The sequence below is a fragment of the Kaistella flava (ex Peng et al. 2021) genome, from assembly GCF_015191005.1.
Taxonomy (GTDB): Bacteria; Bacteroidota; Bacteroidia; order Flavobacteriales; family Weeksellaceae; genus Kaistella; species Kaistella flava.
Genome location: NZ_CP040442.1, coordinates 1,672,055 through 1,729,725, shown reverse-complemented (window position 1 = coordinate 1,729,725; position 57,671 = coordinate 1,672,055). Strand labels below are relative to the sequence as shown.

At 34.4% G+C, this 57,671-nt stretch carries 50 protein-coding genes and 1 pseudogene (1 of these 51 cut by a window edge); 34 read left to right on the top strand and 17 right to left on the bottom strand.

What is annotated here, in order from left to right:
- Positions 1–372: 372 nt before the first annotated feature.
- From Q73A0000_RS07905 to pnuC, 11 genes are all read right to left on the bottom strand, one after another.
- Positions 373–2,061 (bottom strand): DUF2075 domain-containing protein, encoded by a 1,689-nt coding sequence (locus Q73A0000_RS07905; protein ID WP_193813509.1) that lies wholly within the window; start codon positions 2,059–2,061, stop codon positions 373–375.
- A gap of 3 nt (positions 2,062–2,064) precedes the next feature.
- On the bottom strand, positions 2,065–2,394 hold the full coding sequence (locus tag Q73A0000_RS07900) for a nucleotide pyrophosphohydrolase (RefSeq protein WP_193813508.1): 330 nt from the start codon (positions 2,392–2,394) through the stop codon (positions 2,065–2,067).
- An 8-nt stretch (positions 2,395–2,402) separates the two neighbouring features.
- Positions 2,403–4,355 carry a tetratricopeptide repeat protein gene (locus Q73A0000_RS07895; RefSeq protein WP_193813507.1) on the bottom strand — a complete coding sequence of 651 codons (1,953 nt, stop codon included), beginning with the start codon at positions 4,353–4,355 and terminating at the stop codon, positions 2,403–2,405.
- Between the two features lie 629 nt (positions 4,356–4,984).
- Positions 4,985–7,165 carry a VapE domain-containing protein gene (locus tag Q73A0000_RS07890; protein ID WP_193813506.1) on the bottom strand — a complete coding sequence of 727 codons (2,181 nt, stop codon included), beginning with the start codon at positions 7,163–7,165 and terminating at the stop codon, positions 4,985–4,987.
- Between the two features lie 94 nt (positions 7,166–7,259).
- A complete protein-coding gene (locus tag Q73A0000_RS07885; RefSeq protein ID WP_244140839.1) occupies positions 7,260–7,571 on the bottom strand; it encodes a helix-turn-helix domain-containing protein in 312 nt (103 codons plus the stop codon).
- Positions 7,572–7,686: 115 nt separating this feature from the next.
- A complete protein-coding gene (locus tag Q73A0000_RS07880; protein ID WP_193813505.1) occupies positions 7,687–8,583 on the bottom strand; it encodes a hypothetical protein in 897 nt (298 codons plus the stop codon).
- Positions 8,584–8,843: 260 nt separating this feature from the next.
- Positions 8,844–10,061: a site-specific integrase gene (locus tag Q73A0000_RS07875; protein ID WP_193813504.1), complete on the bottom strand. Its 1,218-nt coding sequence runs from the start codon at positions 10,059–10,061 to the stop codon at positions 8,844–8,846.
- A gap of 339 nt (positions 10,062–10,400) precedes the next feature.
- Entirely contained in the window at positions 10,401–12,923 is a 2,523-nt protein-coding gene (locus tag Q73A0000_RS07870) for a TonB-dependent receptor domain-containing protein (RefSeq protein WP_193813503.1), read from the bottom strand.
- A gap of 122 nt (positions 12,924–13,045) precedes the next feature.
- A complete protein-coding gene (mltG, locus tag Q73A0000_RS07865) occupies positions 13,046–14,083 on the bottom strand; it encodes an endolytic transglycosylase MltG (RefSeq protein WP_193813502.1) in 1,038 nt (345 codons plus the stop codon).
- Positions 14,084–14,097: 14 nt separating this feature from the next.
- The gene (gene dapF, locus Q73A0000_RS07860; RefSeq protein WP_193813501.1) at positions 14,098–14,874 is read right to left on the bottom strand and encodes a diaminopimelate epimerase; all 777 of its coding nucleotides are present in this window, start codon (positions 14,872–14,874) and stop codon (positions 14,098–14,100) included.
- 283 nt (positions 14,875–15,157) lie between these two features.
- Positions 15,158–15,829 (bottom strand): nicotinamide riboside transporter PnuC, encoded by a 672-nt coding sequence (gene pnuC, locus Q73A0000_RS07855; RefSeq protein ID WP_193813500.1) that lies wholly within the window; start codon positions 15,827–15,829, stop codon positions 15,158–15,160.
- Positions 15,830–16,315: 486 nt separating this feature from the next.
- Here pnuC and Q73A0000_RS07850 point away from each other — a divergent pair, with 486 nt between their 5' ends.
- Positions 16,316–18,163 (top strand): Xaa-Pro dipeptidyl-peptidase, encoded by a 1,848-nt coding sequence (locus tag Q73A0000_RS07850; protein WP_193813499.1) that lies wholly within the window; start codon positions 16,316–16,318, stop codon positions 18,161–18,163.
- A gap of 76 nt (positions 18,164–18,239) precedes the next feature.
- On the opposite strand, the gene Q73A0000_RS07845 is transcribed toward Q73A0000_RS07850, so the two are convergent.
- The 3 genes from Q73A0000_RS07845 to Q73A0000_RS07835 form a co-directional block, all read right to left on the bottom strand.
- A complete protein-coding gene (locus tag Q73A0000_RS07845) occupies positions 18,240–18,674 on the bottom strand; it encodes an OsmC family protein (RefSeq protein WP_193813498.1) in 435 nt (144 codons plus the stop codon).
- 4 nt (positions 18,675–18,678) lie between these two features.
- Positions 18,679–18,990, bottom strand: a complete 312-nt coding sequence (locus Q73A0000_RS07840) for a rhodanese-like domain-containing protein (RefSeq protein ID WP_193813497.1) — start codon at positions 18,988–18,990, stop codon at positions 18,679–18,681.
- 264 nt (positions 18,991–19,254) lie between these two features.
- Positions 19,255–19,863: a Crp/Fnr family transcriptional regulator gene (locus tag Q73A0000_RS07835; protein ID WP_193813496.1), complete on the bottom strand. Its 609-nt coding sequence runs from the start codon at positions 19,861–19,863 to the stop codon at positions 19,255–19,257.
- Between the two features lie 236 nt (positions 19,864–20,099).
- Here Q73A0000_RS07835 and Q73A0000_RS07830 point away from each other — a divergent pair, with 236 nt between their 5' ends.
- From Q73A0000_RS07830 to Q73A0000_RS07810, 5 genes are all read left to right on the top strand, one after another.
- Complete coding sequence (locus Q73A0000_RS07830; protein ID WP_193813495.1) at positions 20,100–21,785, top strand: amino acid permease; 1,686 nt, start codon at positions 20,100–20,102, stop codon at positions 21,783–21,785.
- A gap of 252 nt (positions 21,786–22,037) precedes the next feature.
- Positions 22,038–23,060 carry a WD40/YVTN/BNR-like repeat-containing protein gene (locus tag Q73A0000_RS07825; protein ID WP_193813494.1) on the top strand — a complete coding sequence of 341 codons (1,023 nt, stop codon included), beginning with the start codon at positions 22,038–22,040 and terminating at the stop codon, positions 23,058–23,060.
- Between the two features lie 161 nt (positions 23,061–23,221).
- Positions 23,222–24,580, top strand: a complete 1,359-nt coding sequence (gene hemN, locus Q73A0000_RS07820; protein WP_193813493.1) for an oxygen-independent coproporphyrinogen III oxidase — start codon at positions 23,222–23,224, stop codon at positions 24,578–24,580.
- 151 nt (positions 24,581–24,731) lie between these two features.
- Positions 24,732–25,241, top strand: a complete 510-nt coding sequence (locus tag Q73A0000_RS07815) for a GNAT family N-acetyltransferase (RefSeq protein WP_193813492.1) — start codon at positions 24,732–24,734, stop codon at positions 25,239–25,241.
- A 63-nt stretch (positions 25,242–25,304) separates the two neighbouring features.
- Entirely contained in the window at positions 25,305–26,234 is a 930-nt protein-coding gene (locus Q73A0000_RS07810) for a metallophosphoesterase (RefSeq protein WP_193813491.1), read from the top strand.
- Positions 26,235–26,346: 112 nt separating this feature from the next.
- On the opposite strand, the gene Q73A0000_RS07805 is transcribed toward Q73A0000_RS07810, so the two are convergent.
- Both Q73A0000_RS07805 and Q73A0000_RS07800 read right to left on the bottom strand, forming a co-directional pair.
- Positions 26,347–26,772, bottom strand: a complete 426-nt coding sequence (locus Q73A0000_RS07805) for a hypothetical protein (RefSeq protein ID WP_193813490.1) — start codon at positions 26,770–26,772, stop codon at positions 26,347–26,349.
- 36 nt (positions 26,773–26,808) lie between these two features.
- Positions 26,809–28,311 carry a metallophosphoesterase gene (locus Q73A0000_RS07800; protein WP_193813489.1) on the bottom strand — a complete coding sequence of 501 codons (1,503 nt, stop codon included), beginning with the start codon at positions 28,309–28,311 and terminating at the stop codon, positions 26,809–26,811.
- Positions 28,312–28,900: 589 nt separating this feature from the next.
- On the opposite strand from Q73A0000_RS07800, the gene Q73A0000_RS07795 reads away from it, so the two are divergent.
- The 7 genes from Q73A0000_RS07795 (at position 28,901) to Q73A0000_RS07765 (ending at position 36,623) form a co-directional block, all read left to right on the top strand.
- Entirely contained in the window at positions 28,901–29,602 is a 702-nt protein-coding gene (locus Q73A0000_RS07795; protein WP_193813488.1) for a VIT family protein, read from the top strand.
- A gap of 123 nt (positions 29,603–29,725) precedes the next feature.
- Positions 29,726–30,223 (top strand): hypothetical protein, encoded by a 498-nt coding sequence (locus tag Q73A0000_RS07790; RefSeq protein WP_193813487.1) that lies wholly within the window; start codon positions 29,726–29,728, stop codon positions 30,221–30,223.
- Between the two features lie 25 nt (positions 30,224–30,248).
- Positions 30,249–31,379: a chromate efflux transporter gene (gene chrA, locus Q73A0000_RS07785; RefSeq protein ID WP_193813486.1), complete on the top strand. Its 1,131-nt coding sequence runs from the start codon at positions 30,249–30,251 to the stop codon at positions 31,377–31,379.
- 110 nt (positions 31,380–31,489) lie between these two features.
- Positions 31,490–31,927 (top strand): carboxymuconolactone decarboxylase family protein, encoded by a 438-nt coding sequence (locus tag Q73A0000_RS07780; protein ID WP_193813485.1) that lies wholly within the window; start codon positions 31,490–31,492, stop codon positions 31,925–31,927.
- 336 nt (positions 31,928–32,263) lie between these two features.
- A complete protein-coding gene (locus Q73A0000_RS07775; RefSeq protein ID WP_193813680.1) occupies positions 32,264–33,604 on the top strand; it encodes a pyridoxal phosphate-dependent decarboxylase family protein in 1,341 nt (446 codons plus the stop codon).
- Between the two features lie 394 nt (positions 33,605–33,998).
- Positions 33,999–35,558, top strand: a complete 1,560-nt coding sequence (locus Q73A0000_RS07770) for a bifunctional metallophosphatase/5'-nucleotidase (RefSeq protein ID WP_193813484.1) — start codon at positions 33,999–34,001, stop codon at positions 35,556–35,558.
- A gap of 63 nt (positions 35,559–35,621) precedes the next feature.
- Positions 35,622–36,623: an NADP-dependent oxidoreductase gene (locus Q73A0000_RS07765; protein ID WP_193813483.1), complete on the top strand. Its 1,002-nt coding sequence runs from the start codon at positions 35,622–35,624 to the stop codon at positions 36,621–36,623.
- Positions 36,624–36,649: 26 nt separating this feature from the next.
- Here the strand turns inward: Q73A0000_RS07765 and Q73A0000_RS07760 are convergent, their stop codons facing one another.
- On the bottom strand, positions 36,650–37,942 hold the full coding sequence (locus Q73A0000_RS07760; protein ID WP_193813679.1) for an OFA family MFS transporter: 1,293 nt from the start codon (positions 37,940–37,942) through the stop codon (positions 36,650–36,652).
- A 377-nt stretch (positions 37,943–38,319) separates the two neighbouring features.
- Here Q73A0000_RS07760 and rlmF point away from each other — a divergent pair, with 377 nt between their 5' ends.
- From rlmF to gcvP, 21 genes and pseudogenes are all read left to right on the top strand, one after another.
- A complete protein-coding gene (gene rlmF / locus Q73A0000_RS07755) occupies positions 38,320–39,303 on the top strand; it encodes a 23S rRNA (adenine(1618)-N(6))-methyltransferase RlmF (RefSeq protein WP_193813482.1) in 984 nt (327 codons plus the stop codon).
- 18 nt (positions 39,304–39,321) lie between these two features.
- Positions 39,322–40,101, top strand: a complete 780-nt coding sequence (locus Q73A0000_RS07750; RefSeq protein ID WP_193813481.1) for a tetratricopeptide repeat protein — start codon at positions 39,322–39,324, stop codon at positions 40,099–40,101.
- 93 nt (positions 40,102–40,194) lie between these two features.
- Positions 40,195–41,241, top strand: coding sequence for a flavin monoamine oxidase family protein (locus tag Q73A0000_RS07745; protein WP_193813480.1), 1,047 nt, complete (start codon positions 40,195–40,197; stop codon positions 41,239–41,241).
- A 211-nt stretch (positions 41,242–41,452) separates the two neighbouring features.
- A pseudogene (locus Q73A0000_RS07740) lies at positions 41,453–42,046 on the top strand (murein L,D-transpeptidase catalytic domain-containing protein).
- A gap of 28 nt (positions 42,047–42,074) precedes the next feature.
- Positions 42,075–42,716, top strand: a complete 642-nt coding sequence (locus Q73A0000_RS07735; protein ID WP_193813479.1) for a hypothetical protein — start codon at positions 42,075–42,077, stop codon at positions 42,714–42,716.
- Positions 42,717–42,850: 134 nt separating this feature from the next.
- Positions 42,851–44,068: a tRNA modification GTPase gene (locus Q73A0000_RS07730; RefSeq protein WP_193813478.1), complete on the top strand. Its 1,218-nt coding sequence runs from the start codon at positions 42,851–42,853 to the stop codon at positions 44,066–44,068.
- A 29-nt stretch (positions 44,069–44,097) separates the two neighbouring features.
- Complete coding sequence (locus tag Q73A0000_RS07725) at positions 44,098–44,769, top strand: DUF4919 domain-containing protein (protein WP_193813477.1); 672 nt, start codon at positions 44,098–44,100, stop codon at positions 44,767–44,769.
- A gap of 29 nt (positions 44,770–44,798) precedes the next feature.
- Entirely contained in the window at positions 44,799–45,347 is a 549-nt protein-coding gene (locus tag Q73A0000_RS07720; protein WP_193813476.1) for an alpha/beta hydrolase, read from the top strand.
- Positions 45,348–45,433: 86 nt separating this feature from the next.
- Positions 45,434–46,027 (top strand): hypothetical protein, encoded by a 594-nt coding sequence (locus tag Q73A0000_RS07715; RefSeq protein WP_193813475.1) that lies wholly within the window; start codon positions 45,434–45,436, stop codon positions 46,025–46,027.
- Between the two features lie 610 nt (positions 46,028–46,637).
- The gene (locus Q73A0000_RS07705) at positions 46,638–47,213 is read left to right on the top strand and encodes a pentapeptide repeat-containing protein (protein ID WP_193813474.1); all 576 of its coding nucleotides are present in this window, start codon (positions 46,638–46,640) and stop codon (positions 47,211–47,213) included.
- A 210-nt stretch (positions 47,214–47,423) separates the two neighbouring features.
- A complete protein-coding gene (locus Q73A0000_RS07700; RefSeq protein ID WP_193813473.1) occupies positions 47,424–47,849 on the top strand; it encodes an META domain-containing protein in 426 nt (141 codons plus the stop codon).
- 168 nt (positions 47,850–48,017) lie between these two features.
- Positions 48,018–50,174, top strand: a complete 2,157-nt coding sequence (locus Q73A0000_RS07695) for a TonB-dependent receptor plug domain-containing protein (RefSeq protein ID WP_193813472.1) — start codon at positions 48,018–48,020, stop codon at positions 50,172–50,174.
- Positions 50,175–50,184: 10 nt separating this feature from the next.
- Positions 50,185–50,658, top strand: coding sequence for a thioredoxin family protein (locus tag Q73A0000_RS07690; protein WP_193813471.1), 474 nt, complete (start codon positions 50,185–50,187; stop codon positions 50,656–50,658).
- 170 nt (positions 50,659–50,828) lie between these two features.
- A complete protein-coding gene (gene tpx / locus Q73A0000_RS07685) occupies positions 50,829–51,326 on the top strand; it encodes a thiol peroxidase (protein WP_193813470.1) in 498 nt (165 codons plus the stop codon).
- A 93-nt stretch (positions 51,327–51,419) separates the two neighbouring features.
- Entirely contained in the window at positions 51,420–51,833 is a 414-nt protein-coding gene (locus Q73A0000_RS07680) for an SRPBCC domain-containing protein (RefSeq protein WP_193813469.1), read from the top strand.
- Positions 51,834–51,898: 65 nt separating this feature from the next.
- Positions 51,899–52,312, top strand: a complete 414-nt coding sequence (locus Q73A0000_RS07675) for an SRPBCC domain-containing protein (RefSeq protein ID WP_193813468.1) — start codon at positions 51,899–51,901, stop codon at positions 52,310–52,312.
- 45 nt (positions 52,313–52,357) lie between these two features.
- On the top strand, positions 52,358–53,224 hold the full coding sequence (locus Q73A0000_RS07670; RefSeq protein ID WP_193813467.1) for a VOC family protein: 867 nt from the start codon (positions 52,358–52,360) through the stop codon (positions 53,222–53,224).
- An 86-nt stretch (positions 53,225–53,310) separates the two neighbouring features.
- Complete coding sequence (locus Q73A0000_RS07665; RefSeq protein WP_193813466.1) at positions 53,311–53,754, top strand: SRPBCC family protein; 444 nt, start codon at positions 53,311–53,313, stop codon at positions 53,752–53,754.
- A 387-nt stretch (positions 53,755–54,141) separates the two neighbouring features.
- Positions 54,142–54,393 (top strand): hypothetical protein, encoded by a 252-nt coding sequence (locus Q73A0000_RS07660; protein ID WP_193813465.1) that lies wholly within the window; start codon positions 54,142–54,144, stop codon positions 54,391–54,393.
- A gap of 345 nt (positions 54,394–54,738) precedes the next feature.
- The gene (locus Q73A0000_RS07655; protein WP_193813464.1) at positions 54,739–55,389 is read left to right on the top strand and encodes a DnaJ domain-containing protein; all 651 of its coding nucleotides are present in this window, start codon (positions 54,739–54,741) and stop codon (positions 55,387–55,389) included.
- Positions 55,390–55,885: 496 nt separating this feature from the next.
- A protein-coding gene (gene gcvP / locus Q73A0000_RS07645) for an aminomethyl-transferring glycine dehydrogenase (protein WP_193813462.1) crosses the window boundary here: on the top strand, positions 55,886–57,671 show its 5' portion. 1,073 nt of this gene lie beyond the right edge of the window; only the first 1,786 of its 2,859 coding nucleotides appear in the window; it begins with the start codon at positions 55,886–55,888; its stop codon lies off the right edge, out of view.

The window sequence follows — 57,671 nt, the reverse complement described above, 5'->3', positions numbered from 1 at the left end:
TTTTGTTTATAATGGGTAGCAAGTGGAATAGGATATAGAATATTACTGCAATTTTTATAAAATTTAAAAAAAATTTAAGGATTTATGCGGATGGTAATCATCGAAATGTATGATATATATTTATTTCTATAGAAGTATTTGATATACAATAATAGGTAGTAAAATATATTAGTGAATATTTAATCTTTTCCTGAGCAAAATTGCAAATAAGACAGATAACTATTAAAAATATATTATAATGAAATATGAGAAATGCATATAATTTTACTTTATATATTTTTTCACCATGAATCTGTTATAAAATGATTTTCTCATCAGAAGCGGATAAGATTATTTTATTAAATTTTTCTATTACTTTATAGTGGTTAATCATCAGTGTACATTTATGTACTTTGCAAAATACTTTCTTAAATTGTCATCACAGACATATACATATGTACCTTTAATGCCACGAAACATCAAAGTTGTATAAATATTTAAAATATATTGGTGTAACTCATTTTGGTTGTCAATACCTTGTTTACCTTTCTTATCAAAATATTTTGCCTTATCAATTTCTATTCTATTAGTTTCTTTATTGAAAATTATTTCATTCCCGAAAATAACACCGGAGTAATTCAAGTCATAACCCTGAGTCGTATGAATACATCCCATTTCATTCATGGCTTTTGTTGAATTTATCCAATCTGATGGAACTCTGTTCCAAAATAAAGGAATGCCATCAATAATAGTATCAGGTTGTTCATCGTACCTAGAAGTCCATTCCCATGAATATCCTGCAACGAGCCTACAGAGACCATATTTTTTTTCTTGCTGACCAAGATCCTCAACTAAATGTGCAAGTGAATTATAGAGCCGCAGGTCATATTTTTCATGCAGGGCAGGACCGTGTAAATGTGGAGATTCCGAATTCATCAAGGCATGAACAAATTTAATATAATCCAAACCACCTTGAACTCGTAATTGTGATTTTAATTCAAGATTAAAAGTACCTGGTGCATTTCTGATAAGTTCAAAATCCTCTTCTAAAACGTCAGCTGGCCGGACCGATTGTTTAGAATCGTAAAAGAATAATTGATTTTTACTTTTAACTAAAATCCAATCCAATTCGGTACCGGTATTATCGAAACCTAAACGTCTGTTGGTTTTATCAAAATCGCCATAGCCCGTTATTGATTTCCTTCTTTTTAAGCGGTGAGATTCATCGACTAACAATATGTCATACTCATTTTTTGAGGCTTCAATTGGAGAAATGACCATGCTTTTCTTTAATCCACGAATATTTGCAAAAACATTTTTTAAAGTTTCTCGTAAAGATTTCATCGGAACAACAAAGGCAATTTTTAAGCTAGAGTATTTATTTTGTACTTTTTGTGCAAGTTCTAATTCTATAATGTCCTCAGATTCATTATCTTCATAATCTTCGACATCAAATTTAGTTAATAAAAGTTTCATCAAATAAACAGCAACAACAGTTTTTCCTGTACCTGCAGAACCTTTAATAAAAGTTGTGCTCTTTTCGTTAGAAAGTAAAATCTGCAAATATTCCCGAACTGCCAATTTCTGGTCTATCGAAAGTGATTTGTACGGAGAATACTTAAATAGATCTGAGTTATCGATTGCCAGAATATCTTTAACAACAACTTTTTCAAGTTTTAGTTTTTCCCAAATATTTTCAAAAACTTCAAAATAAAAATTACGCTGATAATAATTATGTTCGACTAAACCCGCATTACCATTTAGTAATGAAAAGTTACCATCTGCAGCGATATATTTAATGAGATTAGATTCAATATCAAGTGTTGCTGATTTATTAAATAATGGACTTGATATGATGAAAATGTATTTCAAATGGTTTTTTAAAGGATTTGAAAGATGGTTAGAAATTCTACCTGTACCATTTGCTGATTCACCTACATATGCAATTTTTTTCCCCGTATCATAAATAATATATACGATCGGAAAATTGTTTGAAAAGTATGTATTATCATTTAGTTTGTACAAATAGGTTTTGTCAAACAAATAGTTATCCAATGAAAAATTTGTTAATTCAAAAGCCATATGTTATAAATTATTATACTTCTTACTTGAGCCTTTGGCCTTATTGATAGGATATTTTAAAGCATTTATTTTTAATTTATCTTCAATAATTTCTCGTACATTCAAATTATACTTATCTGCAAGATTTAATGCATATGTAAAAATGTCAGCTAACTCTTCCTTTACTTTATTAATATTAACATCTTCATTACGGTTCCATAAATATATTTCTAATAATTCAGATGTCTCAATATTTAAAGCAATCGCCAAATCTTTAGGATTATGAAATTGGTCCCAATCTCTCTCTTTGTTAAAGGCTTTGATTTTTTCTGTAAGTTCTGAAATTTCTGACATAATTATTTCTATATAAAGTTTTTAGCAGAATTATATTCTTTATCAAAAGGTAATTTTAATTCCGGAAGTAATTGCGGTGCTGATAATGCCCAACTAACATAATAGTAGGCAAGCATTTGGTAACCACTAAAATCGCTTCCTTTTATGGATTGTACTGAGTATCCTTTTTTCTTACCAGGGTTAATACCATTTATACCTAATGTGGCAATTTCAAACGCAGTTTGTTTTATTTCTGAAGCAGACTTATTTTTAAAATATTTTAAAGCACCAACCATATACATCATAACTGCTGGATTTAAATCATCATCTAAGTGATTTTCGAGAAAGTTGTGCATTTCAATCTGCTGATTTGCCTCTGTATCAGGATCTATATTTTCTGTGAAGGACAAATCATCTGTAGGAATCTTTGTTTTATAATACTCATCTTCATGAATCAACTGAAAATAATTATCCAATTTAAGGTCATTACCCCAATTCTGAATTAATTCATATTCTTCTCCTGGTTGTTTGTCATCCTTATACTCAATATATTCATCGTAGAGTTTTTTTGCCTGAACTAATTCCGAGTGTGACGCACTAAACTGTTTTGTGAAATCAATACCGAATAAATCTCTGAATTGAAACGCATTAATAAGATTGTAAATCTTTGATTTGGAAAGAATTTCGGAATCAGTCAATTCCACAACTTCCTTTCTTGTAACGGCATCCAAACCTTCAAGAAGCATCGTCAAGAGAGATGTAAACTGGACTGGCCTGAATGTGGGGAAATTATTAAATATGCGATCTTCAATAAATAAATCTATCGGAGCGTTGTAAATCTGTCTATTAAGGCCGTCGAATAAACTATTTATAACATTACTAATTGATTCTTCAGAGTAGCCTTTCTTCTGAAGTCCTATACAATATTCATTATACCTGGTCAAAAATTTTAATCTACCCTCATTGGTAGATAAGAACAATTTATTTTCGGTAATTAACCTTGCCTCAGATGCTAGTTCAATATGAGTTAGTTCATGAAGAATTAAATGTAAAACACCAGGATATCTTGATTTATATTTGATTAAATGATAATTTCTATTGTGGTTTTCTGCAACTTCAACTTTAGCTGCAGTTGGTATCGAATTGTCTACTTCAATCTCGATTCCTTTGTCTGAAATTTCTTCTATATGTTTCGTAAAATCTGCAAGAATTTTTTCTGATTTTTTAGAATTAATAATCATTTCAGATATTTCTCCAATGAGATGTACAGAATTTTGATATAATTCATCCTTCAATTTGTTTAACTGAACACTTTTTAATGCTAGATCAAATGCTTTAGAATTATCACCTCTTATAAACGCTAAACGCCCTAAAGCATAAATAGTATTGGGATAATTAGGATTAATCGATTGTGCTTTTTCAAAGTATTTCTCGGCTTCATCATATCTTTTCAAGGCTAAAAGATTAGCGCCTATATTATTCAGTGAAATATTATCATCAGGATCTACAATAGTAGCTTGATTGTAGTATTTCATAGCTGTATCAATATCATCCTTATCGCGCGCAAAAATATTACCCATCATAATTAGTGCATAAGCATTTTTAGGATCCCATCGTAATGAATCGATTAGGGAATCTATCGCTTTATCAGTTTCACCCAGTTCTGATTCAATTTGACCTTTAATACGGAATAAATCAGAATTTGATTTATTGTTGTGGCAAAGCTCAACAGCAATTGGATATGCATCTTGGAATTTACGTGACTCACATAAAGAGATTAGTTCATTATATTTACGTGTATCTATAAATAGTGTTGAAAAATCTACCGTAACACTTATAATGTCATTATCTTCTTTTACAGAAGGGACTATACCATCAAGTGTGTAAAAACTTTTAATAGAAGCAGTAAGGCCTGAGATATCGCCTTCGGCAACATTAAAAAGTGTAAATAGAAAAGGATTTATTTTGTGGAAAATCTGCATTGCGTAATTATAGTGAATATTAATGACCGTAAATATACGAAATGAAGTAATTAAGAAAAAATTAGCGCAGATAAAAAACGGTGCAGTTTAAACCTTTTTTGAATAATAGGTGAATAGAAAATTAAGATAAAAATCACAAGCTTATTTTAAAACAATAACGAATTTGGAAATACTGTAGTGATAAATAGGAAGCTACGTTCGACTTCCATTGACCAGCAATTAGTTATAAGTAAAAATAACGCAAAAGAAAAAGCGGTGAATTTTTAAATAAAATGAGTTTAAAATAAAAATAAAGTCGATAATTAATAAAGTGCGAAAAATAAATTAAGATATTATTAAGTATTGAGCAAACGGAAGAAAGAAGACGAAACATATCATAGAGTAAGTAAGTAACTGAATTTCCGCAAAAAGAATAATTTATTTTGTGGTTATAAAAAAAACTATATTATACAAGTATATAAGTGCAAAGTAACAAAGGGCGTAGCGCCCTTTGCATTGGAATGGTCTATTTCAGCATAATTTTCTCAAGAGAGAAAAAATTAAATTTGTTTACTGAAATTTCACTTACTCCACTTACTTCCCAAAAAGACTTTATATAAAAGAAAAAGAGTGCAGTAATTTACCTGCTCTTAATTTTCAAGATTGTAAGGTATCTTTTCTTGTTTTATTGGACTAAGTATGGAAGTACCTGAATTCTTATTTTCCCGATCAACATCATCGAACTCTTTTAATAAAATTGGATAAACGTAAATCTTATTCTTAGAGATTCTAGTAAAACCATGCTTCTTTAAAGCCATACCAATTTTACGAACTGAAGTATCTGTGACATTTAAATTCGCTCTGCTTGCTAATACCTGTGCTATTTGTGTTGTATTGAAAAAGTAGGTTGCATTCTGTCTATCTGCAGGTTCAAACCAAGTCAGAAGTAGCTCTTCTTCAGGCGATTTTAATTGATACTGTTCGTTATTGGCATTGATTTCTTTTGTTTCTTCTTGATTGAACCAATGGCGGAACCCTTCTTTTTTTAATTTTGAGGCTTGGGCATAAACTTTATTGATATCGATATCGTGTGTATATTCGATGTGTTCGACTTCAAAACAAAGGAAGCGGCGTGAGCCGGTGGTATCATTTAGAAACTGTGCGGTGTTAACTGAGCCAGCGAAGCTGGCTCTTCGTGGCATGTTTTCGTTATTATGGCCGTAGGCTTTACGCATTCTGATGTGGGTTTTGGTGATCAGTTCTTTGAGGGAACCTATTTCGGTACGGTTTAGATTTTCGAGTTCGTCCAGATTGATGAGCATGCATTCTGCCAAGTGAATTAATGTGTCTTTGTTGTTGGGATTGATGGTGCCGGAGAAAATATATTCTTTTAGAGGTTGTGGCATTAGTTTTTCAACCCAGGTAGTTTTACCCAGTCCCTGCTTTCCTGAAAATACTATAACGGTTTGATTGACCTGCTTTTCATCTAAAACACAAGCGACCATTGCTACGAACCATTTTTTAAAACAGTTTCGCCAAAGATCCTGTTTTGTAGTGGTTACGGTATCGGCAAGTTTCTCTATCCAGTCGGTTTCTTCTGAAACATCAGGATTGTTCTCAAAATAGTTTAAGAAAGGATCAAATATTTCGCAGAAGTCCGAGTGCAAAAGATTCCGAAGTGAATTAATACTGCATTTTACTTTTGCTTTTAAGATTTCACGTAGAAGGGAATTTTCTGCAAAGTCCGTCATGTGCTTCCACTTTGAAGCGCGCAGCGTTTTGTATTCGAGTTTTCCCAAAACAATATTGTAGCGGAAGTTATAACGGTTGTTGAGGAAGTTTTCTAACTTATCGATGTATGAAGGCTGTTCATCTTCATCGTCACTAAAATTACCATCTGTAGTTTTTGGCTCGGACGATTCACCTTCAATTTTTTTTACTCCCGTAGATTGCTCTGATTTTATTGGTTTTTTCTGAGGATGAAAAGTGTCTGAACTAAATTCAGAAGTATTTGCATAAGCAGATTTCACAGCGGTGGCAACTTCCTGACTGTTGTAATCATAATCTGCTAAAATATAGCCCAAAGCCATTGATTCTGGAATCCCTTTCCTGTTGAGATTATTCGCTAACTGGAAGACGAAATTATTTCTGTTACCGTCCACAAATGATTCTTTTTTTTCGGTGAAACTAACAGTGTGGGTATATAATAAATCATAATTGATGGGTGGCTTATGTTTGATGCTGGATATTGGAGCATTGTGATTATCTTCTGGCGAAGACTGTTTCTGAATCGTTGTAAAGACGGTGAAATTTTCGTTCAGATATAACGCTGGATCGAACGAAACGAAACATAACCTGGTGATATCTTTTCCTGATTTGTCAATTTCTACGGATAATAATTCTTCGAAATAGGTTTGAAGTTTCCGGAAAGTTTCTTTATGCTCATTTTTTCCAGATGCTACTTTTACCAAAATTTTCAGGCCATTTCCAGAAGGACTGATAAACGAAGCAAAAACGTTTTCATCTTCCTGTATTTTGGATTGACACTCTTTCAGTTTTTCGGTAGTTAGTTTATCGATATCCAAGACCATTAAGCCGGTATAGTTGGTTAGAAATTCCATTTTTCTACCTCCTTTAAATGTTGCAGAAGGTGTGAATGCTGGCAGTGATTTCTTGGCTCTTTCTGCAGCTTCCATTTTATTATCGGCAAGTGATTTTCTAAGGTAAGTAATAGGATTTATGTAAAGGCCTGATTTAATATCATCTAATATTTTCAGGATGTCTTTGTTTTCAACAACTTCATTGAAATTTGTGAATAAGGTTGATTTCATTTTTGTAGAGTTTATAGGTTAGAAGTGCGAGGTTTGAAAAAAGCCCAAAGCAGAAGCATGGGCTTTGTAAACTAAAATTTAGTGCTGCAGGAATCTATTTCTTTGCAAAGGCAGCGTTTCGGTATTCCTGGATGAACTTTTCTACATCTGAAAGCTTGTAGTAGATTTTATTGCCAACCTGGGAGAAGGTGATCTTTCCTTCATCACGCCAAGACTGAGCGGTACGCAAAGAAACGCCCAGCATTTCCATGAACTGTTTATTGTTGAGATAGGTTTCTGTTCTGGCAGTTCTGGTGGAATTGAGCTTGTCTGAAATGTGCTCAATTTTAGAGATTAGTTCGTTGAACTGATCTTTGGATAAGATAATTGCTTCCATAATTTTATTGGTTTTAAGATTATGAAGCAAAGGTTGAAAAAAGAAAAAAGTCCGATTGGTCCGATTTAGTCCGATTGGACTAAATAATTTGCAACTAATTGGACTTTAGCATGTTGTAGAATTAAACAAGTGTTTGGTAATCGGACTAGAACTTAATCATAACGTCGGAGTTTGGATCCTTGTCATTTCGGCCTGGTGATAAGTACGTTTGTAAAGTTTCTTTAGAAAGAGGATTTCCGTTTTCATCTACGAAGTTGTCCGCTAGAAAATCAGCTACTTCTTTAATCCGTTTCCTGATATAAGGTTTGCCGGTTGGCTGCACTGAGGTCATCATTTGTTTGAAGGCATTGGTAATAATATTCAACGGACCATGGAGGGTTATTTTTTCCATTAGATATTCCGAGGGTGGCTTTTCTGCTATTTTCTTTGCTATTTCATACTGTAAGACCTGAAGTGCTAAAATATGCTCAATTTCTTTATCGCACTGTTTATCATATTCTAAAGTATTGATGTTTAGAAACTCAATATTAGACTGCTGATAATCAAATTTTTCTTTGGTGAGTAAAACGATTTTGTCATCATCACAACATAGCGCCATCAAATCTTGTTTCAGTTCATAGAAAGAAAAGTACCGATCGTCACTTTCAGCATTGATATGTTTTTTCGCCGGTTTAGTTTTTAAGTGGCTGGAAATTTCATCCAGAATTTTATTTCGTTTGGTTTCAATGCTAACCATGAATTTCACGTGTCTGTTGTGATTCCGTGCACCAATGAAGAGTTCATCATTTAGAGACAATAATTTTTCGAATTTGTTGAGCCATGAAACTGGATCTGCTACCAATGTACAATGGTGACATATAAACTCTGGGATCTGCGAATGAGTGATGGAAAATGAGCGGTCAATCAAGCATTGACAATAATCATTTAATGACTGTTTGGATTTTTTTTCAATATCAAATAAAGGGTTGAAGTCTTTTGAGACTTTTACCGACGAAAATTGCTCGAATGTAGCAACTTCCTTCAAGAGAAAATTTTGCATCATAGCTGAAATCGTTTTTTAAATATTAAATTACAAATCAATAAATCATATTTCTTAATAGGTCGCTAATTCACAAAAATCATTCAACATCTTTCAATTATTCATTAATTTTTTTATTTATTTTCATCAAGATGCTAAAATAGGAAATTACATGCAAAGTATTGCATTTCTTTTATAAAGAAAAGGTAAAAGAACTCGGCGGTAGTCTTAATCCGAAATGTTATGAGTTACTGTGCATCAATATATTGTACTGAGAGTAGGCATTAGTAAATATATTTGTCGACTGCATCATCCAACTCGTGGGAAATGATTTTCGCGTAGATTTGGGTTGTACTAATATCGCCATGATCCATGAGCTTGCTTACATATTCAATACGCATCCCATTCCGCAATGCATTCGTAGCAAAAGTATGACGGCTTAGGTGAAAGGTAAGACTAAAAGGAAATTTTAATTCTTTGCCCAATCTTCTTAAATGAAAACCACACAAACTGTTTGCCCGGGCAATTTCTTTGGATTTATTTTCTTTACTTTTTTCAAAGAAGGCAACATCTTCCAAAACAGGAAAAATAAATTGTTCCGGATTGGAATTTTGCTTTTTGTATTTTGCTATAATTTCTGAAGCTTTACTGGCTACTTTAAACTGGTGCTGTCGGTTGGTTTTTTTTATTGTTTTTGTAATCCGATGTTCTTTCAGGTCATATTCCGACCATTTTAATGACACCACATCACTGAATCTTAATCCGCCTGCATAGACTGCGAAAATGAACATGTCGCGGAATATTCCACATTTTCCAGCCCATTCGATTTTATAGTTTTTCAACTTTTCAAGTTGGTCATTGTCGAGGAAGGTTCTGGTTCCTCTTTCTTTTTTCAACCTTATTTTTTTGAAGGGAAAAAGCGTATCGGGAATCAAATCTTCATTGTTTGCGCTTGTAAACATATGAGAAAGGGCCTTTAAAGATCCTATAATTGTATTGGTGCTGTTGCCTCTTACTTTTCTTAAGTAATTGATGTAGTCGCTTAGAAGCAAAGCGGTAATATCTTCGAAATCCAGGTCACGGGTGTTCACATAATTTTCGAATTTTTTAATGTCCATTTTATAGTTCCGACATGTGCTGATCGAGTGGGTGAGTGCCAGTTTATTTAATCTTGTATCGGCATATTCAAAGAAATTGACTGTTGGTTTTCCCTTAATGGCTTCTTTTAGTCTTCTTGCGGATATATTATTTGTTTTCCGTTCACTATCCGCAATCATTCCTGAAGCGTCAGAAAGTTTTTTCAGCAACAGGGCATTTATCCGTGCACTGTTTTGGTGATTCTTTTTTACTCTCTGGTTTTCTTCATCCCATTCTGTTACCTTTAATTTTACGCCGGTTGTGATGAATTTGGTTTTTCGATCTTTGATGACGCGGATGTAGATAGGGTAGTGGCCAGTATTATCTTCTTTTTGAAGCCTTAAAACAAACTTTAATGAAGCCATAATGGTGTAATTTTAGTAGATTTGTTTTTGAATGCAAACGGATGAAATGATTGTAAAAGCTTTGTTGATAAACAAATGCATCCTAGAACAAAGGTACAACATTGGGTACAACAAATGCTTAATTTTCTTGCTTTTCATCGCATTGTTTTCATAGGTTCATTTTGGTAAATGCTTATTTAATAGGCATTTGAACGCATCGAAAACAATGGAATTGAAAATTTGTGCTATCTTGGGAATGGCAGAAATATCTGGAAAGCAGAAAGTAATCCTTTAATAAAGAGCAAAAAAAATCCTGAAACTTACATTTCAGGATTTTTTGTATTTAAAATTTGCAAAGTCTTACATTGGTGGACCTTGATCATCGCCACCTTGACTGTTGGCGTTAATGTCTTTTTTACGTTTTGGCTGATCTACTTTTTCACCTTGTTTGAATCGGTAAGTTAAGGAGACATTAAAACTTCTTGGGTTCCAGCGCATGTAAGAATCTTTTTCAAAACCTGAACCGAAACTGGTTGTGTTTCTTGCTCTGGTTCCTAAAATATCCTGAATATTAAACGCAAGTGTTCCGTTGTTTTTCCAGATGGTTTTGTTGGCTCCGAAATTTAAAACGTACATGTCTTTGCTTAGACTGGAAGCGGTTTTTTGTCCACCTCTGAAGAAACCTTGTAATTGCATGCTCATCGTTTTATCGATTTTGAAAGTGTTGGTTAATCGAATTCTGGTCGAAAATCCTGAACCAGCGAAAGATAATGGTTGATCCATTCTGGTGGCATCAAAATAAGAACCTTCTGATTTATAACCGAAGAGATCTGCACTCGCCAAAATTTTATACCAAGGGAATAAATCGGCAGTTACGTTTAAATCTAAACCATAACTCGTTTCACTTCCTACATTATTAGGGGTGGTAATTAAAACATCTGAACCAGCTGCTTCACGCAATACCACAAATTTAACATCATCCGTAGTTTTTCTATAATATAAAGTTGGATTGATGGTGAATTTTTTCTTCTGAATAGCATATCCTAATTCGAAAGAGTCGATGTAAGAAGGATTCAAATCACCATTACCCTGAAATAAATTCTGACGGTTTGCCAACGATGTCGGGTAAGGAATCAAGAACCAAGAACGTGGTCTGTTAATTCTTCTGGAATAATTTAGTAATAACTGATCATTGGTGCTTCCTAAATCATAACTCAAAAATACACTTGGGAAAAATCCTAAGTAACTCTTTTTGTTTGAATCTGTTGCGCCAGTATATCCTAAATAACTAATGTCGATGTTTGATTGCTCTGCTCTTAACCCAACTTGGTAACCTAACTTATCAATTTTACTTTTAAATTGTGCATATCCAGCATTGATCATTTCATCGTATACGGTATTACCACTGTATTTTTCTGCAACGCCATACACTAAATCTGCATTGGTTTCTTTATTCAGGAAATCGTAATCATTCACGTTATTATCAATTCGGTAACCTGCTTCTAATTTCGATTTTTCCCCGATTGGCAATTCATAATCGATTTTACCAATGATTGATTTGTTAATGGTATTGTTATTTCCTAAACTTCCATATTGAAAAACAGACGAATTGTATTGTTTTGAATCTTCCGTCGATTCATTATTGCTTCTCTGTAAACTTAAAGATAATGAAACGTTATGCCCATTGGTATTGAACTTATGATCTAAACCAATATCACCTTGTAATGAAAGGTTGTTACCTTTACCTAAAGCATTTGTTTTCGAGTAATCAGTTAAAACTTTGGAAGCATCGTAATTAAAGTTATCTACTTTATTATCGCTGTTACTATCGGAACTTCTAATCATACCCGAAAGGTTGAAAGAGGTATTTTCGGTTAAATCTACAGCAAATCCTCCCGTCGCATTATAGTTATTGCTTTCACTTTTATTACGTGAATTTTGTTCGAAGTATCTCGTTGTTGCAAGACTCGTTTGATCAAAAAATCGGGTATCACTATCATTTTTCCCTTCGCCTTTTCGGTAGCCACCGCCACCATTAAGAAACCAGGTCCAATCACCTTTTTTCCAACTCAAATTTGTATTTAAATTCGTGGTTGGTAAATATCCTAAACTTCCGGTAACGCTTCCGTTGAAGCCCATTCCTTTGGTTTTCTTTAAAATAATATTTAAAATACCTGCAGTTCCACTCGCTTCAAATTTTGAAGATGGATTGGTAATAACCTCGATTCTTTCAATTTGATCTGCTGGGATCGATTGCAAACCACCTGGGCCACTGTCAATCCCAAGAAGAGCAGATGGTTTTCCGTTGATCAAGAATTTCACGTTAGAGTTTCCTCTCATCGAAACCGTACCATCGGTATCTACATCTACAGAAGGAACATTAGATAAAACATCTTGCAGATTCCCACCTTTACTAAGAAGGTCGGTAGAAGGATCGTAAACCTTTTTATCTAATTCTACACGATACGGTTTCGTAGAAGCTGCCATAATCGTAACTCCTTCGATGTCTTGAGTTTTTCCGTTGGTGAGAGAACCTTCAGAAACTACGGTGAAGTTTCCGAGATTGCCAGCAGCTGAAATTTGCTTATTTAGAGTTGACTTCTTAAAGTCAATTGCTTCAATGGTAATGTCATAATTTCCTGGAGTAAGATCTAACTTATATTCTCCTTTCTCATTACTTAATGCAGCATCACTAAACATTTTGTTTGCTTTGTTGCTGAATGTTACCGAAGCATAAGGAACGGCGTTGTTTTGTTTGTCAACAATTTTTCCGCTTACATTTACTTTCTGTTGTGCGAATGCTAAACTCGCTGCACCCAAAACGAAAGCAAGTCCTAATGTTCGTTTTTTGATAATTGATGAAATCTCAATTTTGTCTGTCATAATTTTAGTTTAAACTATACTGATTACTTTTTTTAACAAAAGTTAAATTAAATGTTTGTTTAATATTTAAATTTTAGATAAAAGTTCCTCGTTTGCATTTAGAATTCTTATTTAAATTTTCTTTATTTAATGTTTTTAGAATTCAGCCAATCCTGATATTTCTTAGCATTCACCGCGTGTTCAGCTGCACTTGCAGTAAAGGTATGAAGGCCAGGTCGCGCAGGATCTGCACACATATAAATGAAATCATTTTTTTGCGCATTTAAAACTGCATCAACCGAGTTTTTATCAACCATGCAAATTGGTCCTGGCGGAATTCCCGCTGAGAAATAAGTATTATACGGTGAAGGCTCACGAAGATGTTTGAAGAAAACTCTTTTAAGAGGTTCTCCCTGAAAATTATTGGCTTTACTAACTGCGTAAATTACAGTTGGATCACTCTGCAGTTTCATCCCTTTATTGTAACGGTTTAAATAAAGTCCCGCCACGGTTTTCATCTCATCTGGTTTTCCGCCGGTTTCTTTATAAACTAAAGATGCCAAAGCATATATTTGGTCGCGGCTTAATCCCAAACTTTGCTCTTTGGCTTTGCGTTCAGGCGTCCAAAAACTGTTGTATTCTCCTTCAAATTTTTTAAAGAATTGCTCCGGAGTTACCGTCCAGAAAAAGTTATAAGAATCGATGAAGAAATATTTTTTAAGATCTTCAGCATTGCTAAGTCCTTTCTCAGTGGCGATTTTATTTAAATCAGTCGCAAATTTTAAAGAATCTAATTCTGTTTTTTTAGCAACTTTTCCAATCATTTGATAAACGCTAAAAAAATCGCCGATTCTGAAAGTGTTTTCAGTTTGGTTTCCGGCTTTAATCATATTGACTAAACTGGTATTGCTGGCACCGGATTTAATTTGGTAACGACCAGCCTGAAAAAAACGATCCATGCTTTTGCTTTTCGCAACTTCTGCAAACTGTTCCTTATTTTTTACATAAGGTGCAATAGAATCCAAAATAGAATTAAAATTAGCCGAATGCGGAATTAAAACATAACCCTCTTTTTCAACATTATTTCCATAATATTTTTTATAAAAGTTAAAGCCGAAATATCCGCCGATTAAAATAATCAGTAAAATGATTACTGCGATAATTCCATTGCCTTTTTTCATAAATATGCTGCGTTCTATATATTAATCTTGCCTTTAAAAACTTGTTTTGCGGGACCTTCTAACCAAATGTTTTTGAAAGTTTCTCCGTCCTGTTCTGCATATACTTTCAACTTTCCACCCAAAACATTTACATTAACTGAAGGTTTATTTTTATCTTTTAGAAAAACCAAAGCCGAAGCTGTTGCTCCTGTTCCGCAACTAAAAGTCTCATCTTCAACACCTCTTTCATAAGTTCTGATAAAGATTTCGTCCTCTGAGATTTCTTCAACAAAATTTACATTGATTCCTTCCTGACAATAAGACGCAGAATTTCTGATTTTGTTACCGTTTTCGAAAACTTTATATTTTTCTACGTTTTCTACAAAAGTGACGTAATGGGGTGAACCTGTATTTAATTCAAAATCACCATCAATTTTTTTAATGGAATCCACATCAATCATCTTCAGTTTAATAATGCCATTATTGATTTCTGCTTCGTGTAAACCGTCGATTGCAGTAAAGGTTGTTTGATCTTCGAAGACGTCGAGGAAATGAGCAAACGCCACAAGACATCGTCCGCCGTTTCCACACATCGTACTTTCGTTTCCGTCGGAATTATAATAAACCATTTTGAAATCAGCCGTCGGATCGTTTTCCAGTAAAATCAATCCATCGCCACCGATACCAAAACGGCGGTCGCATAAGTTTTCAATAATTTCTCTCTCTTTAGGAAACTGTAAATCACGGTTATCGATCATCACGAAATCGTTTCCGGTTCCCTGATACTTAAAAAAGTCAATAGTATTTTGCATAAAAAAAAGGTTTTTATCCCTTGTAATTTTGGGAGAGCAAAGATACTGAAAACTTAACCATCGAAAGTTAGGATGCAAATAGATTATAATTATTTAAAAATTCAAATTCTTATTTTTAAACCGCAAAAGAACCAAAAGACAAATGACTTAAAAAGATTTTCAAAAGCATGCAAAATGATAAAGCAATTATTGAATGTGGATTTTGCAGACTTTTGATTTGCTTATTTATAAAGTAAAACTTTTGCGTCTTTTGCGGTTTAAAAGAATTTAGACCAACACTAACTCACTTACTGTGATTGGTTTGATGGTCTTTTTTCCATTCGAAATAACCAATGATTGCCATGGCTGTAAAAACCAAATATTGAATAGAAGTAATACCCAAACCTTTATAAATCATCATCGGAATACAAATCAAATCACCTACGATCCAGAAAATCCAGTTTTCGATTTTACGTTTTGCCATGAGCCACATTCCAACCAAAAAAATCGCAGTGGTGAAAATATCCAACCAATTCGCCCAATCTAAGTGATATAATCCAAGATTTACCTTGTCCATCGAGAAATGATTGTCGATAAATGGTTTGTAATAATAAACGATAGTAACCAAAATTAAACTGATGAAAAATAAAATACCGGAAAAAAACCACTCTTTTTTTGTCGCCCATGAAACTTCAACGTGAATATGATCTTTGGAACTTCTGGACCATAAAACCCAGCCATAAACGCTCATGACGGTATAATAAAAATTAATCATCATGTCGCCAAGTAAACCAAAATTGAAAAGAATATAAACGTAAAGTGCTGTAGAAATAATTCCCGTTGGATAAACCCAAATGTTTTTTTTAATCGAAAATAAAACGCTCAAAACGCCGAAAATGGTGGCAATCACCTCGAGCGCAATTTGAAAGTTGTCGTAGGTTTCGTAAGGTTGAAAGAAGAGTTCGTAGAAATTCATGAGGTCAAAGATAAGTTTTTCTGAAAATAAAATTAAGAGGGTAACATGATCAAATGAATTAAAACATTTTGCCACGAATGCACGAATTTTTTTGATATTCTTTATGTTATCATAAAGGAGATGACTTTTCAGACTTAAAAAAGATAATTCGTGAATTCTAGGCTTTTATTCATCGCATTATTTTTAATGCTTTTAAAATTGCTGTGGGACTGAGTCACCGATGTCCTTCAAAACACTTACTATTCATAAATCAAATTAAGAGTCATGAAAAAATTTTGATATTCCGTACGGCAGGTTATCTTACCGTTTAGTTTATTGAAAATAAAAGTCTGGAGAAATTCGAAGATGAAAAAAATTTTGTAAAATTCATATTTACGTTTCGCAGGAAATTATATCTTTAACAGAAATTTAAAACTTTCGTTGTTTGCAGTGCCGTTAAGCTGCGAATAGTGCAAAATAATACCTATCAAAATGACAAAAAACATCATGAATAAACGAATAAGATCTCGTTTCCTTTTATTATTACTACTCATTCCATTTCTCTCTGTAAATGCGCAGACGGTCGCAAAAGCCGGTCCTGTTTTTGAAAATGGACAAGCTCAAATTGTTCCGGAATTTAAAGATGCCGACAAATGGATTAGAACTGACCTTTGGGTTGAAACAACGTTCGATACCGACGGTGACGGTAAAAAAGACCGTATGTATGTCGCGGTAACCCGACCTTATCAAACCGAAACTGAAGGATTAAAACTTCCTGTGATTTATGAATCAAGTCCCTATTATTCTGGTGTCGCACCCGATGTCGAGGGTGGTTTTTGGGATGTTAATCATGAATTGGGACAAGCTGGAAAAGCGCGTGTTCACGCAGAAGTCGTGCGAACTGGTAAACGTCCAATTATTTCAAACTCCCAAATTGCGACTTGGGTACCGCGAGGTTTTATCGTAGTTCATTCCTGTTCTCCGGGTACAGGGCTATCACAAGGTTCACCAACCGTTGGAGGCGAGAACGAATCCTTAGCTCCAAAAGCAGTCATCGACTGGCTGAACGGACGGGCAAACGGATATACCTCTGCGGACGGAAATGAAAAAGTGAAAGCTTATTGGACCACTGGAAAAGTAGGAATGACTGGGACTTCTTACAACGGAACAATTCCACTTGCCGCAGCGACTACCGGAGTTAAAGGTTTAGAAGTGATCATTCCTATTGCTCCAAATACATCTTATTATCATTATTACCGGTCAAACGGCTTAGTGCGTTCACCAGGAGGATATTTAGGAGAAGACGTCGATGTTTTGTACGATTTTATACATAGCGGAGATGAGTCGAAACGCGCTTACAGCAATGCTACAATTCGGGACACCGAAATGAAAAACGGGCAGGATAGAATTACGGGAGATTACAATGATTTTTGGGCAGGACGTGATTATCTTAATCATATGAAACCGATGAGAGCTGCAATGTTGATGGCTCATGGCTTTAACGACTGGAATGTAATGCCGGAGCATAGTTACCGCATTTATAAAAAAGCCAAAGAAATGGGTTTAGAAACAGCGATTTACTATCACCAAAATGGTCACGGCGGACAACCACCAATTGAAATGATGAATAAATGGTTTACTCATTATTTGTTTGGGATTGATAATGGAATCCAAAAGGAAGAAAATAAAGCCTTTATCGTTCGGGAAAATGATGATGTAAATAATCCAACACCTTATAAAGATTTTCCAAATCCGGAAGCTAAACCTGTCTCTTTTTATTTAACGAAAGGGGCGCCGAAAGTGGGAGGTTTAATCACTACTGCATCATCCAATCAAGGGAAAGAAACCTTAGTTGATAATTATTCATTTACGGGTGAAAGTTTAGCCAGAGCAGAAAATACCGATCACCGTTTATTATATGTAAGTCCAAAACTTACAAAAGATGTTCATCTATCTGGAGTTCCTCAAATCACCGTTAAATTAGCCAGTAGCAAACCTGCGGCAAACTTATCGGTTTGGTTAGTTTCGCTACCTTGGAATGAAGGAAGAGGCACGAAAATAACGGACAATATCATCACTCGTGGTTGGGCTGATCCGCAAAATCATGCATCGGTGAGAAAAGGGGAACCGTTAATTCCAAGAAAATTCTATAAAGTTTCTTTCGATTTAATGCCGGATGATCAAGTGATTAAAAAAGGGCAACAAATAGGATTAATGATTTTTTCAAGTGATAAAGAATTTACCTTACATCCGGAACCGGGGACGGAATTAACAGTTGATTTAGAGGGGACGATGATCACTTTGCCAATTGTGGGCGGACTGGAAGCGTTTAACAGTGCACTTAAAGAGAATTAAATTTAATTCCACTTTCAAAAAAAATGAAACCTCGAGTAATCGGGGTTTCATTTTTTTAATATATGAGGATGTGTTTTTAAATGGTAACAATGGTGGTATTCATCGTGATTTTCGATTTTATCGAATTCGAAATTAAGCAATGTTGTTCTGATTTTTGCAAAACGCGTTCTGCTTTTTCCCGATCACTTTCATTAATGATCGTAACGGTTGGTTCCAGGATAACTTCTGTCATTAAAAATTTCCCTTCTACCTGTTCCAATTTTCCGCTGGATTTACAAGAGAAACCCGTAAATTCTAATTTAGAGTTTTCCGCGATGGATAAAAAAGTCGTCATCAGACAACTCGCAACTGCTGAAGTAAATAAATGTTCAGGAGACCAAATTCCTTCCACGCCTTTTGGAAATTGAGGCGGAGTTGCAATTTCTACTTTAGTTGACAACTCTGGCGAAGACATTTCTCCTTGTCTGTCTTTCGTCCACGAAATATTTACGTTATAAAAATGTGAATCCATGATTTTATATTTTACCGTTTAAACTTCCCCAACCGCCGCCATTATGAACGTCGGTATAACCGTTATTCAAAAGAATCGTTTTCGCAGATCCACTTCTCATTCCGGAAGCGCAACACGTAATAATAGTTTTGTTTTTATCTTTTAATTTGCCAAGATTATTCTGAAGTTGATCCACGGGAATATTGATGGAACCTTTAATATGTCCACCTGCAAATTCGCCTTTGCTGCGAACATCAAGGATAACTGCGCCCTTTTTTACAAGGTCAGCGTAATCTGTTTTTGTGAAGCCAAAAAATTGATTAATAGTATCTAACATAATTTTGAGTATTTGATTAATTTAATACTGCAAATTTAGGTCATGGAAATCAGGAGCACAGTAACTTATATCACAGAACACCCTAAATGAAAAATCACTCATTTTTTTTCACTGCAAAAGATTCAAAAGCGCAATTCAAATAAATGGATGTTCAAAAGTTTGCATAAGCGAAATTCTCAACCAAACTATGTTTTTATTTTTGGAGAACTTAAAATCCAGTGGTTACTGTTACCTCTTTCGCGGTAGAAATATTTTTTGATTAAATCACAGAAGTTCAATTTTATTTCGGGAAAGAATTAACAGATGGTCTTTTTCCATTTGTTTCAGAACGCGACTGGTTGCTTCACGCGTAATTCCCAATTCATCGGCTAATTGTTGGTGCGTAACCGAAATTTCTTTCGAATTGTAAAGCTGGGTTTTCTGTTTGATGAGGTGTAAAAGTCTCATATCTATTTTTTGAAAAGCCACAGAATTCACAACATCCAATAATTCCTCAAAACGTTTTTGATACAAATCAAAAATAAATTCCGTCCAGTCCGGATATTTTTTGACCCATTCTTTTGCTTTATCTGCTGGGATCAACATAATATCTGCATCTTCCTCTACAATGGCTTTGATTTTAGAAGTTTCATTTTTCATCCCAGAAAGAATAGAAACAATGCAACTTTCGCCCGGAGTTAAATAATAGAGCAGGATTTCGCGACCGTCTTCGTCAGTCCGAATAACTTTGATACTCCCAGAAATTACAACTGGAATATTTTTAATATAAGAATCCATATTCACGATAATTTCACCCGCGACGAAATGCTTCAGGTTGCCGGAATCTTCAATCTCTTTCACTAAATCGGACTGGAAAATGTCATTTAAAATCATGGTTTAAAGTTACAGAAAATTATCATTTCGTATTTATTTTGCAGGAATATTAAAAGCGCAGGATTTTTAATCGGAAAGTATTTGGATAATCGATTTAAATTGTTTACGGCATTTACGGTTTCGCCATGAAATTCAGTTTTTTAGCGATTTTTAAAGACTTTTTTAAAAAGAATTTGATTAAAAAGAGCTGATAATTACATAATTTTTATATTTTTGAAAATCTTAAAAAATAAAAAATGTCAAATCTTTGGAGAACCAAGCCGCTGAGTCAGCTTTTGTCAGAATCTGACGAGACCTCAGACGGATTGAAAAAAACATTGTCTTCCGCTTCTTTGGTAGCGTTGGGAATCGGTGCTATTATCGGTGCTGGATTATTCTCAATCACCGGACTTGCGGCAGCTAACTACGCCGGACCTGGAATCATGATTTCCTTTATTATTGCAGCCATTGGTTGTGCTTTTGCCGGTTTGTGTTATGCGGAATTTGCCTCGATGATTCCTGTCGCAGGGAGTGCTTATACCTATTCTTATGCCACGATGGGTGAATTTATCGCCTGGATTATCGGTTGGGATTTAGTCCTTGAATATGCTGTAGGAGCCGCAACCGTAGCTTCGAGTTGGTCGGGTTATCTGGGGAAATTCTTGTCGAGTTTTGGAGTTTCACTACCGCATAATTTAATGATGACACCTTTTGACAGTTATATCGTCGATGGTGTAACTCACACAGGTTTCATCAATTTACCTGCTGTTTTCATTGTAACCATTATGTCTCTGGTTTTAATTAAAGGAACAAGCGAATCTGCTTTTGTCAATACTTTAATTGTAATTCTTAAAGTTTCTATCGTGATTATCTTTATCGTGGTAGGTTGGAAATATGTTAAAGCAGAAAACCTAACACCACTAATTCCTGCCAATACCGGTAAATTCGGAGAATATGGCTGGTCTGGAATTATTAGGGCCGCCGCCGTCGTCTTCTTTGCCTATATTGGTTTTGATGCAGTTTCAACGGCTGCGCAGGAAACCAAAGATCCAAAAAAATCAATGCCGATTGGGATTATGGGCTCGCTCATTATCTGTACCGTCTTGTATATTATTTTTGCTTACGTAATGGTAGGTGTTGTTAACTACAAAGCATTTACTGCCGGAGGTGGTGGAGATCATTTGGCGCCAGTTGCGATTGCAATTGAAGCAATGGGAAGTGTGGTTAACGGAACAATGGTTCCCGCATATCCTTGGTTGAATACTACGATTATCTTAGCGATCTTATTGGGTTATTCATCAGTGATTTTAGTGATGTTAATGGGGCAAAGCCGTGTATTCTATTCGATGAGTAAAGATGGTTTGTTACCAAAAGTGTTTAGCGAAGTTCACAAAAAATTCAGAACTCCTTATAAATCCAATCTTTTCTTCTTAGTTTTCGTAAGTTTATTTGCGGCCTTTGTACCAGGAAGAGTAGTAGGAGAAATGACGAGTATCGGAACTTTATTTGCCTTTATTCTTGTTTGTATTGGAGTATTGGTAATGAGAAAAACACAACCAGATGCGCCGCGTGCTTTTAGAACACCATTGGTTCCATTAATTCCTGTTTTAGGAGTATTGGTTTGTTTGGGAATGATGGTTTTCTTACCTTTTGACACCTGGATTCGTTTGGTTTGTTGGATGATGATTGGTATGGATGTTTATCTTTACAGAGGAATTAGAAATTCTGTCTTAGGAAAAGAAAATAATACAACCGGTGATCCGAAAAATTATTCAGTAACAGCAATTTCAGGGATTGCTTTAACCGTAGTATTAGCGATCTTGACGTATCTGCACCACAATAATGCAGAAACCGATGATAGTGGATTAATCATATTCTCAATAGCAATGATTATTGTTCACGCAGCTTTATATGGATATTATTACTTTAAATACAAAAAGTAATTTCTAAAATAAATAAAAAATTTCCCGTCAGTTTTTGGCGGGATTTTTTTTGCTTAAAAATCAAAAATAGGATTACTTTTCTTACGTTAGAAATGTTTTTTACAGATGAGCTTAAGGCTTAAAATTAACTTCAGCTAGTTATAATTTCCGAGCAAATCTTAATTTCCCTTAATGCCTTAATATTAAAAAAAACCATTTAATTTTTCCTATTCCCATTTTTAAATTCTTTATTTTTGATTAAATTAAATCTCCATGAAAAAAGCTTTCGGTTTCCTGCTATTTCTTTTTTGTTTAAATTTTTCCTTTGCTCAAAAGGTGGAATTTCAAACATTATTAAAAGATAATATCTCTATACGTGCCCTTCAGATTTATGATGGAAAAGTTTGGTATACAGGAACAGATTCAAAATTCGGATATGTGAGTTTGAAAGATTCTGCGGATAAAAAACAGATGAAATTATCAGATGAAAAATTAGAGTTTCGAACTTTAGCACAGGACCGTAAATACTTTTATACTATTAATATTTTAAGTCCGGCTTACTTGTTTAAAATTAATAAGAAGAATTTAAATTTTTCAATTCAAAAAACAGATACCAAAAAAACCGCTTTTTTTGATGCCTTTATTTTTGATAAATTCGATAGAGGAATTGCAGTTAGTGATCCCAACAAAGCTGGAAATGCGAATTCCTTGATTTTTTATTCGGGAAGACCCGGTGATAAGTTAGGTTTTCCAAAATATTTTCCGGGTGAAGCACATTTTGCAGCGAGTAATACGAACATCGCCACAAAAGAAGGTAAAGGATGGATTGCAACTGGTGGAATGAAAGCCAGGATTTTTAAATTCTCCTGGAGCGATCCTTTTACATGGGAAACTTTTGATACGCCCTTTATTCAGGGAACTGCTTCTACTGGAATTTATTCCATCGACTTCTACGATAAAAATTTCGGAATTGCAGTCGGTGGTGATTACACCAAACAAGCTGAAAATATCGACAATATCGCAACAACTAACGATGGCGGGAAAACCTGGGAAATTCAAGCTTCCGGTAACAATGGCGGTTATAAGACTTGTGTAAAGTTTCGTCCGAAATCTAAGGGAAAAGACATTATCGCAGTTGGTGATCAAAATATTGAATTCTCCAGTGATTACGGAAAAACGTGGAAAACTATTTCAGAGGAAAAAGGATTGTATGTTTGCGACTGGATTGATGAAAATACTTTAGTGTTTGCGGGGAAAAATAGGATTATTAAAATGAAATTGAGTGATGATTTATAAACGCTTCTATGTTTTTTAAAATAATTCGATACTGTCAAAACTCATCTTCAATATTCACAACTTCTATCTCATAATTCGACCACTCATAACTTATTTTGTATTTTTGCAAAACGAAATTTCAAAGTGAATTTCAGAAATATTTGTAAAAAACATCGTTCGAAATGAATTCTTTAATCGATAAATATAATATTCCAGGACCACGTTATACGTCATATCCAACCGTTCCTTTTTGGGATAACGAAAGCTTTACCAGTGATTTATGGCAGCAATCTGTCCTTAGAACCTTTAATGAAACCAATGATTCTGAAGGGATTTCTGTTTATATTCACTTACCTTTTTGTGAGCAATTGTGTACTTTTTGTGCATGTCATAAAAGAATTACAAAACAACATTCGGTAGAAACTCCATATTTAGAAAGTGTTTTAAAAGAATGGGATTTATATGTAAAACTATTTGGCAGAACTCCAAAAATTAAGGAATTGCATTTGGGTGGTGGAACGCCGACTTTCTTTTCTCCTGCGAATTTGCGACTATTATTGGAAGGAATTTTTGCCAAAGCAGAAATCGCTGAACATCCAGAATTTTCTTTTGAAGGACATCCAAATAATACGACCAGAGAACATTTACAGACTTTATATGATTTAGGTTTCCGTAGAGCAAGTTTCGGCGTGCAGGATTATGATCCACAAGTTCAGAAAGCGATTAACAGAATTCAGCCTTTTGAAAATGTAAAAAATGTAACAGATATGGCAAGAGAAATCGGTTACAAAGGTGTTTCTCACGATTTGGTTTTTGGGCTTCCTTTTCATACTTGGGAGAAAATGGAATATACCATTCGCAAAACGTTAGAATTAAAACCTGACCGTTTAGCCTTCTATTCTTACGCACACGTGCCATGGATTAAAGGTGTTGGACAAAGAGGTTTTGACGAAAATGATTTGCCAAGTGGTGAAGAAAAGAGAAAACTCTACACTAACGGAAAAAAATTGTTAGAAGAATTAGGATACATCGAAGTGGGAATGGATCACTTTGCTTTGCCACACGACGATCTTTACCAGTCGATGGTTTCAGGAGATATTCACCGTAATTTCATGGGATATTCATCGAGCAAAACCAAGTTGATGGTTGGTTTGGGAATGTCTGCAATTTCAGATTCATGGTATTCTTTTGCTCAAAGTAACAAGAGTGTAGAAGAGTATCAAAAGCTTGTCGAAGAGGGAATTATTCCTGTTGTTAAAGGACATGTTTTGAATGAAGAAGATTTGATTATCAGACAGCATATTCTTAATCTAATGTGTCGTTTAGAAACATCTTGGGATTTACAAAATAGTTTTCCGGAAATCGAAAATGCTTTAGAATCTTTAAAAGAAATGGAAGCTGACGGTTTGGTAGAAATCTCTGACAACACCATAAAAATCACCGATAAAGGTCGCGCTTTCACCAGAAATGTGGCGATGACTTTTGATTTAAGAATGCTTCGAAACAAACCCGAAACCCGGATTTTTTCGATGACGATATAATTTTATTTTTAAAGTAAAATCTAAAGCGACTTGAAAGAGTCGCTTTTTTTATTGATATAATATTTTTTTAATGATTATGGAGTTGAACATTTTTGAACTCTTGTACAGATTTAATTATCTTTACGATAATAAATTAACTTTACCTTAAGCGATGACAATAACAAACAGTACTTTAGATGATATTCCAGAAATTTTCAGACTTTATAAACTCGCTACTGATTATCAAAAAATTGCATTTCCGGGAAATATATGGCCTGAATTTGACCAGGATTTTATTGCTACAGAAGTAATTGAAAACAGACAATTCAAAATCGTCATCGACAATAAAATTGCTTGTATTTGGGCAATTACTTATAACGATGCAGATATTTGGGAGGAAAAAGAAAACAATGATGCAATTTACCTTCATCGAATTGCTACAAATCCAGAATTTAGAGGAAATAATTTTGTTCAAATAATTTCTGATTGGTCCAAAGATTTTGGTAAAAAAGAAAATAAAAAGTTCATTAGAATGGATACGTGCGGACAAAATGATCGCTTAATCAATCATTATAAAAATTGTGGGTTTAATTTTCTTGGAATGAATAAGCTGAAAAATTCTTCCGAATTGCAAGCGCATTATCATAATGCAGATGTTTGCTTTTTTGAAATAGAACTATAAAAAGAAATTTCTTTATAATTTCGAAATTTTTTAAATATAACCTTAGCAAAATTATTAAAACCCATGATTGATTTTATTGGAGATATTCACGGACATGCAGATAAACTGGAAGAATTACTTTTAAAGTTGGGTTATTCTAAACCGAACAGTTTTTACCTTCATTCAAATCCAAATCGGAAAGTTTTATTTGTTGGTGATTATATCGATAGAGGTCCTAAAATTAGAGAGACTTTGGAAATCGTAAAATCGATGGTTGATAACGGGAGTGCTATTGCATTAATGGGAAATCACGAATACAACGCGCTTTGCTTTCATTTTCAGGAAACTGATGGCGGACATTTAAGAAAGCATTTGATTAAAAATATCATTCAGCATTACGAAACGTTAAAGCAATTTCAAAATAGGCAGGAAGAATATGAAGGATACTTAGAATGGTTTAAAACATTGCCACTCTTTTATGAAAGTGAAAATTTCAGAGCTGTTCATGCTTGCTGGGATGATAAAATAATCAATTTTTTAAAGACAAAACTCGTTGAAAATCGACTGAATGATGAATTAATATATGAGTCTGTGAAAAAAGGAACGCCGCTCAATGAAGCGATTGAAGAAACTTTAAAGGGAAAAGAAATTAAAATGCCTGAAGGATTATTTTTTAATGATAAAGACGGCACAGTAAGAACTGAAATCAGAATTAAATGGTGGGAGAATCCTGCGGAAATGACCTATAAGGAAATCAGTGTTGAACCCTTGCGAAATCTTCCTGAAACTAAAATCGATTTGAATTTTTTTAAAAACAGTGAGTATTACAAAGAAGATGAAAAGCCTGTTTTTTTCGGACATTATTGGCTGAGAGGAAAACCCTTATTAAAGAGAGAAAATATCTGTTGTCTTGATTATAGTGTTGCGAAACAAGGATATTTAGTTGCTTATAGTTTTAATGGAGAGCTTACGCTGCTTAGCAATAAGTTGACTTTTGTTGAGAATTTAGAATGATAATTAAAATATTTTCCATTACAATATAATTCGAAAAGCGACTTGAGAGAGTCGCTTTTTCAATTAATATGCAATGAAGTAAAGTTCAAATAAATTAATAATCACTTAATGACTATTTAGAAATGTACGAGTATTCTTCGGGATTATGATTCGATGCTATCGTTAATGTATTAGATTTTTCAACGGTTTTAATCTGATGGATTTTCAATATTAGCAGAATCAAAGGTAAGCACCAGTTTGCGCTACGCTCCACAAATTCATAGATGGGTTCACCAGCGATACAACGGCTAAGAGCTGCCATAAATGCCCAACCAGCAGCCCATACCAAAACTGCTCTAAGTGGATAAATAAGAATTGAAAGAGCAATGAGAATATCAAGACATCCAATTAACGGAAGTAAAAATTTTGCGGTAGAAGCGCTGAAGCCATAGGCTGTTAGCAAATAAACCCATTTTGTGCTAACAAGAGCGACAGTTCCATGACCCAGAAAAGTACCAAAGATACCAACACGAGCAATAATTTCTAGTTTTTTTAACATTATACAAATGATACCTTTCGGTTTTTGTTTATTATTTTATTTTTTGATAAAGATGGTGCTGTCTTGGTGACCTCCTATAATTACAGAAATGGTATAAATTCCTTTCGCTAAAGTAGAAACATCGATTTTTTTCTCGAAATCCGTTGTCGTTTTAGAGGCTTTAATTGAATTAATTTCTCTGGCAGACATATCGTAGATTTTAATCAGACCCTCTCCATTTTCAGCGGACGAATATTTTAGCGTGAGCATATCCTGAGCAGGATTTGGATAAACGTTAATTGGATTTTGTCTATTTTTTGCAGTTTGAGTACTGTCTAGATTTTTGCTTTTGTCGATGACTACTTGCTCGATTAATATTTCGGGAGAAGTTGCACTTACTGTTGAACCTAAGCCATAAACATTTGCAGTAAGTATTTTATCCTGCACATCAATTTGTACATAATTGAACCCTTGGTAAAAAATACTGGTAAGTGGTACATCAGCATTAGAACCTTGCGGGTATAGACCAGCACCAGAACCTCCACATATTACTTGGCAGATTCCCTGTCCTAAACCTGTGCCATAAGAAGAAGCAACAGAAACATCACCTGTATTACTGAAGTTAATTGGTTTACTTCGTTGGTAATTGTGATCATGCCCATTAAGGATAAGGTCTACATCATTGGCGTCGAACCAAGCACCCCAATTTGCGCGGCGCGCATTTGCTTCACCATAATGTTCACCAGCATTTACGAGTGGTCTGTGGAAAAATATAATTCTCCATGTGATGGTTGGATCCGATTTAGCTTGTTGTAATGTCGATTTTAGCCAAACGGATTGTGCAGAAGTTTCTGACATTACATCCTCAGAATTCAAAGAAATAAACAGGGCATTCCCATATTTGAATGAGTAGTACAAATTGGAGTTTTCAGAATTATTACTTGGTAGAGAGAAAATTTTCTGATAATAGCTAACAGAACTTGGCACATCGTGATTACCTTGAGAATGATATATAATATTGTTGCCAACATAATTGACAGCGTTGCTGAACCAGTCGTCATACTGTGCTATATTATCTCCCGAACCGGTAATGTCGCCAGTAAATAAAGTGAAAGCATTATTTGTACGCAAAGTCACTTTGTCGGCGATGTTTTTCCAAACGGTGTTCGCGTTAGAACGGCTGTCGCCCTGCGCTATAAAGCTGAATGTTTTTGTATTGGCTGGTGGTGCAGTTTTATACGTCATCTGTGTGGTCCACACTGATGCTGCTGAATCGTACATTTGATAATAGATTGTGCTATTTGCATTCACGATAGGAAAGGCATACCGGAAATAAGAATTCCCTGCAGATATTGCTGGTCTTTTTAGAGTGTTGAAAGTTCCCATCTCATAGGCTGTAGTATAACCCCAGCGGAATTTGTCTGAATTCCCAGTGCTTGTCCAATCCAGTGTAAGTCCGTTTAAAGGTCCGGCGTTGCTGCCCCAACGAATCTGGGTAATTGCAGCACTAATGTTTACAATCGAGAATAACAAAATTCCAAAAAGTAGTAATTTTTTCATTTTATAAATATTTGCATGGAATTACAATAATACTAAATTATTTCATCCGAATTCATTATTAATTTAAACCTAATGCTAATTAAGATTTGGTTTATTTTAAGTTAATAGATTTTTCAAAATAAATGGGTTGGAGTTCTGAGACGTTTCAAGATGAAAAAGCTTTAAAGATTTTTATAGTCTTAAAAATTCATGATTATTTTTTATTACGTGCATTTCTCAAATTTCAAAAACTTCAAGTCATTTTAAGATAATACAGGTGAAATTTCAGAAGTGATTTGAGAAATTGTTAATTGAGTAGATGTGCCGTTTTTTAATTATCATTTTAGTTTTGCCAGAAAGAGCACCATTACTTTTGACTTAAGAATGCATTGAAACAAATTTGAAATTCTCCGATTACAAAACAATTAGAAAAGCGACTTGAAAAACCGTTTTTCTCATTGGCTGTTATCATGATTTTCAATAAATTACACTTAATTTTTTAGATGATTTTTCTATTATAAATTGTAATTTAGTTTAATCAAAAAAATGATTTTCTTGAAGGATTAATTACGATTACTCTTTCCTAGAATTTAACTTTAAACACAAAGAAATGCTTACCATTGATAATTATCTAGATGTTCATTTTGTTCAAAGAAGTAACTGGTTACGAGCGGCTGTTTTGGGCGCAAATGATGGAATAATTTCGGTGTCGAGTGTGGCTATTGCGGTAACTGCTGCAAGTTCTACTACGCAACCGATTGTTTTAGCAACGGTAGCAGCTTTGGTTGCAGGAGCATTATCTATGGCTGCTGGGGAATATGTTTCGGTAAGTTCGCAGACGGATATCGAACAGGCAGATATTGAAAGAGAACGACAAGAGTTGAAAGAAACACCTGCGGAAGAATTAGAAATGTTGGCTCAGATTTATGTGAAAAGAGGTTTGAAAAAAGAAACTGCGATGCAAGTTGCTTTAGAATTTACAGAAATAGACGCTTTGGCGGCGCACACACGTGACGAATTAGGCATTAATGAAATAACAAAAGCGAATCCTATTCAGGCAGCTTTGGCTTCAGGCAGTTCTTTTACCGCTGGTGGTATCTTACCTCTTTTGGTAGTATTGTTTGCTCCATTGCATAATATGGAATATTGGCTTTATGGTTTTACAATTGTATTCCTGATTTTTCTGGGTGCTGTAGCTGCGAAAACGGGTGGGTCGAGTATCCTGAAAGCAGTTCTAAGAATTACCGTTTGGGGTACGATTGCACTGGGATTATCTGCTTTGGTAGGTCATCTATTCGGTGTTAATGTTTAATGTTTCAATCACTGTAAGTACAGGTTTGAAAATAAAAAAAATAATTTGCAGTAAATTAGAAGTTATTGTATTCACAGAAGTTTAAATTTTTCTTCCGATATTCCCAGTATTTAAAAGTTAATCATGAAACAGATTTTCCCTATTTTATTTTCTATCGCACTAATTTCCTGTAACCAGCAAACTGATCAAACTCAGCTGTTACAAAAGCGGGTCGATAGTTTAGAGCATCAACTTGCAGAAACTTATAAACCCGGTTTCGGTGAATTTATGAGCGGCATTCAGGTTCATCACAATAAACTTTGGTTTGCAGGGGAAAACGAAAACTGGAAACTGGCTGACTTTGAAATTCACGAAATCATGGAAGCTATTGATAATATTAAAAAATATCAGAAAGAAAGAAAGGAAAGTGAAATGATTGACATGCTTAATCCTGCTTTAGATAGTCTGAATAACGCTATTAAACTAAAAAATCCAAAGCTTTTTAAAAGTAGTTTCATTACACTTACCAATACTTGTAACCAATGTCATCGTCAAACTCAATTTGAATTTAATGTGGTGAAAATTCCCGATCAGCCTCCCTTCAGCAATCAGGATTTTAGAAAGCAACTGGAAAAAAAATAGAAGAAAGAATTGAAAATTTTTATTGATGAAGGTTGAGGAAAACTTAAAAGAAATAGCAAAGCTTTTTCTAAAATTGGGAATAATCGGTTTCGGTGGTCCGGCTGCACATATTGCCATGATGCAGGATGAAGTAGTTGTCAAAAGAAAATGGCTGACAGAACATCATTTCCTTGATTTAATTGGTGCTACGAATTTAATTCCTGGTCCCAACAGCACCGAAATGGCCATTCATATCGGTCATGAAAAAGGCGGCTGGAAAGGTTTAATCATCGCTGGACTTTGTTTTATTTTGCCTGCGGTTTTTATTACCGGAATTTTTGCCTGGCTTTATAAAAAGTTCGGACAACTCCCAGAAGTTCAACCTTTTATTTACGGAATAAAACCTGCTATTATTGCAATCATCATCGGAGCAGTTTATCCATTGGCGAAAAGATCTTTAAAATCAATAGAATTAGGAACAATAGGACTCGTAGTTTTAGTCGGTTCCCTATTTAATTTCTATGAAATCTATCTCATGTTTGGCGCAGGATTTTTGGCTTTAGGTTTAGCATACATAAGAAATAACAAATTAAAAAACATCCACAGTTTTCTTCCGTTTACCTTTTTAGAGATCGTCAACACAGGTTTTCTGTCGGCGACGAATTCAAAACTCTTCTGGATCTTTCTGAAAATCGGTGCCATACTTTATGGTAGTGGTTATGTGCTTTTTGCTTTTATTGATACTGAATTGGTCTCAACCGGAATTATTAGCAGACAACAATTAATCGATGCGATTGCAGTAGGACAGTTTACGCCAGGTCCGGTTTTTTCCTCCGTAACATTTATCGGTTATCAAATCAACGGCATATCCGGCGCGGTAATTTCGACGATTGCCATATTTCTTCCTTCATTTATTTTTGTGGCGTTTCTGAATCCTTTGGTTAAAAAAATGCGAAGTTCTGTATTGTTTTCAGCGTTTTTAGATGCCGTAAACATAGCTTCGGTTGCAATTATTATTGCGGTCTGTTTTTCCATGGGCAAAGATTCTATAACCGATTGGCGAACGATTTTGATTGCAGTTTTAAGTATTGCGATTACCTTTCACTATAGAAAAATTAACAGTGCATTTATTGTTCTAGGTGGTTCTCTCGGTGGTTATTTGTTGACATTGATATAAAGGTGAAAACTGTAAAATATCATTAGTCGATATTTAATACCTCACTTTTTCGTAAATTAGGGCTCCTAAAAGTCAATCATTTTTTGACTAAACAAATAACACTTAGAAAAATGGAAACCAGAATAAACATCTCAAAAGTTGATCCCAAAGCCTACGAAGCCATGATTGGTTTAGAAAAATATCTTGCCCAAAGCGGCTTGGATAAAGTCCTTTATGAACTCATTAAAACCAGAGCTTCACAAATCAATGGTTGCGCCTATTGTATTAATATGCATACTCGAGATGCCATAGAACTTGGAGAAACTGCACAACGATTGTTTTTATTAAATGCCTGGCGGGAAACAGAACTTTTCACAGAAAAAGAAAGAGCCGTTTTAGCTTTGACCGAAGCGATGACTTTAATTACAAATGGTCATGTGCCGGACGACATTTACAAAGAGGCCGAAAAACATTGTACACCTAATGAATTCTCTGCTGTAATCATGGCCGTTGTCGCCATCAATGGATGGAATAGAATTGCAATTACGACGAGAATGTCTTTAGACTAAAGAAAATTCATTTTACTTTTTTCAAAAAAATTAAAAACGTACTAAGTTTTTTGACAGGAAAAGGAACAAAAGATAAATGCAATAAAAAGATTTTCAAAAGAATACAAAATGGTGAAAATTTCATTGTATAATAATTTTGCATCCTTTTGATTTGATTATTTTAAAGTGAAACTTTTGCATCTTTTGCGGTTAAAAAAAATCTGTGTTTTTAAACTATTAATTAATCTTACTTAATAACCAATCGATATAGTGAACAACGAAGAACTTCTATTAAAATTAACCGAATTAAATAAATCTAGTCAACTACTCGAAACTCCCGAATCAGAGCGGCTAGAAATGATAGAAAGCGTAACAGATTATGCTAATCAATTTATCTCCGGGCTTTCTACAGTTAAAGCTTTCCAGGACAAAGAAGCAACGTCATTAGAAATTACGAATCAGAAAAGATCACTATCAGAACTTCTCGATTTGTATCAAAAACAAGTCGCAGAAACAGGAATTAATGCAGCGTCTGGAAAACATCTCGGCTATATTCCCGGAGGTGGAGTTTTTACGGCGGCTCTGGCAGATTTTATTGCTGCCATTACGAATCCTTTTGCCAGTGTTCATTATGCTTCACCAGGAGCAGCGACGATTGAGAATGAAGTCATTAATTGGCTGAAAACGATCTTCTCATTTCCGGAAAGTTCCGTCGGTTGTTTATCTTCCGGAGGTTCAATATCGACCCTGATTGCTTTTACTGCAGCAAGAGATCAACACAAAGTGAAGAATGAATTCATTCCAAAAAACGTGGTTTATTTAAGTGAGCAAGTGCATCATTCCACTCAAAAAGCACTTCGGATTATTGGGCTAGAAGATGTTGTCATTCGCTATATTTCGTTGGATTCTAATCATAAAATTAAAACGGACTCTTTAGAAGAGTTAATTCAAAATGATATTGCCGCCGGACTTCAACCTTTTATGGTAGTGGCAACTGCTGGAACTACTGATACGGGAACAATTGATCCTTTGGACGAAATTGCCGACATCGCAAAAAACTATAAAATGTGGTTTCATGTCGATGCTGCGTACGGCGGATTTTTCATCATGACTTCCAAAAAAGAACTGTTCAAAGGAATTGAAAAAGCAGATTCCATGATTATCGATCCGCATAAAGGATTGTTTCTTCCGTACGGCGTTGGCGCGGTTTTGATCAAAGACAGTTCGGCTGTTTTACACTCCAATTATTATACGGCCAATTATATGCAGGATGGCGCGAGTGAAGAAATGCTGAAAAGTCCCGCCAATGTTTCGCCAGAGTTGACCAAGCATTTCCGTGGACTTCGCGTTTGGTTGCCATTGCAAATACATGGAATCGAGCCATTCATCGCGTGTCTGGAGGAAAAATTATTGTTGGTTCATTATTTTAGAAATCGTTTGGCCGACCTCGGTTTTTGTTTAGGACCAGAGCCAGATTTGTCGGTCAGTTATTTTTGGTATCCTTTCGAAACTGATGCTGATCAAAAGAATAAGCAACTTATGGATGCCATTCATGCCGATGGTTCCGTCTTTTTATCTTCCTCAATCATCGAAAATCGTTTCGTCATTCGTATTGCGATTTTAGCTTTTAGAACGAAGAAAGAAATCATCGATGAAGCTATAGAAATGATTAAGAACTGTTTGACTAAAATAAAATAATTCAATTAAACACATCCAAATATTACCTCTCTTGAAACTTTTTAAGAGAGGTTTTTTATAATTTTTTTGGGCGTGCCTTTTCTTTTTTGCCACCGCAATTCCCACCGCAAAAAAGAAAAGTCGGTATCCGGTTCCCACTTTTTTGCTCCACTTCGTTTCGCAAAAAGAGTTCCACCTTCTCCCTCACGCGAGAGATCGTATTTTGTAGAAAAGTTCTCGCAGAACTGATCAATTTAGAACTGAAAAAATGGCGAATTTGATAATATATTAATTTTTGGTTCACGAGTATTTAATAAGAAAGAAATAAATCATTCAATTGGAAACGACTTTCAATTCTTAAGTAATTGACTTGTGCAATCTGTTAATTAGTAATAACTTGTATCTCAAACTTATAATGATGAAAATACAAATTCCTTTCTATTCTTTGATTTGTGCACTGGTTTTATCTTCCTGTAAAACCGCAAACACAGCTTCAACTGCTCTTAAAGATGATGGCAAAATAACCGTCACTTTTGTCCAGATTAATGACGTGTATGAAATTGCTCCGATGCAAGGCGGTAAAGTAGGTGGAGTAGCGCGGGTCGCAACTTTAAAAAAACAAGAACTTGCCAAAAATCCCAATACTTTTATGGTAATGGCCGGAGATTTTTTAAGTCCATCTGTCTATAACAGTTTGAAATATGAAGGCAAAAGTATTCGCGGAAAACAAATGGTTGAATCTTTGAATGCTGCTGGTTTAAACCTGGCAGTTTTTGGAAACCATGAGTTTGATATTAAAGAAAAAGAATTGCAGGACCGAATCAATGAATCGACTTTTGACTGGGTGGCTTCCAATACCTTTCACAAAACAAAATCCGGCGTAGCACCTTTTGTTAAAACAACTTCTTCAGGCAACAAACCATTTCCCGAAACCTATATAATGGAAGTTCAGGATAAAGACGGAACTAAAGCAAAAATTGCATTTATTGGATTGACGATACCTTTTAATAAAGCAGATTATGTAACCTATACTGATGAATTTGCAGCTGCTGAAAAATTATACAACCAAATAAAAGATTCCTGTGATGCGGTGATCGGACTAACTCATCTTGCTGTGGCTGAAGACAGTATTTTGGCCCGTCGCTTACCTGGTTTGGCTTTAATCATGGGTGGTCATGAGCATGATATGCAGTTTAAGAAAATTGGAAATATCTATATCACAAAAGCACATGCGAACGCAAAGTCAGCTTATGTCAATTACCTCACGATTGATGTGAAAAATAAAACAACTTCCGTCGTGCCGGAATTGCGCATGATCGATACCACGATTAGCGAAGATCCCGCAACCGCTTTGGTCGTTAAAAAATGGATGGATATTGCTGAGAAAAATTACGACGCACTTGGCTTTAATGCCAAAAGAGTAATTCGTGAAGCAGGTGAACCTTTAGAAGGTCGGGAAGCTTTGATCCGCAGTGGAAAAACAAATTTGACTCGAATTGTAGTTTCGGCTATGGAAAAAGCCGTTCCAACGGCTGATGTAGTGCTTATGAATTCCGGTTCCATTCGGGTGGATGATGTTCTTCAAATGCCAATCACTGAATATGATATCATTCGAACTTTACCTTATGGCGGCGCTATTATGGAAGTTGACATGCGAGGAAGTTTATTAACTAAGGTCTTAGAAGCTGGTCGTAATAATGTAGGGTCCGGCGGTTTTCTACAATACTCATCAACCGTCAACTATAATCCCGCAACAAAAATGTGGACTTTGAAAGATGCTCCCATTGATCCAAAAAAATCCTATCACGTAGGTCTTGCAGATTTCTTAATGACTGGCGGCGAAGCGAATATGGGCTTTTTAAATAAAGATAATCCGGATATTATTAAAATTTATCCAACTCCAACAAGTTCTTCTGATATAAGATCTGATTCGAGACTGGCCATTATTAAATATATGGTCGAATTAGGAAAATGATTTTCATTTAGATTTAACGTAAATTCTCATTTATTTACTTTGGTACTTTAAAACAATACTATTATGAAAGCTTTTTTCATTACTAAATACGATAAAAAAACACCTTTAACTTTTGAAGAAAGACCATTGCCTGTTTTAGGTGAAAATGATGTTTTAATTGAAATGAAAGCTGCCAGCTTGAATCCCATTGATTTTAAAGTAAAGCATGGCGACATGAAAATAATTCTGTCCTATAAATTCCCTTTGATTTTAGGAAATGACGGCGCGGGTGTTGTATCTAAAATTGGTTATAAAGTAACGCTTTTCAAACCTGGCGATGAGGTCTATTTTCGTCCGGATAAAAACAGCGGTATTGGAACTTTGGCAGAATTTTTTGCTTTAAATGAAAATGATATTGCTTTAAAACCAAAGAATTTAAGCATGGAGGAAGCGGCCTCAATTCCTTTGGTAGGTCTTACGTGTTGGCAAATTTTTAAAAAAGCGAATCTTCAGAAAGGACAGAAGGTTTTCATTCAGGCAGGTTCAGGCGGTATCGGAACTTTTGCAATTCAGTTTGCAAAATATTTAGGTTTGACGGTTGCCACAACTGCGAGTACTAAAAATTTTGAAATGTTAAAGGAGCTCGGTGCAGATATTCTCATCGATTACAAAACCCAGAATTTTGAAGATATTTTGAAAGATTATGACTTGGTTTTGAATACGCAAGACGAAGAAAATTTAATAAAATCAATGAGCATTTTAAAGCCTGGCGGAAAAATCATTTCTATTTCTACACCACCTGATCCTCAATTTGCCAAAGAATGGGGAATGAACTGGATTATGAGAATGGGCGTCAGATTTATAAGTGCAAAAGTTAGGAGATTGGCAAAAAAACATCATGTTGATTATTCTTTTTTATTAATGGATTCCAGCGGTAGTCAGTTACAAGAGATTACCAAACTAATAGAATTAGGTATTATAAAACCCGTCATCGACCAAGTTTTTCCGTTTGAGAAAACCAATGAAGCGCTTGCTTATATAGAAAGCGGTCACGCCAAAGGAAAAGTCGTGATCAAAGTGAAATAATGATTTCTTTAAAAAGGAATACCCCCTCAATTCAATTGTTTCTTATCGCTCGTAATCGATTTGTTGCTTAACTGTAAGGTGATTATAAATCCAATTCCCAAAAATAGTGCTCCTGTTATATAAGTTCTCGCTCCAATCAGTTCTGGATTTGAGCTATAAAAATCACGGATAAAAGCAGCAACTTGGGGCCCGACAATTCCTCCAAATGACCAGGCTGTTAAAATAACGCCATACATTACAGGCATTAATTTTTCGTGAAAAATATCGAGAATATACGATGGCATCGCTCCAAATCCTCCGCCATAACAAAGTAAAATATAGCAGACTAAAGCTCCAAAAATATAAGGATTGCTGATGAAAATAAGTAGGATGAAAACTAATATTTGCGAACCTAAAATCAAACGGAAAACCTGAATTCTTCCCAATCGATCTGAAAGTCCGCCCCAAAGAAATCTTCCGATTCCATTAAATAACGAACTGATAGCAATTAAAGTCGCACCGACTACCGCAAGATTTTCGGTATTCATAGTTGGGTCTTTCTGAGCGAATAAATCCTGAATCATCGGGGATTGCATACTGACAAACATAATTCCGGCAGATATATTTAAAAAGAAGACGAGCCACATTCCAATAAATTTTGAAGAAAGTAAACTTTGTTTTAGCGTCAACTCATTTTCAGCCTCTTGATTTAAATTATTTTTTTCCGGAGCAATATAATCTTTAGGAATAAAACCATTTGGTGGATTCTTCATGGATAAACCTGCGGGAATCCCAATAATAAAAAGGACAATGGAAATGTAAATAAAAACATACACCATATTTCCGTCCGCAAATTTTATAAAAATTGGAGCAATGATCTTTGACATAATGAGCGCACCAATTCCAAAACCCATAACGACCATTCCGGTAATGAAGCCTTTTTTGTCGGGAAACCATTTTGAAGCTGTCGCAACTGGAGTTACATAACCCAGGCCTAATCCAATTCCGCCCACAACGCCAAAGCCAAGATAGAAAAGAGGCAGACTGCTTATTGACATCGCGTACGCGCTGATCAAATATCCAACGCCATAAAGTATTGCTCCTATTGTGGCGAGTTTTCGTGGTCCAAATCTGGGTAGGATCATTCCACCAACGGCAGCTGACAAACCGAGAAATAGAATAGCGATACTGAAAATCCACATGGTTTGAACATTGGTCCAGCCATATTCAACCATGATTGGTTTTTGAAAGAAGCTCCAGGCGTAAACCGTTCCGAGGACAACCTGAAGGAGAGTTCCCATGATTGCAATAAACCAGCGGTTTGAATTTTTGTTCTGCATCAAAAAAGCTTTTATTTTACTATTAAATTCAAGTTTAAATTTACCTCTATTTCCTGCAAAACCATTTTTATAGCATATGATTTTAGACATGATGGCGTGAATTATCAGCACTGTTTTTCGAAAAATTTTAAAATAATGCGAATTAAATTTTTGGCGATATAATAGTAAGCTCGATGATCTTTATTCAAGATAATTTTGAAAAATAAGACGAATACTAATCTCTTTTATAGCATTATTGAAAGTGATGTTTTATACGATAGTCCTTTAATATTAAGAACGTGTTCGTTAGGATTCGTAAATACTTTTTTCGTTCTTTGCACTTACGAAATTGAAGATCTTGGATCATCACAATTTCATCTAAAAAATCAACCTCAATTATGTCAACAGAAAAAAATATACAAGAAAAAGTAAGACTTCATATCCGAAATAAAAATCGTGAAAGATATGATTTAGAAGCTCTGAAAATCGCTGTGCCTGAATTAGCAGAACATATTACAGTTAATAAATATGGCGCTGAATCTGTTGATTTCGCAAATCCTGTAGCGGTAAAATTGCTAAACAAAGCGTTACTGAATCATTATTACGGCATAAAAAATTGGGATTTCCCAGATGAAAATTTAGTTCCGCCTATTCCGGGTAGAGCTGATTATTTGCATTATATGGCTGATTTATTAGGTCAAAGTAATTTTGGTGATTTGCCGGAAGGTGATAAAATTAAAGTTTTAGATGTTGGAGTAGGAGCGAGCTGTATTTACCCAATCATCGGTGTTACCGAATATGGTTGGAATTTTATCGCATCTGATATCGACGCGCAATCAATTGAATCTTCTACGAATATTGTGAATTCAAATCCATCTTTGGAAGGTAAGATTGAGTGCAGATTACAGGAAAATCCAGAAGCGCTTTTTAAAGGAATATTAAATAATGACGAGAAAATTGATTTCTCGATGTGCAATCCTCCTTTTCATTCTTCCACTGAGGAAGCTCAAAAAGTAAGTCGTCGAAAAGTGAAGAACCTTTCTGGTAAAAAACCGGTAAAAGTTGAACTTAACTTTGCCGGAATCAACAATGAATTATTTTGTGAAGGGGGCGAATCTAAGTTCATTCACAATATGATTGAAGAAAGTCAAGACTTTGCTAAAAACTGTTTTTGGTTTTCAACTTTAGTTTCGAAACAATCGAATTTGAAAGGAATTTATAAATCGCTCAATGAAATGGAAGTTGCGCAAATTAAAACCATTCCGATCGGAACAGGAAATAAATCAAGTCGAATTATCGCCTGGTCATTCTTATCGAAAGAAGAGCAAAAAGAATGGAGAGAGACTAGATGGAGAACGGCGGAAGAGAAGTCGGAAATCTAAAATAACATTATCATTTTTATGAGGATTATTTTAACTTTTCTGTTTTCAATTTTGTTATTCCAGTCTTACTTTTCACAGAGTGCGGAGGAACTTAATATTCAGTCGAAAGATTTACTTCAAAAAGGAAAATACAAAGAAGCATTGCCTGTTTTAAAGCAGGCAGCTAATTTAGGCAGCGGAGAAGCTCAATATAATCTAGGCTACTTTTTGCAAAATGCAGTTGGAACTGAACAGAATATTTCAGAAGCAATTAAATGGTACAATAAATCATCAGATAATAATTTTAACGATGGTCATTACGCAATGATGATGGCTTATGGCAATGGGGAAGGAGTTGAGCAGGATTCTGAAAAAGCCTTTAATTATGCTTTGAAGTGTGCTAACAACAACGACTCAACTTGTATGTGGAATGTGGTCGATTGTTATGTAACTGGAAATGGAACGGATAAAAACATTGATGAATTTAAACGCTGGATTTTAAAACTGGCGAAACTTCCAAATCCTGAAAATTTGGCTCAAAGTGGATATATTACTTCTGCCAGATTAGAACTTGCACACTTTTATAGAGACGGACTTTATTTTGAAAAAGACCATTACCAAAGTTACTTATGGTATTTAATCTACAATGAGTTTAAAGTAGATTTCAGTATTTTAAAACAAGATGAAGTTATAAAAGAAATAAAAGACCTTGAGAAAAGCCTTTCAAAAGAGCAAATCAAAAACTCTGCAAAAGACGCTGCAAAACTTTTGGCTAGAAGTTTAAATAATAAAAGCGATTTGTATAAGAATTCGTTGTAATATATTTTAAATTTAGTCGGAGAACATCGCAGCTATTGGCGAAATCTCTTTCTATAATTTTCATCCAGCTTTAACAAAGAATATCTTTGCAAAATGATCGTAATAATTGGAGCAGGTTTATCTGGTTTGTTAACCGCTTACCGTCTTAAAAAAGAAGGTATTCCCTTTAAAATTTTAGAAGCAAGAAATAGAATTGGTGGCAGAATCAATACGGTTTTGGGAACTAACGAAACTCCGGTTGAAATGGGCGCGACTTGGTTGCAAACGCATCATCAAAATTTAATTGCACTTTTAAACGAATTAGGTTTAAATGGTTTTGAACAATATATGGACGAAACCGTTTTCTTTCAACAGCAAGCTCATTCCCCAGTTCAACTGATGGAAATCGGTCAGCAGTCGCCAAGTTATAGAATCGCTGGCGGAACTTCAAATCTGATTAATACCTTATATCAAACTTTAGATCCCGATGAGGTTTTTCTCAATCAAACTGTAACGAAAATTATTTTTCAGGAAAATTCAGTTCAGGTTTTTGCTGACGAAATATTTGAATGTAGTCAAGTTGTTCTGGCAATTCCTCCTAAATTATGGGCGAATAAGATTTTGTTTGAACCGAATTTACCGAATGATTTACTAAGCGTTGGAGAACAAACGCATACCTGGATGGAAGATTCGATAAAGGTAGCCTTGACATTTATTCAACCTTTTTGGCAAGATGAAAATACTCCCGCAACTTTCTTCAGTAATGCCGGACCTATTACCGAATTCTACGATCATTGCAATGTGGAAAGAACGAAGTTTGCCCTTTGTGGGTTTATGAATTCGTTCTTTAAAAATAGGTCTTCTGAAGAACGGCGAACTCTTGTTGTTAATCAATTACGAACTGCTTTTGGTGAAAAAATAGAATCATTTCTCGATTACGAAGAATGTATTTGGAGCAAAGAAGAACATACTTTTGAAGCAACAGCTTTTTCACTTTTTCCACATCAAAACAATGGGAACCCAATTTTCAGCAATTCACTTTTTAATAGTCGCTTGTTTATTTCCAGTTCGGAATCTGCGAAAGAATCTCCAGGATATATGGAAGGTGCAGTTTATGCGGGAAATACAACGGCTGAAAAATTGATTTCGGCTCTGAAATAAAGCGTAATGTGAATTCAATATGTTTTTGTAGATTACAATCTTTGTAATAAGTTATAAAGATTTTTTCATGAATGATAATTTCCCATTGTTTTAAGATTTCATAAAATTTTTGAAAAAAGCAGAACAGCGTTTATACAAACAATAGTTTGTTAATTATTAAAATCCATCTATTTGACGCCTATTTTTACTTTCCATTTTTCTAATTTCTACAATGTTGATCAGTTGCAATAATGTGACAGAAGATTCTGCTCATTCAACTTCCAAAGTTGTTAGTAATTTGACGAAGTCGAAAGCAAAAGAAGCATTATATTTTTGCGAGTCCAATAATATGAATCAGGATTTCTGTATTCTGATTGATATGGGAATTCATTCTGGTAAGAAAAGATTTTTCGTTTGGGATTTTAATGAAAATAAAATTACGCACCGTTTTCTGGTCGGACACGGATGTGGAAATAATTCCTAGAGCAGCGATGAGACAAAAGACAATCCGAGTTTTAGTAATACAGAAGATTGCCACCTGTCGTCACTTGGGAAATATAAAATTGGGGAAAGAGGCTACAGCAATTGGGGCGTCCATACCAAATATTTAATGCACGGTTTAGAATCAACCAACAGCAATGCGTTGAAACGTATTATTGTTTTTCATTCCTGGGAAGCGGTTTCCGATGACGAAGTTTATCCTATGGGAACTCCGGAAGGTTGGGGTTGTCCGACGATTTCAAATGCAAGTTTCAATATGATTGATCCTTTATTTAAAGCCTCTTCAAAACCCTTATTGATGTGGATTTACGAGGGAGAAAATTAATTTCAACAACAATCTATTTAATGAATAAATGAAAAGAGTTTTATTATTTTTAAGCGTATTCCTGTCTATTTCGGTTTTCGCCTGCAAATGCAATGAACCAACCATAAGATCTTCTTTTGAATCTGCAGATTTCGTTTTTATTGGTGACGTTTATGATATGAATACCACTTATAAAACTGGATATCTGGAAGTTGAAAATGCATTGTCCAGAGTGAAAATTGAAAAGATTTATAAGGCTCCCGGCGATAATTTTAAAAGTACCGAAGTTACCTTTTTCGGTCAGCAGTTTAATTCCTGTGATTTAATGTTCCGGAGGAAAGGGAAGTACTTAATCTTTGCTTACATCGAACCAGATACCACCTTCTTTTATTCTTCGCATTGTTTAGCAACGAAAATGCTTAGCCAGGTGACCGCATCAGATTATCAATTATTAGAGGACTTGCAAAAGGAATATGTAAAAGAAATGAATGCTGAAATTCCTGAAGATTATGTTTTTTCAAATGATTTTAGAACTCCAGACAAAATTATTAACGACCTGAAATTTCAAAATAAACAAGCCTTAGCAAAAAATAAGAATCTGAAAATTTATTTGATTCTTTTAGCAGTTTTACTATTCATAAGTTTGATCGTTTTAGTATTAAAATTAATAAGAAAAAAGAAAAAATTTTAACGCTATTTTTTCCTCCATTTATATCAATATTAATTGTAATTTCCCTCCTTTATTTTTCTCTCTTTTCTGTGAATAGGAAAGAGTTTTTTATATCTTATCAATCAATTAAAACACTGCTTAATTAATTCAGTTTTATGAAAAAAACAACTTTACTTTTTGCCCTTTTTTTTACGGTTATATTGTCTGCACAAATCAGATTTGAAAAAGCCTATTACATCGATAATGCTAATAATAGAGTCGAAGGTCTCATAAAAAATGTAGACTGGAAAAATAATCCCGCTTTCTTTGAATATAAATCAGCAGCAGATTCCGACATTAAAACAGTCACTGTAAAAGACGTGAAATTATTTGAAATCTATGACCAGTCTAAGTTTGTGAGCAGTACAGTTGATTTTGATAAATCCAGTATTAACATTAGAAACTTAAGCGAAAGTAAAGAACCGGAATGGGTGCAGCGACAGTTGTTTTTAAAACAAATTGTAAGCGGTCCGGCGAATTTATATGTTTACGCAGAAGGAAACGATAACAAGTTTTTTTATCAAAAAGGAGATGATCAAATTAAACAGTTAATCTATAAACCTTATCAGGTGGAAATCTATCAAATTGGTTACAACGATTCCTACAAACAGCAATTAACAACTGCTTTGACTTGTGGAACGATGAATAAAAACCAGATCAATAATACGCCGTACCAACAGAAAAATCTGGTTGATTTATTTACGAAATATAACCAATGTTCTGATCCAAATTACGAGGTTTTTGAAGTAGAGAAAAAACCAGGGAAACTAAACTTGGCTGTTCGCCCAAGAGTTAATTTTGCTTCTCTGCAATTGAGAAATTCTACAGCCAACGATCTTTTTGATTTTGGAAACACAACAGAATTTGGAGTGGGAGTTGAGCTAGAATATGTATTTCCTTTCAATAAAAGTAAATGGGCAGTTATTCTGGAACCTACCTACAGAACGTATAAAGCAGAAATGGTAATCGAACCATACTATATGGCGGGAAACAAATTGTTTGCTTTTGCTGATTATAATTCGATTGAATTCCCAATCGGGATTCGTTATTATATGTTTATAGATTCGCAATCAAAAATATTCATCAACGGCCAGTATATCTTTGATTTGGCTTTAGATTCTTCGCTGCAAGTGCGACGTGCTGATGAGTCCGTAAGTCAGGATATTGATGTAAAAGCGTTTGCTAATTTTGCATTCGGAGCAGGTTACAGTTACAAATCTAAATATGGCGTAGAAGTCCGATATTTTACAAGTCGAAATATCGCAAGAGGCTACGCCAATATGAATACATCTTATAAAAACATTTCGCTTATCTTGAGTTATAATCTTTTTTAAATAATTTTTAGTCACTAAAAAATAGATCGATGAAAAAATATCTTTTCTTGTTTTTACTTTTTCCATTGTCGATTCTTGCGCAAAAGAATTTTACTTATAAGAAAGATTTCGACCTAATCTTAAAGGAATCAAAAGATAAAAAATCAGATTTATACTATCCGAATTTATTGGCAAAGTATAATAAGATAGATTCTACTTTGACGGACAAAGAAATGTTGGCAATGCTTATTTCTTATACCGAGGATAAAAATTACAAACCTTATCAGGATTTTAATTTTGGTAGAAAACTTTATAAATTAAATGAAGAAAGTAAATTTGCTGAAGTGATTAAAACGGGGGATGCGTTTCTTGCCAAGCATCCATTTGATTTAAAAACTCTTTTTGAAGTTTCTTACGCTTATCATCAAACGAACAAACAGCAAGAAGCTGATAATTATTTACAGAAAGCAGGATTTATTTTCGGAGCCATGTTTTATAGTGGCGACGGAATGACCATCGAAAATCCTGCTTTCGCCTTAAATCCTAGCGATGGCCAAGATTTTATCCGAAAATTTATTGGAGCTGGAATTGGAACGATGGGTTCAGGAAGAGATGAAAACGGATATTTCATGGATATGTTAGAAGCTAAATTCGATAATGGCGAAACGCACACGCTTTATTTTATAATTCCACATGCCACCAAAAAGATGTTTGTAAAATAGCAATCGCTAAATAGCAACTTTGAAAATCTATGAATAAAAAATCTAATAATAAACAAAAAATCATAATTATTTCCGATATATGGGGAAAGCAAAATTCGGACTGGATTAGTCATTATACAAGTATTGTAGAAAAGCATTTTGATGTACAATTGTATGATTCATGTGATTTAGCTGAAATAGATTTTTTTAGTGAAATTGAAAATAAACATCATCAATTTATTAATGGAGGAATAGAAAAAGCGGTAGCAAGTCTACTTCAAAAAGAAACTGATATCGTAAATATTTTAGCATTTAGTATCGGCGGAACCATCACTTGGAAAGCTGCACTTTTTGGCTTGAAAATTCAAAATTTATTTGCTGTTTCTTCTACAAGATTGAGATATGAAACTCAAAAACTAGCTGGAAATATAGAATTGTTTTACGGAGCACTTGATGCTTACAAGCCCGATGAAAATTGGTTTCACTTGATGGAATTAGTGGAAAATATTTACGAAAATGAAGAACATGCATTCTATCGAAAGAAAGAAATAGCGGAAAAGGTTTGTGAAATGATTATCAGAAAGGTAAACCAAAATTAATATGTACTCTATTTTCTTCTAAATTTAATTGTACTTTAGAGGATGACAATTCTGAGTAAAGTAGCTCAGAAAATAACCCAACCAAAATGTGGTGGCATTATCTTTTAGTTTTTTTAGGTGCGCTGTTATTTGACATCTTTCCGTTTCCTTTTTTGCCCGCCTTTACCATTATGATGTTTTTTCAGATTATTTTTGATTTGAATATTTGGGTGGTGATTATTATCGGAGTTGCCGGGTCTGTTTTGGGCAGATATATTCTGCTTTTGTATGCGCCTTTAATTGCTGATAAATATCTGAAATCGTCTAAAAATGAAGATATTCAGTTCCTGGGAGATAAGATTAAAGGTAACAAATGGAAAGGTCAACTCTTCATTCTCGCGTATTCATTATTACCGCTTCCGACCACGCCACTATTTCTGGGTGCAGGTATTTCTAAATTAAAACCGATTTACATTATTCCGGCATTCATCATTGGCAAATTTAGCAGTGACACCATCGCTTTACATTTCGGAAAATATGCCTCGGAGAATATTCAAAGCATTATTGATAACACCTTTTCCTGGCAGTCTATTGCAAGTTTTGTATTGAGTGTTGTTCTTCTTTTCTTGCTGTTTTTCGTTGATTGGCGCACTTTAATTCAAAAGAATAAATTAATTTTTAGCTTTAAAATATGGAAATAGATTTTGTAACAAAATTTAAATAAGCTTATGAAAGGTTGTCTTATCACGTTTTCAATTTTCTTCTTCCTGGTAATCGGAGGAAGCTTCTTTTACCGTAAAAAATTAAACTTAAATTGTGGTCAGGATCATTCAAAAGTTGAACATTCTTTTAGAAAACTGAAAAGTAAATTAGAACTGCGAAATTTAATTTTAAAAACTGAAAAGTTTTCTGATAGCATCTAAATATTAGCGAAAGAATCTGATTCTATTTTAAAAACTACGGTGAATGCTGATAATTTCCTTTGAACTGAATTTAAGCTCAATGAAAAAAGCTACCAGAACGAGGTGCTCAAAAACCTTAATTTAGAACTGAATACTTTGACCGCAAATTACAATTCTGATCTAAAAAACTTCAATTCTAATTGGACGATTTTTCCTTTTAATGTAATCAAAATACGCCATAAATTTAACAATTACAGTTTTCTGAATATCGTTTACGGCGAGAGTAATCAAGAGAATATGAGAAAAAGAAAAGAAGTAGAACACTGGATTGAGAATGGTGAATGGAACTAAATCAGTAATTTTGCCCAACTTTTTAGAAAGCATTATTAAAAAATAACGAAGAAGAACTATGTCGCCAGCATTCATACAAGATCAAACTTTTGACAAACTCAATTTTACGGAAGAACCTTTAAAAAAAGCTGAATACGAAAACTGCACTTTCTTGAATTGTAATTTTGAGGAAACAAACCTTACGGAATATAAATTTATCGACTGCGAATTTCGGGATTGTAACTGGAGTTTAGCAATGCTTCATGGAACGGTTTTGCGCGATGTGAAATTCAAAGGTTGTAAAATGCTCGGAATTCAGTTTGAAACGTGTAATGAGTTCGGACTTTCCTTTTCTTTTGAAAATTGCCAGTTGAATCATTCGACTTTTTTTCAGATGAATATTAAGAAAACCATCTTTAGAAATTGTCAGTTAAGAGAAATCGATTTTTCAGAGAGTAATTTGACCAATGTGATTTTCGACGACTGTGATCTTGCACAAGCTATTTTTGTAAATACTATTTTGGAAAAAGCTGATTTCCGTACGGCTTATAATTATTCCATCGATCCCGAAAACAATCGTCTTAAAAAAGCAAAATTCTCAATCTTGGGAATTTCGGGACTTTTAGATAAATATGATATTGTGATTCAGGAATAAGAATTATTTTTAAAAATTAAACAATCGTTTAATGTTCTAGTTTTCATTGTATTGCCTATTTATAAAGAAAATTTTACTAAGTTTTTCTTTTTACTCATTTTTAAATAGCACAGTAATTGCAATCTACCGATTACAGAATTATCATTTTACTTTAGATAAAAAAATCATTCTGCAATTCAAATTTAAAAATTAACACTAAATAGAATCATTATGAAAAAGCACACGCTTCTTTTAATCGCAATAATTTCGTTATTCGTGGTTTCATGTTCCACTAATAAATTGGTCGACAGTTCAAAATTATATGACAACGCATGGGAATTAGAATATATCACAGGACCAAGAATCGCTTTCCAAGGTTTATTTCCAGATGAAAAACCAGCAATTACTTTTAATAAGTCAACCAATATGGTTACGGGAACTACAGGTTGTAATGGTTACAATACCGAATATAAAATGAATGGGAAAATGATTTCATTTGCCGTTCCTGCAACCACTACCATGAGATACTGTGGAGAGGGTGAAGCGGTGTTTTTAAAAACCATGAAAGAAGTTACCAATTATAGAATGACCGCCGATGGACAATTAGAACTTTTAATGAACGACGTGGTGATGATGAGATTTAAAAAAGTAATGTAATTTCAAATCAATATCAGATATTTTTTTTCATTATCTCTATAGATATAAAGCAAGATTAATTTCTTGCTTTTTTTTGGTTTAAAAACAAAGTCATTTTTTTTAATTAATAATTTGTTAGACTAGTCTAACAATTGTATGTTTGCAATTGTAACAATTAGTATTAGATAAATGAAATTAAATAAATTTACTCTTGTCATTGCATTCTTTTTCGTCGCTTTCACGAATAATCTGTATGCGCAGGAAAGTACAGAAGCTCAGAACGATTATCAGATGGTTTTGCCGATAGCTGTTTCTCATGATACGGTAAGGACTAAAATAAGAGATATTGATCAAGTCGTCATTACCGGCACGAGAACTCCAAAAAGGAAAACAGATTCTCCCGTAATTGTTAATCTTATCAACAGCAAAACGCTTGATCAAGTTGTAGCCACAACACTTTCTGAAGGACTGAAATATCAACCGGGATTGCGTGTGGAAACGGACTGTCAAACCTGTAATTATACCCAGCTTCGCATTAATGGTTTACAAGGTGGATATTCTCAGATATTAATTAACAGTCGACCTCTGTTCAGTCCATTAATGGGTTTATATGGAATGGAGCAAATTCCTACCAATATGATTGACAGAATTGAAGTCGTTCGTGGAGGTGTATCTGCACTTTATGGCTCCAGCGCGATTGGTGGGACAGTGAATGTAATTACGAAGATCCCAGACGGAAATAATTTTAGTTTTACGAATACTTTACAAAGCATCAAAGGTCAAACAATCGATAACATCATTACGGGAAATGCTTCCTTTGTCAATGAGGCGAGAAACATGGGTGTCAGCCTATTCGTCAATAATCGAAATCGAGGACAATATGATGCGAATGGCGATAATTACTCAGAATTACCAGAACTAAAAGATAATACGTTTGGTGCCAATTTCTTTTTTAAACCAGCTCAAAATCAAAAACTGGAATTGAGTTTTAGCAGTATCAACGAATATCGCTTCGGAGGAGAAATAGTTGATAAACCAGCCTATTTGGCAAAACAGTCGGAAGAAAGAACGCACCATATTTTAATGGGAAGTGCTGATTATTCTATCAGTTTTAATGATAACAAGAATTCCCTGAGTATTTATTATGGTGGACAAAAAACAGATCGAAAACATTATACCGGGATTAATCCAGATGATCCAGCTGAACTCGCTGCATTTTTTGCAAATCCACCGTACGGAACTTCCGACGTGATTACGCATCAAGGCGGTATACAGTTTAATAACAAATTTGAAAAATTTTTAATCGGAAGTTCAACGCTGACAGCGGGTGCAGAATATGTTTATGATTCTGTGTTTGATGAGATTGATGCTTACCGATACGAGATTGATCAAACGACCAGAAATTTCGGAGCTTACGTTCAGAATGACTGGGACTTATCAGAGAATGTAAATTTTCTGGCAGGTGCAAGATTAGACAAACATAATTTGGTAGAGCACGCGATTTTAAGTCCAAGATTATCGCTTTTATATAAAGGGTTAACGAACACTCAGTTTCGAGCTGGTTGGGGAACGGGTTTTAGAGCGCCACAAGCATTTGATACCGATTTACATATTGCTTTTGCAGGTGGTGGAGTTTCCAGAATTGGTCTTTCACAAGATCTAAAAGAGGAGCGATCTAACAGTTTTACGGGATCTGTCAATTATGATAAAGCAACAGAGCACTTCATTGCAGGTTTTACGGTGGAAGGTTTTTATACAAAATTGAAAGACGCCTTTTTTCAGTTTCCGTTGGGAGAAGATGAATTCGGACAAATCTTTGAAAAACGAAATGGCGATAATGCTGTCGTAAAAGGAATTACCATTGAAGCTCGGGCTAATTTTGATTACGTCGTGCAATTAGATGCTGGATTTACCTTTCAGAAAAGTCAGTTCAAATCACCGGTTGAGAATATCGAAGGTTTAGAATCTAAAAGAGAATTTTTGCGAACTCCAAATAATTACGGTTACGCCACTCTTTCTTACACGCCAACGAAAAACTGGAACATTACGGCAAATGGCGTTTTCACCGGAAATATGCTTCTTATTCACGTTGCCGGAGAAGGTACGGGCCAAAATGTTGATGAGTATTTTAAGACAAAATCCTTTACAGATATTGGATTAAGAGCAGGTCACACTTTCAATCTGCCGAAAATGAAATCAGGAATTGAAGTATTTGGTGGAATGAAAAACATCTTTGATTCATATCAGAAAAACTTTGATACTGGGAAAAATCGTGATAGCAACTTTATTTACGGACCAAATATGCCGAGAACATTATTTTTAGGACTTCGGTTAAAATCAATTTAAATTTTAAAAGATGAACACCAGACTCTCAATAATTATAATCCTGTTTTTTGCAAGTTCGACGATTCTTTATGGACAGTCGAGTGAGAAAATCAGATGGATTAGTTTTAATCAGTTAAACGATTCTTTGCAGGTTAGTCCTAAAAAAGTGTTCGTAAATTTTTACGCTGATTGGTGCGTTTACTGTAAGGAAATGGAACGAACTACTTTTAAAAATGATGAAGTAATAAAAGAGCTGAATGGAAATTATTACGCGGTGAAGATGAATATTGAAACTGATGAAGAAATCATTTTTGGAAATCAAACCTTTATCAATAAAAGAATTAAAAAAGTAAATCCCGTCCATGAAATTGCGCTTCTTTTAGCAAGCCGGAAAGGTAAACCGTTTTCTTTGCCAGCTTATCTGGTATTTGATGAAAATTTTGTGGCTAGATCCCGATATTTCCAATTTTTAGATGCTCCAGCTTTACTTAAAATACTCCAATGATTATTTAATTGAAAATCAGTTTCAAAAATAATTTTCAATAATCATAAAGCTGTAACTTTTCAGCTTATTTTTAATTTAATTAAATAAAATTTAAGATTAATTTAACCTTTCTTTACCATGCTTCTGAACTTTAATTAAGTAATTTTGAGAAAACAAAACAATTTAAAATTATGGCAGATATTACATTACATGGCAATCCGGTTCACACAAGCGGTAATTTGCCCGAAGTAGGAAGTACAGTAAAAGACTTTAAACTAATCAATGTTGATTTACAGGAAAAAACCAATCAGGATTTTTCCGGTAAAAAGAAGATATTCAATATTTTTCCAAGTATCGATACTGGAGTTTGTGCGGCCGCTGCGAGAAAATTTAATGAAAAAGCTGGTGATTTAGACAATACGGTAGTGATTAATGTTTCCAAAGATTTGCCTTTTGCTTTAAACCGTTTCTGTGCTGCAGAAGGTTTGGATCATGTGGTAAGTTTATCAGATTTCCGTAGTTCTTTTGGTGATGATTATGGTGTGAAAATTACCGATTCTCCAATGGAAGGACTTTTGAGTCGTGCCGTAATTGTGGCAGATGAAAATGGAAAAGTAATCTATACAGAACAAGTTCCGGAAATCGCTCAGGAACCAAATTATGAAGCAGCTTTGAATGCTTTAAAATAATTTTTTGAAAATAAAGATTTAACCTTGTCAGAGATTTAAAACTTGACAAGGTTCTTTATTTTAAATCGTAAGTTTAACTCAAATTGTAAAATAATGGAACCAATAAAAATAGACATTACCATTCTAAAACCTATTTCTAAAGTTTGGGAGTTTTTTACCGAACCTGAACATATTACCCGATGGAATTTTGCGAATGATATTTGGATGTGCCCGAATGCAGAAAACGATTTGCAAATAGGTGGCGAATTTAATTATAGAATGGAAGCAAAAGATCAAAGTTTTGGATTTGATTTTAAAGGAACTTACGATGAAGTTTTTCCATTTGAAAAATTGAAATACCATTTAGAAGATGGTAGAAAAGTTGAGGTTTTATTTGAAAGCATTGATGCGAATACAACCAAAGTATTTGAGATTTTTGAGCCCGAAGAGCTAGAATCCCGGCAAATGCAGCGAGACGGTTGGTATGGTATTCTTGATAATTTTCAGAAATATGCAGAAAATAATTAAGTACTTAAATGAGCTATTAAAAGAATTTTAAAAATTATTCCGTATTTTTATAAAAAATAATCTACATGGAGCCGATAACTATTAACATTACAATTCTAAAACCCATTCAAAAAGTCTGGGATTATTTTTATAATCCGAAGCATATTGTGAAATGGAATTTTACCACTCCCAATTGGCATTGCCCGAAAGCAGTCATTGATTTTCGCGAAGGCGGAACTTTTGATTATCGTTTGGAATATAAAGATAAAAGTTTTGGGTATGATTTCTCCGGTCAAATTGTGGAGATCAGGGATTTAGACTATGTTAAAAGTATCTTAAGTGATGGCAGAACAATCGAAGTTTATTTTAAAAAAATCGATGAAACTACCACCGAAGTTATTGAGGTTTTCGAACCTGAAGAACAGTATTCCAGAGAAATGCAACGAACTGGTTATTACGCGATTCTAGACCGTTTCCATAAATATGTGGAGAATAATTAATAAGTTTAACAGCGTTTTCAATGCTGTTTTTTTAATTCAAAAAATATGAACAATAATATATTTCCGTGCCTTTGGTTTAATGGTAATGGGAAAGAAGCCGCAGACTTTTACTGCGAAACTTTTGGTGGTAAAATTACGGCTGATACCCCCGTCGTTTTAAATTTAGAATTGTTCGGACAAAAACTGATGTTTCTTAACGCAGGTTCACAGTTCGAAAAAAACGCATCTATTTCTTTCATGGTCCTTTGTGACACTGAAGATGAGGTTCAGAAATACTGGAGTCAGGTTTCTCAAAACGGAATCATTTTAATGGATCTGGGCGAATATCCCTGGTCCAAAAAATATGGTTGGGTTCGTGATCAGTTTGGCGTCACCTGGCAGATTAATTTATCTGATAAAAAGAGCGAGCAGAAAATTATTCCTACGTTGATGTTCATTCATCAAAACAATGGAAAAGCATTTCAGGCGATGGAATTCTACACCGGAATTTTCCCTAATTCAAAAATTGGCGGAGTTTTAAAATACGGTGAAGGTGTCGGAAATGAAAGTCATGAAGTTCCTGAAAATGTACAACACGGCCATTTTGAAATTGACAATTATTCGTTTTTCTGTATGGACAATTCTTTCGATCATCAATTTGATTTTAATGAAGGAATTTCAATTGTGGTGATGACTGATGATCAAGTGCAAACCGATCATCTATGGAATTCCCTATTGGAAAATGGTGGACGAGAATCAATGTGTGGTTGGTTGAAAGATCAGTTCGGTGTCAGCTGGCAAATCGTACCGAAAAGATTACTGGAACTGATGAATGATTTCGAGCAACCGATGAAAGCACAGAAAGTGGTACAGGCGATGATGGGCATGCAGAAAATTGTGATTGCAGATTTAGAAAACGCTTATCATTCTTAATTTTTCGGCGTAAGGTTTGTTGCTTTATTTTTGAAATTTAAGTGGGAATCAAAACTAACATTTAATGACTTTAAAAATCACGAATTATGGAAACGCTGGACTACGAAATAGAAATCAATGCGCCCATTCAAAAAGTGTGGGATATGCTTTGGCAACCGGAAACCTATTCAATATGGACGCAGTTTTTTGCGCCCGGCTCACAGATGAAATCCGATTGGAAAGTAGGCGGTAAAACTTACTTTACAGACAAAGCAGGTGAAGGAATGGTTTCGACTATTCTAAGTCTAGACGCGCCATTCGAAGTTGTTTTTGTTCATTTAGGAACGGTGAAAGATGGAGTGGAAGATACCGAAAGCAGAGAAGTGAAAGATTGGAGCGGTGCCGAAGAAAAATATTTTCTACGAGCAATCGATGAAAATACCACAGAGCTTCGGGCGAGTACTCATATCTATGGCGATCATGAAGAATTTATGAATAATGGATTTAAGCAGGGTTTTGCAATGCTTAAAAATCTGGCCGAAACTAATTAAGCTTTTATAGATTATTTTCCCGAACGTTAAATTCTGTCGATAAATTTTAACAGTTTAATTATGATTTTTAGAGATTTTTTATTTTCTGAAAGCTCAACTAAGTATTATTCCCGATAGACGGGTTTTGCTCATTTTAAAATAGGTTTCTTCAATAAAAGTAAATATTGGCAGGTTTTTTACCTGCTTTTTTTATGGAATAATCATTGCTGCATTTTACATAATAAAATTCAAAATAGATTTAAAGTAAATTTTTAACTGATGCATCTGTTTTGCAAAGAATAATGTTTTCGCCTGCTTTAAAAATTAAAGAATCTAAGGTGAAAATGAAGTTCATTCTTCTTTAATAAAGAGAACATCAGTATAACTCAAAATTTAAAATTTAAAAAAATGAAAAATTCAAATGTTAAAGGGGTCTTGGGAGCGCTTGCAGTTGTAGGAATTGCAATGCTGGTAAAAAAAATGGCTGACAGAAGAAAAACGATGAAAGCTATTTTTGCGGAATACGGTATTAAAGAAAAAACAGCGTTTGGAGTTGTTGATAAAATCCGTGAATTAGATAAGGACAAATATGAGGAGTTGAAAAATAAATTCAAAACTCAATTTGCCTCAAAATGTTGCAAAAAAAGATGTAAGTGTTAAATGAAAAATCAGTTCATACCAAATGGTTATTGAAAGTGCCGGGAAAATTATTCTCTGCACTTTTTTATGATAGATGATCTTTTAAAGAAGCAGTGTTTTTATTGAATCTTAGTAATCATTTTAAACTTTATAAAAGATCATGAGAAGAAAGTAAAATCAGTCCTCCATGCACCTTTTGCAAAATTTTGAACAGCGTAATAAAAATAAAATTTTGTGACTTTTGCTGTAAAATAAAAGACAACTTCTAACTACATCTAAAACTGATTTCCAATTTAACGACAATTAATTTTTTAAATCCTTACTTTTGCTCCTCAAATTACGTTTCGACACGTTTTTTAAATTGGAATGAAAAATTACTATTATTTTCTCGGTGTTAAAGAAAATGCTTCTGAAGAGGACATTAAAAAAGCGTATCGTAAATTATCTTTAAAATACCATCCAGATAAAAATCCGAACGACGACTTTTTTGAAAGCCGTTTCATGGAAATTAAGGAAGCCTATGAAATGCTGATTGATGCTGAAAAACGCAGGATTTACGACGACAATTTAAGTCATCAACAGAGAAGTTACCGACCAAATCTTCCGCCGACCATCAAATCTTTTTCCGCGAATAAAGTAAGGGTTCAAAAAGGTGAAGAAATTATTATTTCCTGGCAAACGCAAAATGCAGATATTGTAAAAGTTTTACCGTTCGGTTTGCAAAAAGGATATGGCGAGAAAGTAATTAGAATTACGGAGTTTCAGGACGGAAAATTTCAGTTGCTTTTGCATGTAACCAATTCGCTTTTGAATAAAACGATTGTTCAGGGAATTACGATTACTGAAATCTTTGAAAATAAAAATAATCAAGATCGCAGTGAAGCTGAAAAAGTAATCAATTCCCCAAAATTGACCAGACAAAGCCCATCTCAATTGCCGAGAAAAGTTAAAATTATGATCGCTGCTATTTTTTTGATATTGGCGATGTTGATCCTTTTGAAGTCTTTTTTGGATTAAATGATCTTTAAACCATTTTAAGTCTTCCGGGACATTTTTTACATCTTTTTCCTTTTTTAAATTTTTTACAGCAGTTCTTTTTACCACAAGACATTTCCTCTTTAGTTCCGCTAAAGGGCGTGAGTGGTAATACTTTAAAACGGATAATCTGACCATTCATGGTGCAAATATAAAATTAATTTAGAATAAATCAAAATAAGAAATGTTAATTATAATGTATTTGTATTAAAAAAAATAAGATTGGAATTACGGCCCTTTATTGATGCCGTTTTATCTAATTTTAAGTTCGTGAATTTCGATTTCTGGAATCCATTTTTAAAGCGCCTTTTTATAATATTACAAATATTTTCAAACTATTAAATTCCTACGTTCTATACTTTGTTGATTAGTAAAGTGGTCTGGCATCATAAATTAAATGAGATTTATCAATTGTGGTAATGCGCAAAAATTTGTATTTTTACGAACCTTTATTTCAGATAAAATCTAGTAAAAATATATGAATACCACACAATTTGTCAATCGACACATTTCCTTGAATGAAGCCGATACACAAGCGATGTTAGAGAAAGTAGGCGTTGCAAGTATTGAAGAATTAATTGGTCAAACCATTCCGGATTCGATTCGATTACAGAAAGACCTCGACATTTCAGAGCCACTTTCAGAGCAAGAAATGTTAGCACATTCCAAAGAATTAGCTGCGAAAAATCTGATGTTCGATAACTATATCGGTTTCGGATATCACAACACTGTTTTGCCAAGTGTAATCCAACGTAACATTTTGGAAAATCCATCTTGGTACACTGCTTACACGCCTTACCAGGCAGAAATTGCTCAAGGACGTTTAGAAGCATTATTAAATTTTCAAACTGTTGTTTGTGATTTAACAGGTTTTAAATTAGCGAATGCTTCACTTTTAGATGAATCTACCGCCGCGGCAGAAGCAATGCACATGTTCTTTGAGAGCAGAACAAAAACTCAGAAAAAATCGGGTGCTCAGAAATTCTTCGTTTCAGATCTAGTATTCCCACAAACATTGGCTGTTTTGAAAACAAAAGCAGAAGGTTTGGGAATCGATGTGATCGTAGGAGATCATAAAACGCATCAATTAGATGATTCTTATTTTGGAGTTATTTTACAATATCCAGGTAAAAATGGAATGATTATCGACTATTCTGAAATCATTCAACATTATAAAGAATTTGAATTGCAGGTAGTTGTTGCTTGTGATCCGATGTCTTTGGTGAAATTAAAATCACCTGCAGACATGGGCGCAGATTGCGCTGTTGGAACTACACAACGATTCGGAATTCCGATGGGTTACGGTGGTCCACACGCAGCCTTCTTTGCTTGTAAAGACGAATATAAAAGAGATCTTCCCGGTAGAATTATCGGAGTTTCTCAGGATGCTTACGGAAAGAGAGCCTTGAGAATGGCGCTTCAAACCAGAGAGCAACATATCAAAAGAGAAAAAGCAACTTCTAATATTTGTACAGCACAAGTTCTATTGGCAGTAATGGCGGGAATGTACGCCGTCTACCATGGACCAAAAGGTTTGAATTTCATCGCTGACCAAATTCATTTCAAAGCAATCGCCCTGAAAAACGGATTAGCAAGTTTAGGCTTTGATGTTGTAGAAGAACCAATTTTCGATACCGTAAAATTCAGAATTAAAGAAGACGATAAAAGTCGTTTAGTGAGAATAATGCGTGATTGCAAAATCAATCTTAATTATTTCTCAGAGGGAATTGTAAGTATTTCTTTAAATGAATCTTCAACCACTGCCAAAGTTCAATATCTTTTTGATGCTTTTGCAAGCTTTTTAGACAAACAAAGTTTTAAATTAACCTTTAAAGAAGAAGTCCAAATTCCTCAGGAATTTTTGAGAACAGATGCTATTCTTAAAGAAGAAGTTTTCAACAGATACCATACAGAAACCGAATTGATGAGATACATCAAGCGTTTAGAAAGAAAAGATCTTTCTTTAACGCAGTCGATGATTTCTCTTGGTTCTTGTACCATGAAGCTGAATGCTGCGACTCAAATGTTACCATTATCTTGGGCAGAATGGGGAAGTGTTCATCCATTTGTACCGGTTGAACAAGCAGGAGGTTATCAAATTTTAATTAAAGAATTAGAAAAAGATCTAGCGGAAATCACAGGTTTTGCCGGAACTTCTTTGCAACCAAATTCCGGAGCTCAAGGAGAATATGCCGGTTTAATGGTGATTCGCGAATACCACAAATCCCGTGGCGAGGGTCATAGAAATATTGCCCTAATTCCAC

Bases quoted from the DNA above. Each gene is read 5' to 3' on its own strand.
- Q73A0000_RS07905 (WP_193813509.1), bottom strand. From the start codon at position 2,061: ATGGCTTTTGAATTAACAAATTTTTCATTGGATAACTATTTGTTTGAC.
- Q73A0000_RS07900 (WP_193813508.1), bottom strand. From the start codon at position 2,394: ATGTCAGAAATTTCAGAACTTACAGAAAAAATCAAAGCCTTTAACAAA.
- Q73A0000_RS07895 (WP_193813507.1), bottom strand. From the start codon at position 4,355: ATGCAGATTTTCCACAAAATAAATCCTTTTCTATTTACACTTTTTAAT.
- Q73A0000_RS07890 (WP_193813506.1), bottom strand. From the start codon at position 7,165: ATGAAATCAACCTTATTCACAAATTTCAATGAAGTTGTTGAAAACAAA.
- Q73A0000_RS07880 (WP_193813505.1), bottom strand. From the start codon at position 8,583: ATGATGCAAAATTTTCTCTTGAAGGAAGTTGCTACATTCGAGCAATTT.
- Q73A0000_RS07875 (WP_193813504.1), bottom strand. From the start codon at position 10,061: ATGGCTTCATTAAAGTTTGTTTTAAGGCTTCAAAAAGAAGATAATACT.
- Q73A0000_RS07870 (WP_193813503.1), bottom strand. From the start codon at position 12,923: ATGACAGACAAAATTGAGATTTCATCAATTATCAAAAAACGAACATTA.
- mltG (WP_193813502.1), bottom strand. From the start codon at position 14,083: ATGAAAAAAGGCAATGGAATTATCGCAGTAATCATTTTACTGATTATT.
- dapF (WP_193813501.1), bottom strand. From the start codon at position 14,874: ATGCAAAATACTATTGACTTTTTTAAGTATCAGGGAACCGGAAACGAT.
- pnuC (WP_193813500.1), bottom strand. From the start codon at position 15,829: ATGAATTTCTACGAACTCTTCTTTCAACCTTACGAAACCTACGACAAC.
- Q73A0000_RS07850 (WP_193813499.1), top strand. From the start codon at position 16,316: ATGAATAAACGAATAAGATCTCGTTTCCTTTTATTATTACTACTCATT.
- Q73A0000_RS07845 (WP_193813498.1), bottom strand. From the start codon at position 18,674: ATGGATTCACATTTTTATAACGTAAATATTTCGTGGACGAAAGACAGA.
- Q73A0000_RS07840 (WP_193813497.1), bottom strand. From the start codon at position 18,990: ATGTTAGATACTATTAATCAATTTTTTGGCTTCACAAAAACAGATTAC.
- Q73A0000_RS07835 (WP_193813496.1), bottom strand. From the start codon at position 19,863: ATGATTTTAAATGACATTTTCCAGTCCGATTTAGTGAAAGAGATTGAA.
- Q73A0000_RS07830 (WP_193813495.1), top strand. From the start codon at position 20,100: ATGTCAAATCTTTGGAGAACCAAGCCGCTGAGTCAGCTTTTGTCAGAA.
- Q73A0000_RS07825 (WP_193813494.1), top strand. From the start codon at position 22,038: ATGAAAAAAGCTTTCGGTTTCCTGCTATTTCTTTTTTGTTTAAATTTT.
- hemN (WP_193813493.1), top strand. From the start codon at position 23,222: ATGAATTCTTTAATCGATAAATATAATATTCCAGGACCACGTTATACG.
- Q73A0000_RS07815 (WP_193813492.1), top strand. From the start codon at position 24,732: ATGACAATAACAAACAGTACTTTAGATGATATTCCAGAAATTTTCAGA.
- Q73A0000_RS07810 (WP_193813491.1), top strand. From the start codon at position 25,305: ATGATTGATTTTATTGGAGATATTCACGGACATGCAGATAAACTGGAA.
- Q73A0000_RS07805 (WP_193813490.1), bottom strand. From the start codon at position 26,772: ATGTTAAAAAAACTAGAAATTATTGCTCGTGTTGGTATCTTTGGTACT.
- Q73A0000_RS07800 (WP_193813489.1), bottom strand. From the start codon at position 28,311: ATGAAAAAATTACTACTTTTTGGAATTTTGTTATTCTCGATTGTAAAC.
- Q73A0000_RS07795 (WP_193813488.1), top strand. From the start codon at position 28,901: ATGCTTACCATTGATAATTATCTAGATGTTCATTTTGTTCAAAGAAGT.
- Q73A0000_RS07790 (WP_193813487.1), top strand. From the start codon at position 29,726: ATGAAACAGATTTTCCCTATTTTATTTTCTATCGCACTAATTTCCTGT.
- chrA (WP_193813486.1), top strand. From the start codon at position 30,249: ATGAAGGTTGAGGAAAACTTAAAAGAAATAGCAAAGCTTTTTCTAAAA.
- Q73A0000_RS07780 (WP_193813485.1), top strand. From the start codon at position 31,490: ATGGAAACCAGAATAAACATCTCAAAAGTTGATCCCAAAGCCTACGAA.
- Q73A0000_RS07775 (WP_193813680.1), top strand. From the start codon at position 32,264: ATGATAGAAAGCGTAACAGATTATGCTAATCAATTTATCTCCGGGCTT.
- Q73A0000_RS07770 (WP_193813484.1), top strand. From the start codon at position 33,999: ATGATGAAAATACAAATTCCTTTCTATTCTTTGATTTGTGCACTGGTT.
- Q73A0000_RS07765 (WP_193813483.1), top strand. From the start codon at position 35,622: ATGAAAGCTTTTTTCATTACTAAATACGATAAAAAAACACCTTTAACT.
- Q73A0000_RS07760 (WP_193813679.1), bottom strand. From the start codon at position 37,942: ATGCAGAACAAAAATTCAAACCGCTGGTTTATTGCAATCATGGGAACT.
- rlmF (WP_193813482.1), top strand. From the start codon at position 38,320: ATGTCAACAGAAAAAAATATACAAGAAAAAGTAAGACTTCATATCCGA.
- Q73A0000_RS07750 (WP_193813481.1), top strand. From the start codon at position 39,322: ATGAGGATTATTTTAACTTTTCTGTTTTCAATTTTGTTATTCCAGTCT.
- Q73A0000_RS07745 (WP_193813480.1), top strand. From the start codon at position 40,195: ATGATCGTAATAATTGGAGCAGGTTTATCTGGTTTGTTAACCGCTTAC.
- Q73A0000_RS07735 (WP_193813479.1), top strand. From the start codon at position 42,075: ATGAAAAGAGTTTTATTATTTTTAAGCGTATTCCTGTCTATTTCGGTT.
- Q73A0000_RS07730 (WP_193813478.1), top strand. From the start codon at position 42,851: ATGAAAAAAACAACTTTACTTTTTGCCCTTTTTTTTACGGTTATATTG.
- Q73A0000_RS07725 (WP_193813477.1), top strand. From the start codon at position 44,098: ATGAAAAAATATCTTTTCTTGTTTTTACTTTTTCCATTGTCGATTCTT.
- Q73A0000_RS07720 (WP_193813476.1), top strand. From the start codon at position 44,799: ATGAATAAAAAATCTAATAATAAACAAAAAATCATAATTATTTCCGAT.
- Q73A0000_RS07715 (WP_193813475.1), top strand. From the start codon at position 45,434: ATGTGGTGGCATTATCTTTTAGTTTTTTTAGGTGCGCTGTTATTTGAC.
- Q73A0000_RS07705 (WP_193813474.1), top strand. From the start codon at position 46,638: ATGTCGCCAGCATTCATACAAGATCAAACTTTTGACAAACTCAATTTT.
- Q73A0000_RS07700 (WP_193813473.1), top strand. From the start codon at position 47,424: ATGAAAAAGCACACGCTTCTTTTAATCGCAATAATTTCGTTATTCGTG.
- Q73A0000_RS07695 (WP_193813472.1), top strand. From the start codon at position 48,018: ATGAAATTAAATAAATTTACTCTTGTCATTGCATTCTTTTTCGTCGCT.
- Q73A0000_RS07690 (WP_193813471.1), top strand. From the start codon at position 50,185: ATGAACACCAGACTCTCAATAATTATAATCCTGTTTTTTGCAAGTTCG.
- tpx (WP_193813470.1), top strand. From the start codon at position 50,829: ATGGCAGATATTACATTACATGGCAATCCGGTTCACACAAGCGGTAAT.
- Q73A0000_RS07680 (WP_193813469.1), top strand. From the start codon at position 51,420: ATGGAACCAATAAAAATAGACATTACCATTCTAAAACCTATTTCTAAA.
- Q73A0000_RS07675 (WP_193813468.1), top strand. From the start codon at position 51,899: ATGGAGCCGATAACTATTAACATTACAATTCTAAAACCCATTCAAAAA.
- Q73A0000_RS07670 (WP_193813467.1), top strand. From the start codon at position 52,358: ATGAACAATAATATATTTCCGTGCCTTTGGTTTAATGGTAATGGGAAA.
- Q73A0000_RS07665 (WP_193813466.1), top strand. From the start codon at position 53,311: ATGGAAACGCTGGACTACGAAATAGAAATCAATGCGCCCATTCAAAAA.
- Q73A0000_RS07660 (WP_193813465.1), top strand. From the start codon at position 54,142: ATGAAAAATTCAAATGTTAAAGGGGTCTTGGGAGCGCTTGCAGTTGTA.
- Q73A0000_RS07655 (WP_193813464.1), top strand. From the start codon at position 54,739: ATGAAAAATTACTATTATTTTCTCGGTGTTAAAGAAAATGCTTCTGAA.